At 55.7% G+C, this 57,076-nt stretch carries 56 protein-coding genes and 4 pseudogenes; 29 read left to right on the top strand and 31 right to left on the bottom strand.

What is annotated here, in order from left to right; genetic code table 11:
- Window positions 1-268 precede the first annotated feature (268 nt).
- The gene (locus tag RBB80_RS21560; protein WP_433964428.1) at window positions 269-565 is read right to left on the bottom strand and encodes a putative quinol monooxygenase; all 297 of its coding nucleotides are present in this window, start codon (window positions 563-565) and stop codon (window positions 269-271) included.
- 667 nt (window positions 566-1,232) lie between these two features.
- Here RBB80_RS21560 and RBB80_RS21555 point away from each other — a divergent pair.
- Complete coding sequence (locus RBB80_RS21555) at window positions 1,233-1,820, top strand: HD domain-containing protein (RefSeq protein WP_433964427.1); 588 nt, start codon at window positions 1,233-1,235, stop codon at window positions 1,818-1,820.
- A gap of 499 nt (window positions 1,821-2,319) precedes the next feature.
- Here the strand turns inward: RBB80_RS21555 and RBB80_RS21550 are convergent, their stop codons facing one another.
- The 4 genes from RBB80_RS21550 to RBB80_RS21535 form a co-directional block, all read right to left on the bottom strand.
- Window positions 2,320-2,487: a beta-propeller fold lactonase family protein gene (locus RBB80_RS21550; protein WP_433964426.1), complete on the bottom strand. Its 168-nt coding sequence runs from the start codon at window positions 2,485-2,487 to the stop codon at window positions 2,320-2,322.
- The gene (locus RBB80_RS21545; RefSeq protein WP_433964425.1) at window positions 2,478-3,452 is read right to left on the bottom strand and encodes a lactonase family protein; all 975 of its coding nucleotides are present in this window, start codon (window positions 3,450-3,452) and stop codon (window positions 2,478-2,480) included. The genes RBB80_RS21550 and RBB80_RS21545 overlap by 10 nt, the downstream gene beginning before the upstream one ends.
- 348 nt (window positions 3,453-3,800) lie before the next feature.
- Window positions 3,801-4,403 carry a hypothetical protein gene (locus RBB80_RS21540; protein ID WP_433964424.1) on the bottom strand — a complete coding sequence of 201 codons (603 nt, stop codon included), beginning with the start codon at window positions 4,401-4,403 and terminating at the stop codon, window positions 3,801-3,803.
- A gap of 38 nt (window positions 4,404-4,441) precedes the next feature.
- A complete protein-coding gene (locus tag RBB80_RS21535; protein ID WP_433964423.1) occupies window positions 4,442-5,212 on the bottom strand; it encodes a hypothetical protein in 771 nt (256 codons plus the stop codon).
- 124 nt (window positions 5,213-5,336) lie between these two features.
- On the opposite strand from RBB80_RS21535, the gene RBB80_RS21530 reads away from it, so the two are divergent.
- Window positions 5,337-5,846 (top strand): hypothetical protein, encoded by a 510-nt coding sequence (locus RBB80_RS21530; RefSeq protein ID WP_433964422.1) that lies wholly within the window; start codon window positions 5,337-5,339, stop codon window positions 5,844-5,846.
- Here RBB80_RS21530 and RBB80_RS21525 read toward each other — a convergent pair.
- Together RBB80_RS21525 and RBB80_RS21520 are read right to left on the bottom strand one after the other, a co-directional pair.
- Window positions 5,830-7,071, bottom strand: a complete 1,242-nt coding sequence (locus tag RBB80_RS21525; RefSeq protein ID WP_433964421.1) for an MFS transporter — start codon at window positions 7,069-7,071, stop codon at window positions 5,830-5,832. The two genes, RBB80_RS21530 and RBB80_RS21525, sit on opposite strands and share 17 nt — an antisense overlap.
- A gap of 223 nt (window positions 7,072-7,294) precedes the next feature.
- Window positions 7,295-7,987: an SDR family NAD(P)-dependent oxidoreductase gene (locus tag RBB80_RS21520; RefSeq protein WP_433969808.1), complete on the bottom strand. Its 693-nt coding sequence runs from the start codon at window positions 7,985-7,987 to the stop codon at window positions 7,295-7,297.
- Between the two features lie 64 nt (window positions 7,988-8,051).
- Here RBB80_RS21520 and RBB80_RS21515 point away from each other — a divergent pair, with 64 nt between their 5' ends.
- Window positions 8,052-9,119 (top strand): IS110 family transposase, encoded by a 1,068-nt coding sequence (locus RBB80_RS21515; protein WP_433964420.1) that lies wholly within the window; start codon window positions 8,052-8,054, stop codon window positions 9,117-9,119.
- Window positions 9,120-9,684: 565 nt separating this feature from the next.
- Here RBB80_RS21515 and RBB80_RS21510 read toward each other — a convergent pair.
- On the bottom strand, window positions 9,685-10,284 hold the full coding sequence (locus tag RBB80_RS21510) for a peroxiredoxin-like family protein (protein WP_433964419.1): 600 nt from the start codon (window positions 10,282-10,284) through the stop codon (window positions 9,685-9,687).
- A 215-nt stretch (window positions 10,285-10,499) separates the two neighbouring features.
- On the opposite strand from RBB80_RS21510, the gene RBB80_RS21505 reads away from it, so the two are divergent.
- The 3 genes from RBB80_RS21505 to RBB80_RS21495 all read left to right on the top strand — a co-directional run bounded on the left by RBB80_RS21505 (window position 10,500) and on the right by RBB80_RS21495 (window position 13,466).
- On the top strand, window positions 10,500-12,188 hold the full coding sequence (locus RBB80_RS21505) for a protein-disulfide reductase DsbD family protein (RefSeq protein ID WP_433964418.1): 1,689 nt from the start codon (window positions 10,500-10,502) through the stop codon (window positions 12,186-12,188).
- Window positions 12,185-12,604: a thioredoxin family protein gene (locus RBB80_RS21500; RefSeq protein WP_433964417.1), complete on the top strand. Its 420-nt coding sequence runs from the start codon at window positions 12,185-12,187 to the stop codon at window positions 12,602-12,604. Before RBB80_RS21505 ends, RBB80_RS21500 begins: the two co-directional genes overlap by 4 nt.
- A gap of 115 nt (window positions 12,605-12,719) precedes the next feature.
- The gene (locus RBB80_RS21495) at window positions 12,720-13,466 is read left to right on the top strand and encodes a DUF1223 domain-containing protein (protein ID WP_433964416.1); all 747 of its coding nucleotides are present in this window, start codon (window positions 12,720-12,722) and stop codon (window positions 13,464-13,466) included.
- A 10-nt stretch (window positions 13,467-13,476) separates the two neighbouring features.
- Here the strand turns inward: RBB80_RS21495 and RBB80_RS21490 are convergent, their stop codons facing one another.
- Both RBB80_RS21490 and RBB80_RS21485 read right to left on the bottom strand, forming a co-directional pair.
- Window positions 13,477-13,695, bottom strand: coding sequence for a nitrilase-related carbon-nitrogen hydrolase (locus RBB80_RS21490; RefSeq protein ID WP_433964415.1), 219 nt, complete (start codon window positions 13,693-13,695; stop codon window positions 13,477-13,479).
- On the bottom strand, window positions 13,692-14,450 hold the full coding sequence (locus RBB80_RS21485) for a carbon-nitrogen hydrolase family protein (protein ID WP_433964414.1): 759 nt from the start codon (window positions 14,448-14,450) through the stop codon (window positions 13,692-13,694). The genes RBB80_RS21490 and RBB80_RS21485 overlap by 4 nt, the downstream gene beginning before the upstream one ends.
- 154 nt (window positions 14,451-14,604) lie before the next feature.
- On the opposite strand from RBB80_RS21485, the gene RBB80_RS21480 reads away from it, so the two are divergent.
- The gene (locus RBB80_RS21480; protein WP_433964413.1) at window positions 14,605-15,069 is read left to right on the top strand and encodes a hypothetical protein; all 465 of its coding nucleotides are present in this window, start codon (window positions 14,605-14,607) and stop codon (window positions 15,067-15,069) included.
- 5 nt (window positions 15,070-15,074) lie between these two features.
- On the opposite strand, the gene RBB80_RS21475 is transcribed toward RBB80_RS21480, so the two are convergent.
- From RBB80_RS21475 to RBB80_RS21450, 6 genes are all read right to left on the bottom strand, one after another.
- Window positions 15,075-15,335: an anti-sigma factor family protein gene (locus RBB80_RS21475; protein WP_433964412.1), complete on the bottom strand. Its 261-nt coding sequence runs from the start codon at window positions 15,333-15,335 to the stop codon at window positions 15,075-15,077.
- Between the two features lie 349 nt (window positions 15,336-15,684).
- Entirely contained in the window at window positions 15,685-16,665 is a 981-nt protein-coding gene (locus RBB80_RS21470) for a hypothetical protein (protein ID WP_433964411.1), read from the bottom strand.
- A 107-nt stretch (window positions 16,666-16,772) separates the two neighbouring features.
- Complete coding sequence (locus RBB80_RS21465; RefSeq protein WP_433964410.1) at window positions 16,773-17,408, bottom strand: peroxiredoxin-like family protein; 636 nt, start codon at window positions 17,406-17,408, stop codon at window positions 16,773-16,775.
- Window positions 17,409-17,632: 224 nt separating this feature from the next.
- Window positions 17,633-17,887: an anti-sigma factor family protein gene (locus RBB80_RS21460; RefSeq protein ID WP_433964409.1), complete on the bottom strand. Its 255-nt coding sequence runs from the start codon at window positions 17,885-17,887 to the stop codon at window positions 17,633-17,635.
- A gap of 22 nt (window positions 17,888-17,909) precedes the next feature.
- A complete protein-coding gene (locus RBB80_RS21455; protein WP_433964408.1) occupies window positions 17,910-18,491 on the bottom strand; it encodes a sigma-70 family RNA polymerase sigma factor in 582 nt (193 codons plus the stop codon).
- Complete coding sequence (locus RBB80_RS21450) at window positions 18,491-18,961, bottom strand: DoxX family protein (RefSeq protein WP_433964407.1); 471 nt, start codon at window positions 18,959-18,961, stop codon at window positions 18,491-18,493. The genes RBB80_RS21455 and RBB80_RS21450 overlap by 1 nt, the downstream gene beginning before the upstream one ends.
- 889 nt (window positions 18,962-19,850) lie before the next feature.
- Here RBB80_RS21450 and RBB80_RS21445 point away from each other — a divergent pair.
- Genes RBB80_RS21445 through RBB80_RS21435 form a run of 3 tightly spaced genes read left to right on the top strand, consistent with a single transcriptional unit; the run spans window position 19,851 to window position 21,711 of the window.
- Window positions 19,851-20,264 carry a DUF1223 domain-containing protein gene (locus RBB80_RS21445; RefSeq protein ID WP_433964406.1) on the top strand — a complete coding sequence of 138 codons (414 nt, stop codon included), beginning with the start codon at window positions 19,851-19,853 and terminating at the stop codon, window positions 20,262-20,264.
- 45 nt (window positions 20,265-20,309) lie between these two features.
- The gene (locus RBB80_RS21440) at window positions 20,310-20,780 is read left to right on the top strand and encodes a MauE/DoxX family redox-associated membrane protein (protein WP_433964405.1); all 471 of its coding nucleotides are present in this window, start codon (window positions 20,310-20,312) and stop codon (window positions 20,778-20,780) included.
- Window position 20,781: 1 nt separating this feature from the next.
- Entirely contained in the window at window positions 20,782-21,711 is a 930-nt protein-coding gene (locus RBB80_RS21435) for a ketopantoate reductase family protein (protein WP_433964404.1), read from the top strand.
- A gap of 193 nt (window positions 21,712-21,904) precedes the next feature.
- Here RBB80_RS21435 and msrB read toward each other — a convergent pair whose 3' ends face one another.
- Window positions 21,905-22,351 (bottom strand): peptide-methionine (R)-S-oxide reductase MsrB, encoded by a 447-nt coding sequence (gene msrB / locus RBB80_RS21430; RefSeq protein ID WP_433964403.1) that lies wholly within the window; start codon window positions 22,349-22,351, stop codon window positions 21,905-21,907.
- Window positions 22,352-23,395: 1,044 nt separating this feature from the next.
- Between msrB and RBB80_RS21425 the strand changes: the two genes are divergently transcribed.
- From RBB80_RS21425 to RBB80_RS21415, 3 genes are all read left to right on the top strand, one after another.
- Window positions 23,396-23,686 carry a hypothetical protein gene (locus RBB80_RS21425; protein WP_433964402.1) on the top strand — a complete coding sequence of 97 codons (291 nt, stop codon included), beginning with the start codon at window positions 23,396-23,398 and terminating at the stop codon, window positions 23,684-23,686.
- Window positions 23,687-23,762: 76 nt separating this feature from the next.
- The gene (gene bufB / locus RBB80_RS21420) at window positions 23,763-24,647 is read left to right on the top strand and encodes an MNIO family bufferin maturase (RefSeq protein ID WP_433964401.1); all 885 of its coding nucleotides are present in this window, start codon (window positions 23,763-23,765) and stop codon (window positions 24,645-24,647) included.
- Entirely contained in the window at window positions 24,644-25,525 is an 882-nt protein-coding gene (locus RBB80_RS21415; protein WP_433964400.1) for an HvfC/BufC family peptide modification chaperone, read from the top strand. The genes bufB and RBB80_RS21415 overlap by 4 nt, the downstream gene beginning before the upstream one ends.
- 456 nt (window positions 25,526-25,981) lie before the next feature.
- Here the strand turns inward: RBB80_RS21415 and RBB80_RS21410 are convergent, their stop codons facing one another.
- Window positions 25,982-26,521, bottom strand: coding sequence for a hypothetical protein (locus RBB80_RS21410; RefSeq protein WP_433964399.1), 540 nt, complete (start codon window positions 26,519-26,521; stop codon window positions 25,982-25,984).
- Window positions 26,522-26,579: 58 nt separating this feature from the next.
- A complete protein-coding gene (locus RBB80_RS21405) occupies window positions 26,580-26,831 on the bottom strand; it encodes a hypothetical protein (protein WP_433964398.1) in 252 nt (83 codons plus the stop codon).
- 506 nt (window positions 26,832-27,337) lie between these two features.
- Between RBB80_RS21405 and RBB80_RS21400 the strand changes: the two genes are divergently transcribed.
- From RBB80_RS21400 to RBB80_RS21385, 4 genes are all read left to right on the top strand, one after another.
- Window positions 27,338-28,114 carry a hypothetical protein gene (locus tag RBB80_RS21400; RefSeq protein ID WP_433964397.1) on the top strand — a complete coding sequence of 259 codons (777 nt, stop codon included), beginning with the start codon at window positions 27,338-27,340 and terminating at the stop codon, window positions 28,112-28,114.
- A gap of 663 nt (window positions 28,115-28,777) precedes the next feature.
- Window positions 28,778-29,161 (top strand): hypothetical protein, encoded by a 384-nt coding sequence (locus RBB80_RS21395; RefSeq protein WP_433964396.1) that lies wholly within the window; start codon window positions 28,778-28,780, stop codon window positions 29,159-29,161.
- A 92-nt stretch (window positions 29,162-29,253) separates the two neighbouring features.
- The gene (locus RBB80_RS21390) at window positions 29,254-29,817 is read left to right on the top strand and encodes a hypothetical protein (RefSeq protein WP_433964395.1); all 564 of its coding nucleotides are present in this window, start codon (window positions 29,254-29,256) and stop codon (window positions 29,815-29,817) included.
- The gene (locus RBB80_RS21385; RefSeq protein WP_433964394.1) at window positions 29,796-32,267 is read left to right on the top strand and encodes a response regulator; all 2,472 of its coding nucleotides are present in this window, start codon (window positions 29,796-29,798) and stop codon (window positions 32,265-32,267) included. The genes RBB80_RS21390 and RBB80_RS21385 overlap by 22 nt, the downstream gene beginning before the upstream one ends.
- A 130-nt stretch (window positions 32,268-32,397) precedes the next feature.
- Here RBB80_RS21385 and RBB80_RS21380 read toward each other — a convergent pair whose 3' ends face one another.
- Window positions 32,398-33,990, bottom strand: a complete 1,593-nt coding sequence (locus RBB80_RS21380) for a Na+/H+ antiporter (RefSeq protein ID WP_433964393.1) — start codon at window positions 33,988-33,990, stop codon at window positions 32,398-32,400.
- 218 nt (window positions 33,991-34,208) lie between these two features.
- On the opposite strand from RBB80_RS21380, the gene RBB80_RS21375 reads away from it, so the two are divergent.
- Window positions 34,209-34,388 (top strand): hypothetical protein, encoded by a 180-nt coding sequence (locus tag RBB80_RS21375; RefSeq protein ID WP_433964392.1) that lies wholly within the window; start codon window positions 34,209-34,211, stop codon window positions 34,386-34,388.
- A 271-nt stretch (window positions 34,389-34,659) separates the two neighbouring features.
- Here RBB80_RS21375 and RBB80_RS21370 read toward each other — a convergent pair whose 3' ends face one another.
- The 8 genes and pseudogenes from RBB80_RS21370 to RBB80_RS21335 form a co-directional block, all read right to left on the bottom strand.
- Complete coding sequence (locus RBB80_RS21370) at window positions 34,660-35,979, bottom strand: outer membrane beta-barrel protein (protein WP_433964391.1); 1,320 nt, start codon at window positions 35,977-35,979, stop codon at window positions 34,660-34,662.
- The gene (locus tag RBB80_RS21365) at window positions 35,939-36,208 is read right to left on the bottom strand and encodes a hypothetical protein (protein WP_433964390.1); all 270 of its coding nucleotides are present in this window, start codon (window positions 36,206-36,208) and stop codon (window positions 35,939-35,941) included. Before RBB80_RS21365 ends, RBB80_RS21370 begins: the two co-directional genes overlap by 41 nt.
- A gap of 498 nt (window positions 36,209-36,706) precedes the next feature.
- Window positions 36,707-37,294, bottom strand: coding sequence for a potassium-transporting ATPase subunit KdpC (gene kdpC / locus RBB80_RS21360; RefSeq protein ID WP_433964389.1), 588 nt, complete (start codon window positions 37,292-37,294; stop codon window positions 36,707-36,709).
- Window positions 37,295-37,305: 11 nt separating this feature from the next.
- A pseudogene (kdpB, locus tag RBB80_RS21355) lies at window positions 37,306-39,344 on the bottom strand (potassium-transporting ATPase subunit KdpB).
- 17 nt (window positions 39,345-39,361) lie between these two features.
- Window positions 39,362-41,137, bottom strand: coding sequence for a potassium-transporting ATPase subunit KdpA (gene kdpA, locus RBB80_RS21350; RefSeq protein ID WP_433964388.1), 1,776 nt, complete (start codon window positions 41,135-41,137; stop codon window positions 39,362-39,364).
- 25 nt (window positions 41,138-41,162) lie between these two features.
- Window positions 41,163-41,246 (bottom strand): K(+)-transporting ATPase subunit F, encoded by an 84-nt coding sequence (kdpF, locus tag RBB80_RS21345; RefSeq protein ID WP_433969806.1) that lies wholly within the window; start codon window positions 41,244-41,246, stop codon window positions 41,163-41,165.
- Between the two features lie 393 nt (window positions 41,247-41,639).
- On the bottom strand, window positions 41,640-42,161 hold the full coding sequence (locus RBB80_RS21340) for a hypothetical protein (protein WP_433964387.1): 522 nt from the start codon (window positions 42,159-42,161) through the stop codon (window positions 41,640-41,642).
- Window positions 42,158-45,052, bottom strand: a complete 2,895-nt coding sequence (locus RBB80_RS21335; protein WP_433964386.1) for a carboxypeptidase regulatory-like domain-containing protein — start codon at window positions 45,050-45,052, stop codon at window positions 42,158-42,160. The genes RBB80_RS21340 and RBB80_RS21335 overlap by 4 nt, the downstream gene beginning before the upstream one ends.
- Before the next feature lie 266 nt (window positions 45,053-45,318).
- On the opposite strand from RBB80_RS21335, the gene RBB80_RS21330 reads away from it, so the two are divergent.
- Window positions 45,319-45,819 (top strand): DUF4118 domain-containing protein, encoded by a 501-nt coding sequence (locus RBB80_RS21330; RefSeq protein ID WP_433964385.1) that lies wholly within the window; start codon window positions 45,319-45,321, stop codon window positions 45,817-45,819.
- 46 nt (window positions 45,820-45,865) lie between these two features.
- Here the strand turns inward: RBB80_RS21330 and RBB80_RS21325 are convergent, their stop codons facing one another.
- The gene (locus RBB80_RS21325) at window positions 45,866-46,021 is read right to left on the bottom strand and encodes a hypothetical protein (protein ID WP_433970083.1); all 156 of its coding nucleotides are present in this window, start codon (window positions 46,019-46,021) and stop codon (window positions 45,866-45,868) included.
- Here RBB80_RS21325 and RBB80_RS21320 point away from each other — a divergent pair.
- From RBB80_RS21320 to RBB80_RS21275, 10 genes and pseudogenes are all read left to right on the top strand, one after another.
- Entirely contained in the window at window positions 45,972-46,760 is a 789-nt protein-coding gene (locus RBB80_RS21320; protein ID WP_433969805.1) for a sensor histidine kinase, read from the top strand. The genes RBB80_RS21325 and RBB80_RS21320 overlap by 50 nt on opposite strands.
- A 3-nt stretch (window positions 46,761-46,763) precedes the next feature.
- Window positions 46,764-47,420, top strand: coding sequence for a response regulator transcription factor (locus tag RBB80_RS21315; protein WP_433964384.1), 657 nt, complete (start codon window positions 46,764-46,766; stop codon window positions 47,418-47,420).
- 807 nt (window positions 47,421-48,227) lie between these two features.
- The gene (locus tag RBB80_RS21310) at window positions 48,228-48,806 is read left to right on the top strand and encodes a universal stress protein (RefSeq protein WP_433964383.1); all 579 of its coding nucleotides are present in this window, start codon (window positions 48,228-48,230) and stop codon (window positions 48,804-48,806) included.
- A complete protein-coding gene (locus RBB80_RS21305; protein ID WP_433964382.1) occupies window positions 48,704-49,114 on the top strand; it encodes a universal stress protein in 411 nt (136 codons plus the stop codon). Before RBB80_RS21310 ends, RBB80_RS21305 begins: the two co-directional genes overlap by 103 nt.
- A 372-nt stretch (window positions 49,115-49,486) precedes the next feature.
- Window positions 49,487-50,754: pseudogene (locus RBB80_RS21300) on the top strand (chloride channel protein).
- 526 nt (window positions 50,755-51,280) lie between these two features.
- Entirely contained in the window at window positions 51,281-51,394 is a 114-nt protein-coding gene (locus RBB80_RS21295) for a hypothetical protein (RefSeq protein WP_433969804.1), read from the top strand.
- A gap of 89 nt (window positions 51,395-51,483) precedes the next feature.
- Complete coding sequence (locus RBB80_RS21290) at window positions 51,484-52,329, top strand: hypothetical protein (RefSeq protein ID WP_433964381.1); 846 nt, start codon at window positions 51,484-51,486, stop codon at window positions 52,327-52,329.
- Window positions 52,230-54,188 carry a DEAD/DEAH box helicase gene (locus tag RBB80_RS21285; protein WP_433964380.1) on the top strand — a complete coding sequence of 653 codons (1,959 nt, stop codon included), beginning with the start codon at window positions 52,230-52,232 and terminating at the stop codon, window positions 54,186-54,188. Before RBB80_RS21290 ends, RBB80_RS21285 begins: the two co-directional genes overlap by 100 nt.
- 3 nt (window positions 54,189-54,191) lie before the next feature.
- Window positions 54,192-55,007, top strand: a complete 816-nt coding sequence (locus tag RBB80_RS21280) for an SWIM zinc finger family protein (protein WP_433964379.1) — start codon at window positions 54,192-54,194, stop codon at window positions 55,005-55,007.
- Between the two features lie 341 nt (window positions 55,008-55,348).
- Window positions 55,349-55,548: pseudogene (locus RBB80_RS21275) on the top strand (cold-shock protein).
- 244 nt (window positions 55,549-55,792) lie between these two features.
- Here the strand turns inward: RBB80_RS21275 and RBB80_RS21270 are convergent.
- Window positions 55,793-56,023: pseudogene (locus RBB80_RS21270) on the bottom strand (Tn3 family transposase); the annotation flags it as partial.
- Window positions 56,024-56,060: 37 nt separating this feature from the next.
- Entirely contained in the window at window positions 56,061-56,930 is an 870-nt protein-coding gene (locus tag RBB80_RS21265; RefSeq protein WP_433964378.1) for an Abi family protein, read from the bottom strand.
- Window positions 56,931-57,076 lie beyond the last annotated feature (146 nt).

Here is a 57,076-nt window from a genome sequence, read left to right as displayed (position 1 = left end):
ATGTCTTGTTCGAAGGAAGCCGTCGAAATGCCGCTTCGCATCCCCTGCCTAACCTTACTTTGTTGGTCTGATGCGCTCGACGATCTGAATGTCGATAGGCCCAGACCAGTTGCAATTCGGACAGACCACGATTCCCGTCGTGGCCGCCTTAAGATCGATGTCGGCCAACATCAGGACATGACCACACTGAGGGCATTTGTGCGCGCTGTCCCTGCTTCACTATGGTCATGTCCGGTCGTAGGGATTCCATTGCGTGGCTCGATTCGGGTTACACCTTCTCAGCCAACAGATCAAGCTGTTGGATCTGAGGTGCGGTTGCAAAGAGTTCCTCGGCACGCGCAAACAATGCCTTCGCTACCTCACCAGTGACATGAGCGTTCCTCCCGTCTTCGTCCGCAAAGGTATCGAAGATCCCAAAGGTTGACGACCCGATCTTGAATGCGAACCAAGTCGTGGTCTTGGTCTCCTCAAGAACGAGGGGCTGGGCCGACTTTAGAAAAGCTTCGACTTCAGCCTCTTTCCCAGGGCGTGCCTGCAGAGTTGCTAAAAGTCCGAAATTGTTCATTTTTCATCCTCCTGTTATTTATGACTCGCTGGTTAACTTGCGTTGAGGTTCTCTGCATCCGCGTTGGCACACAGCGATCTCGTCTATAAGCCGCGTGCCTGTTGGAGTAACACAGCCGATAAAGGTTACAAGGTCCGAATGTTTTTGATGGAGCAGGGAGGAGCGCCTGAGACTGGGCTTTGAATCTCGGGCTTGTTCAGACGATCATCGACTCAGCCTCCACTGGTCTGCGGAGACTGACGTTGGGTTCACTCGAATTCAATAATGAACATGAATGGCTACAGCCTCGGCATGCGTCGAATACCGAGTGTTACTGGTTACACCGCGGAGTGCCCATCCTCCAAGAACCGACGATTGAAGCGTCGGCGACTCGATTACCTGGAGTCTGTCTGCTTCTAAAAGGCTCTCGCCGACCACCGGGGTGACACGATCGATTTCCAGAGAGGCCGGTTGGGCCGGCAACGAACGATACGAAGAGTGGATTTGCTGAAACAGACTTCACCACGGGCTCCAGTCTATGCTCGAGATGGCCTTGTGCATCGCATGAGATCAGATGAGATGGAGCAGCTGAATGGTGCGGCAAATCGTCACGGTCCGTTTGTACGATTTCCTGGCCTTAAGAGATTCATGGGAGAGTCCGAAAGCTCTTCGGAACAAGGACACATATATGCAAGAGATCATCCACTTCATCTTAGAAGTAGACAAACTGAAAAACGTCTCCCGGAAGGTCCGGCCCGTCGGACTCAACCGTTACGAGAATTCCGCAGAACATCGCTGGCAACTTGGGATCTTCGCGGCATCTCTCGCGCCGTACGCAGAACCTAATACTGATATCAACCATGTGATTCGCATGCTGCTGGTTCACGACATCGGAGAGATCGACACCGGGGATACGTTTGTCTTTGTACAGGGCGGGTGGGACGAGAGAAAGGCAGCAGAACTCATCGCCGTAAAGCGCATCTTTGGGTTACTTCCTCAAAATCAGGCTGCAGCTTTCCTCGAACTGTGGGAGGAGTTTGAGCTCTCGCAGACTCCAGAGGCTCGGTTCGCTAACTCAGTTGATCGCGCGATGCCCGTTCTGTTAAACCTCGCAAACAACGGCGGTAGTTGGCTGGAAAACGGCGTCAGCTATGAGAGAGTCGTAGGCCGAGTTGGACCTCAGATTAATGAAGGGTGCCCGGCACTGTGGGATTCCATCGAAGAGCAACTTAAGGACGCCCACAAGAATGGCTGGTTCGGGATTCCGATCTCCTGAGGGGATCTATTCGGCCCGTTCGGACACGTTTATGACGAGATCGCTTCTTCTACGTTCACATGCGTTGGTTGGACGAGCACGTACAGGATCGATCCGCGCCAGAAAGACGTCTTGGAAGCTTCAAGCGACTGACGCCTCACTTCGGTCAACTGCTCCCTTGAAAGCATGGCGACCCTTTTGACGAAGCTTCTTAGACATCTCGCATCGCAGTGTCCAAAAGTCTTCAACTGAGATTGGTGCTTGTATCACCGGTCGCATTCTTAAGCTCCACAAGACGAACTGCTGATCAACCGAGTGCGCCGTCCACGCGATGAACGGCGCAACTCTCGAACGGCAAGACGCGGCTCTCCCAGACCGATATGGGACAGCTACCGCCCTTTCAAGTTCCGGCTCCGAACATCCAGATGAAATTCTGCCCATTTGGTTCCAAATGCGGTACTTCGGGATGAGCGGACCGCGAGTTGCGAAACTGCTTTCCGCAACTCGCGAGTTCGGTTGTTTAGAGTGCGGCGATGCCGTTGAAACCGACCGACTTTGGAAGGTCCCCGGCCTGGCCGAGGCCGGTGAGGGAGCCGTCCTGCTGGTTGATGGCGAAGACGCCGATGTTTCCAGACTGCGAGTTGATGGTGTAGACGAATTTTCCGTCGGCGCTGACGGCTATGTCCACATTGTGGCTGCCGGAGGGGTTGTTGCCGAGGACTGTTCCGCCGATGGGGTGAGGGAGCCGTCTTTGCCGATGTTGAAGCCGGAGATGTTGTCGCTGCCGGAGTTCGAGACGTAAACCCATCTTCCGTCAGGAGTGATTGCGTTCCAGCAGTTGCCGGCCGCGAAGGTTGCAAGGCTGTGGGTGATCGCGGTGACGGTGCCGTTGGCGTTGACCTTGTAGGAGGAGATGGTGGAGCCGTTGGTTGCGCCGGCTGGGCCGGTCTCGGAGACGATGGCGGCGCCTTCGGGTGCGAAGGCTACGGAGAAGGTACCAGGAGCGGGGTTGGGGTTGACGACGATGGGAGAGAGGGTGCCGTCGGGCTTGATGTGGAAGACGTCGATGTTGTTGGCGACGCGCTCGGTGGCGACGAGGAACTGGCGGTCGGGGCTGAAGGCGAGCGAGGCGCCTCCGGTGGTGGTGCCGGTGAGGAAGGCGGTGGAATTTTTGATCTGCTCGAGTCGGCCACCGTTGTCGAGGTGAAAGCCGACGAGGCTGCCGGCGCCGCCGCTGTTGAGGACGTAGACGAGGCCGTTGGATTCGGCGATGGCCGAGGGCTGTGCGCCGCCCGAGGGAGTTTTGCTGAGGAAGTTTAGCGCGGCTTTGTGGACGTTGAAAACCGTGATGTCGCCGCTGCCGGCGTTGACGGCGAAGAGAAGGGAGTGGTTCTGGCTGAGGGTGAGGGAGCCTTGCGATTCGAGTGGGTCGGTAATGCCTCCGCTGCCACGGCCGTGGGTCTCGTAGGAGACGCTTTCGCCGAGGGTGCCGTTGGCGGCGCGTTCGAAGGCGATGACTTCGTTTTTGCTCGCGTCGTTGGACATGACGAAGACAGCGCCGGTGGCGTTGTTGGGTTGGGCAGAGGCGAGAATTGGGAGTGCGGCGCCAACTCCGACGGCGAACATTAAGAGACTTCGAGTTACCTTCAACATTTGTGGCTCTCCTTGGGGATGACAGTTTGCGCAGACCGAGGAGGGGCGTTGAGTGATTCGATGGAATCGCTCTGACGGACACGCCTCGGGAATTACGCAACCGTTGGAGTGTCCGGAGATAGAAAGGTTACACGGGACATGGAATTGTCTTTGGGATGCGGCAGAGAAGCAACCGAACTTGCGGTTGTTTTGATGGCACGTATGGATCTGACAGTTGAGCCGGGACAATCGAAAATACGAAGGCATCGGTTAGTTGCACAACATGGAAAGAAGAAGAGGGATTGTTCAAACCCGACGATGTCGCATTTGAACAATCCCACAGGGGACAAGGCTGGAGCAGGGTATCGATTAATCCAATCGTTGGACGATTGGGCAATTGATTGAGAAGCCAGCGCTACCAAACGCCGCTCCGCCCGGACCAGTCAAGAGACCGTCCTGGACGAATGTCAATATTTGAAACTCCTCGCGAAGTTGACCGCGGTAGCCATTATTGATAGCGTCTTGCGTCCACTCGTAGAGGTTGGCGTCCCATGCCGGACTGTAGTCCAAAGCAATCGTCGGAATTCCACCGAGTACATTGTTTGGCCTGAATCCATCAGCTAAGTCTGCAGAAAGACCCTGGCGCAGAGGGTTGTTGCAGCTTCCTGCCTCCGGACCGTTCGTTGCAATGAAGATGCGCTCGATCGGGCTGAAGGCACTGTCGTCGTGGCCCAAAAGAAGGCTAGCCATCAAAGGTGCGTAGGTGTTGTGTTCGATCGCCGCCGCCAGAGGGATGCTTGCGTCCATGGAGATGTACCAAACGGGTCTGCCGAAGCTGAAGCCGTTAACCAGGTTCAGCGTCACCGTCATGTTGACTGTATCGATGGCAGCCACCGCATCGTGGACCTTCGAATAATCAACATTTCCGTTGGGGAAATCGATCTCACTCGCGTCGACATTGTATGCAATCATTGGAGCGTTGTAGACCACATTGCCAGCATTCGTGATGGTTACAAACGGACTATAGTTCTTGTCTCCAATCTCCCCGGAGCGAACGACTTCGGCGGGAATTCCTGTCCCGTTGGCCCGGGGACAATGTTCCGTTGGGGGCTGAAATCCACCGTTCCTTTGTCGAAGACAATGTTTCCGTTGCCGTCGATGGTTCCGGTTCTCGCAGCATTCTCGGCGAAACCCAACTTCGCTGAAAAGTTCAATCCAAGTTCGTTCGCGATGCCCTGATCGGAAACGTCGGTCAGGATGTACCAAATCTTCTTCTTGGTTCCTTTGAGCGTTCCCATGTACAGAGGTAATGTAATCGTCCCGTTTGTGGCGTCGACTTTTCCTGAGTTCAGAAGTTGAACTGGCCCGACGAGGCTCGGATTGACCGTGGAAGGAGGCGGTCCAAAGTACGACAGACCAACAGCGGCTCCGGTGGAGGCAGGCGCAGGGAATAGATCACATCCCGGCCCAGGGCTCTGTCGTGCGGTGAAGCCAAAGCCCTGCTCTGAGTTGATGCCAGTCGAAGCGCCAGTGCCCGACGTAATGGCAGGTGTCGTTGCCACTGGACGTTTTGCCTTGCTGTGCACGGCCAGCACCTCGGGTGACACGGGTGGCTTGGCCGCCAAAGTGTTTTGCGCGAGAACTGTTGAAGGTATCAGACTACTCATCACCGCCGCGCTGGCCATGATGAATACCTTTGTGGTGGAGAACAGGCGTGGACGCAGGGCGGTCACATTCAGTTCTTTTCCGAGGGGGACGGACGTTCTAAACGCAGGAATCATTGTCGGGCTCCTAAAAACAGATTCACGACGAGGTGTTTACGTAACAACTCACCTGGGGCCGTGTGCGGGTGAGAGTGATTGGCTCCTGCTTTAGTTACAACAAATCGCTTTCCTGATTATGTTTTTGCGAATTGCATCGATCGCACTTCACGTTTTTTCGCGCGCCTGTAACTATCCTGAGAAATGGTCATCTAACCAGCAAGGCACGACGAGTTGCAAATCGAGGAGTACGCTGGCGCCAGCCGACGCCTCGACAACAGGCAGCGCGTACGGTCAGTCGCACACGCCGGAATATCTCGTCGCCGCTCAGAATGTGCATCGCTTTGTGCGTCCTTTTACCAGCCCCGACGGCGCGTTTTATGTCAGCCAGGATGCCGATGTGATCTCCGGGAGACACAGCGCATCCTTCTTCTCTCTGGGCGACGAAAAGCGCCGCGCCATCGGTATTCCCCGCATCGACAAACATCTCTATGCACGCGAGAACGGCCGGATGATCAATGCCCTTGCCAGACTGTACGCGGTAACAGGCTACGCTTCCACGCTTGCAGAGGTCGAGAGCTCGGCGCGCTGGGTCACCACTCATCGCAGTCTCGCTGGCGGAGGCTTTTCGCACCGGATCAGACTTCCGATTTAGCCTGCCGGCGAAAGGTCGGCGCTTTCGTCATAACGATCAGAAAATAGCTGGCTACACCCACCAGAGATAACCCGAACCCCGTAATAGCGATTGGAACGCCGAGGATAGGAATCAGCTTTCCAAGGCTCAAGGCGCCCAATGGTATTCCAGCGCGAAAGGCCAGGTTGTAGACGCTCATCACCCTTCCTCGCATCGAATCAACCACAATGAGTTGAACGAGTGACAACAACAGAGACGCGGACGCCATCACGGCTGCCCCGGCAAGGAAAATTAGGAAACAGGACACCGGGAGCCACTTAGAGACTGCAAACCCAGCGGTTGTAAGCCCTAGGGCTAACAGTGCAAGTACCGCAAGACGCCCCTGTCCTTTCAATTTTTCCGTTGCCGCAACAAGGAGCGCTCCGCAGATCGATCCAGCGCCTGAGAAAACCAGTAAAAGCTCATACGTCCCTGGACCTCTGTGAAAGATCGTCCGCACGATCACAGGCAAAAATCCAGTTAGGGAAAAGCCGAACAGGGTGGTGCAAAATGCCAACACAACGAGGGGAGTCAAGCCTTCGCGATCTTGAATGAATCTGATCCCCTCCTTCATGCTTTTCAAAACGGACGTTTGCGTCTTGGGCGCGATAAATTGCACCCTGATGACGAGAAGAGAGAGGATGACCGCGACATATGAGACGCCGTTCAGCGCGAAACACCAAGTCGCGCCGAAGACGGTATACGCGAGGCCTCCGAGAGTCGGACCGATAATGCGTGCAAGATTGAACTGAATCGAATTCATCGAAATTGCATTAGCAAGGTCTTCCGGTCCCACAAGCGTTGGCAACAGTGCTGAATAGGCGGGTCCGCCAAAGGATTGCCCAACCCCAACAACAAAGGACAGTGTCAGGATGTGCCAAACCTTGACAGTATGGGTGGCAAACAATACTGCCAACACAAAGGCGCAGATCATCTGGATATATTGCGAGTAAAGCAGCATCTTTTTCCTGTCCAGGCGATCAGCAAAGACGCCACCGACGAGAGAAAAGAGCATGATAGGCAATTGCCCTAGGAAGAGATCCAGGCCGAGATAAAAGGGATCTTTGGTGAGATCGTAAACCAGCCAGCTTTGTGCGAACTGCTGTACAAACGTACCAATGGTTGAGACACACGCTCCCAGCCACATGATCCGAAAATCACGGTACCGAAACGCTCTGAAGATGCGACCTAAGAAGGATGCGGCCACTAAACGCTAGACCCCGCTCGGCGATATGACCAACCCTGGTTGAGCCAAGCCGATACGGACAGCGAGTGGCAGATCGTACGTATTCAATATCAGACTCGCATGCGCGTTGAGAAGTTGGTGCACTAACTCAGATGAAAATCACGGTACACGGTTGCAGTTTATCTCGCCTGTTATCGATTCGGACCTCCAGAGCCGGATATGCCTTACATGAAGGATACGTTGCTCAGATTTGTGCCAAACCACCGTCTACCGACAACTCACTGCCGTTTACATAGCTCGAATCGTCTGAAGCCAGGAACAGAACAGCTGTTGCGATTTCCTCTGGGCGTCCTAGCTCTTTGCGGGGAATCATCGACCGGAACTGTTCTTTCATTTCCGGTGGGGCATTCTCCATTGCCTGAGTATCGATCGGACCGGGACTCATCACATTCACGCGAATCTTTCTGTCCTTCAACTCCACCAGCCATGTCCGTGCGAATGATCGCAAAGCTGCCTTGCTTGCGCCATAAACACTTCTTCCAGGCATACCTTTAACACTAGCGATCGACCCGTTCATAACGATGGATCCGCCGTCCCGGAACAATGGAAGCGCCTTCTGAACCGTGAACAGCGTCCCCCGCACATTCAGTCCGAAGGTGGTGTCAAACTGTTCCTCTGTCACCGATCCAAGCATCTCCTGGCCGCCCTGTCCTGCGCTTGCAAAAAGGACATCGATATAGCCCTTCTCTTTCTTCACGGTCTCATACAGGCGGTCCAGGTCGGCTAGATTAGCAGCATCGCCCTGGACTCCTGTCACATTGCGGCCAATCGCTTTGACTGCGTCATCCAGTTTCTCCTGCCGCCGGCCAGTGATGAACACATATGCGCCCTCTTCTACAAACAACTTTGCTGTCGCCAGGGCCAGACTTGACGCAATATAAGAAGGCGCCCCCTTGGACTAGGCTGTGAGCGGTATCTCACCGTCAGAAAGGAGCGCTCTTATGGAAGGCACGAAGTATATCGGAATGGATGTTCACAAGGACTCTATCTCGATCGTGGTTCTGAACTCTTCGGGCAAGATGGTGATGGAATGCATCATCGAGACCAAGGCGATTACGGTTCTCGAGTTCGTGCATGGACTGCGCGGGAGTCTGCATCTGACGTTTGAAGAGGGCACCTGGGCAGCCTGGTTGTATGACCTGCTGAAGCCGCATGTGGCCAAGCTGGTGGTGTGTGATCCGCGTCGCAATGGCTATCTGAAGCAAGGCAGCAAGAGTGACCGAAACGACGCCCGGAAGTTGGCCGAACTGCTGCGCTCGAATATGCTGCGGCCGGTTTACCACGGCGAGCATGGAGTGCGGTCCCTGAAAGAGCTGGCGCGGAGTTATCTGACCATCACCAAAGACCAGGCGCGCGTCATGACCCGGGTGAAGGCTATATATCGAAGCTGGGCGATTCCATGCGTGGGCAAACAGGTCTACGGACTGCGGCATCGTCAGGAGTGGCTGGGCAAGATCGAGGAACCCGGCGTGCGCCGGCGGGCTGAGTTTTACTACGCGGAGTTGGACGCTCTGCGCTCGCTCCGCTTAGTCGTGCTTCGCGAGCTACTGCTGGAGAGCAAGAAGCACACCGTATCGACGCTGTTGAGTCAGATTCCGTCGATTGGCCCTATCCGGGCTGCGCTGCTGATCGCGCTGCTGCAGACGCCGGATCGTTTTCGCTCCAAGCGACAGCTCTGGGCTTACAGCGGATTGGCGGTCGAGACCCACGACAGCGCAGAGAATCAGTTCGTCAATGGACAACTTCAGCGATCCAAAAAGAAGCAATCGATTCGCGGGCTCAATTCGAATCACAATCACGATCTCAAAAATATCTTTAAGAGCGCCTCAGCTGTTGCTGCAGTCAAGAGCGGACCGTTTCAGAAGTTTTACGCTGCTCAGATCAGCAAAGGAATAAGGCCCGAGATGGCGCGGCTGAGCCTGGCACGCAAAATTGCAGCGATCATCCTGACCGTCTGGAAGAAAGGAGCTAGCTTCGACGCCAGTTATCTGAACCCACAAACAGCTTGAGTGTTCCCATAGTTCCGTTCCATCCCGTGGTTCCAATCCCCGCGGTGGTTTAACCGGTACTTGAGACACTTGGGTTCGAGAGCGAGTCTCAACTGCAAAGTTAGACGAGTGGTGCCTCGGGCACCCAGTCTCACACCTGACCATAGTCCCTCTCGGATAACCAGAAAAAGCAATGGACACGAGTCCCAGATAGAACCATGGTTGCCACATAACCAACGTTCTGCTTGATGGTTTCTCAAACTACTGGCATCGTCGCAAATCGAGTATGAACACCACAAGGGAAGAAGCCACCAGCGATGCGCGGCTGTCTGCAGTTCCGCAACGTCCCGAGCCTTTGGAGGTGAATGCGAGAACAAGCCCGCTCAATTTCAAGGGGGCTGAAAGTCAACAAGAATTCAGCAGAGGGGGAAGTGTTTCTTGTTGACTTTCCTTCTTATAGAACGTTGCGGCAGTGATTACTGCAACCTTACCGTCTAATTTACCCATTCTGATAACCCTCTTTGGCCATGAAGTGCTGTTGCCTATTTTGGTTAGTTGCCTGAGCGTTTTACTTCGAAACCTCCCGTTAATTGGCTTTCAATTGTCCCAGAATGTCCTCTGCTGATGTACGGTCGCCGTGACTGTGGCTGATCTTCTCAAACAGGATGTTGCCGTTCTTGTCGAGAATGAAGGTGGATGGATACGCGGTCTCGTGGGGTGCGTCCCAGCGAAGACCATACAAGTTCGTCATTTTGTAGTCAGGGTCAATCACCAGCTTTATGTTGGGCGGCAGATCGGATTGCTTCGCAAGAAATTCCTTGGCATGTTGATCGAGATCGGCTGGCGGCCCGGGATAGACGAGAAGAACGTTGACTTTCTTGCCTGCGAAGTCCGTGCTGTGCTCCACAAAATCGTGTACCTGTTTGACGCAGTATGGGCACTGATAGCCAGGGAAGCCGCGAAGCAGCACAAGCACAGTCGTACCTTTAGCGCACTCCTTGTCGAGGCTTACGGAGTTGCCGGTTGGCGTATCGAGGGTAAAGTCCGGTGCTTTGGCGCCGACCGCAGGCGTTTGAGCAACAGCAGTGCCGATCGCTAGGACAACGCACACAAGCGTGAGGACGTTTCGAAGACTACGGAGCGTCGCCCATGTTTCGCTGCGGGAATTGTTGATTCGGGAGTCCATATGTTTCCGCTCCCTTTTAAGGACGTCATAGTGCGTTGCTCCAATCGAAGTTTGGGATAGTCGCGTTAAATGAGATTTGTAATCCGTGAAACGGTTACAAACAAAAAAAGCAATAGAAATCGAGGAGCGCGGTAACCTTTGCAGCTGTTTTGCTATCAGATTCGCGCCCTCTCCTCAGGGTCTCTCGATGAACAAGTCGAGAGCGGAGAATTTCGATGACGCTTTTTCGCCGAACCTGGTTCCTGTTCCTTTGGCTCGTAGTTCATGGAGCCGCTTTCGCACAGCTGCATGAAGTGGGAGACGGCTCTGACGGGCCAGTCAAAGCAGCACACGTTACGGCCGAGTTAGCAGCAAGCGTTCCCGCTGCATCGCCGCAAGGCTCAAGCCAGATTGCGCTCATACTGCATCTGGAGTCAGGATGGCATGTCTATTGGGTCAACGCAGGAGACTCCGGAGAGGCACCAAACGTTGACTGGGTGTTGCCAGCAGGCGTGACGGTGGGCAAGATGCAGTTTCCCACCCCGAAGCGGCTGCCGCTCGGGCCACTGATGGATTATGGCTACGAAGGGACTGCGGTCTTCCCCTTTGAGCTGAAGCTGGACGGGACTTCCCGCGTTTCCAATTCGAGTGAGGGAGTTGGAAGCAATCCCGTCACGCACCTTAAGGCACATGTTCGCTGGCTGGTTTGTCGCGAAGTCTGCGTACCGGGCAAGGCGTTCCTGGGGCTTAGTCTTCCGGTAAGCGCTAATCAGAATGCGCAAGCTTCCTCAAGCCTTATTGCGGCGGCAATACGAGCCGAACCGGTCGCGCTGCCGCAGGGCGAATCGGTTACGGTTTCCGGGAGCAGAGATCACCTCGTGCTGAGGATTGAGACAGGCAAGCGCGAATCCGAGGCGGAGTTTTATCCCCTCGATGAAGATGCGCTGCGTAACGCCGCTGAACAAAGAGCGGTGCCTAATGCCCAGGGAGTGCTGCTTACCGTGGAGCGCGGCGATATTTCGGATACATTGCCCGCGCATTTGAAGGGCATCGTGAAGCTCAACGGAAACAGGTCCTATCTGATCAACGTACCGGTGAACCGGGCAGCAGCGGCCGTAAATGCTTCAGGCACGTCCAGCTTAGGCTTTACACTCGCAATTCTGCTGGCACTCACCGGAGGCCTGGTGCTAAACCTAATGCCGTGCGTATTCCCCGTCTTGTTCCTGAAGGCACTCTCGCTGGCGGGCAGCGCGACCGAGAATCGCCGGACTCAAAGGCTGCATGGCTTCTCTTATACAGCGGGAATTCTGGTTTCGTTCTGGACAATCGTCGCGGTCCTCCTCGTCCTGCGCGCAGGAGGAAGGCAGGCTGGATGGGGCTTTCAGCTACAGTCCCCCGTCTTTGTAGTGTTGATGGCATCTCTGCTTTTCTTCATGGCGCTGTCGCTTGCGGGACAATTTGATCTCGGCCTAAGCCTTACGAGCAAAGGGGATGCGCTGACCCGCCGGCCTGGGTATGCCGGTAGCTTCTTTACCGGGGTACTTGCCACGGTGGTGGCAACGCCCTGTACGGCGCCTCTCATGGGGGCGGCAATCGGATTTGCTCTGGCGCAGTCGGCAGTCGTGACCTTTGCGATTTTTACCGCGCTGGCTCTCGGACTGGCACTGCCTTACCTGCTCTTGACGCTCCAACTCGGCTGGGCAAAACGGATGCCGCGCCCCGGCCGCTGGATGGAGACGCTCAAGCAATTGACCGCTGTACCCTTGTTCCTGACCGCGGTGTGGCTGGTGTGGGTCTATGGCCGCCTTTACAGCTCCAGCGCCGGGGACGGCTCTGATCACATCGCACGGCTGCTGGTCGGACTTTTCTGCTTGCGATTGCCGGATGGGTCCTCGCTCGCTGGCCCGCGCAGAGGATCGGAATGATTGGAGCGCTGGGGATCATCGCGGCTTCGCTCGGGGTTTCGCTCGCGTCGCCCCGTGTGGACCGCCTGCAGTGGCAGGCTTTTTCACCGGCTGCTGTGGAACAGGCGCAATCCCAGGGTCATCCTGTTTTCGTCGATTTCACGGCGGCGTGGTGCCTTTCCTGCCAGGTAAATGAGCTGTCTGTGCTTCATGACACTTCTGTGGAGCACGAACTAGAAGCCAAGCACTATGTTCTGTTGCGAGCCGACTGGACGCGATATGACCCGGAGATCACTCGACAGCTTGCCTCCGTTAGCCGCAGTGGAGTGCCGACCTATGTCATTTATCCGGCGCAGCCAACCGGCCCCGTCCAGGTCCTGCCCGAGCTGCTGACGCGGTCCGCCGTGCTCAGCGCTCTCTCTCAGCCTCAGAGCTAACGCTACTTTCGCGCAGCTGTACTCCATGTCTCTTAACCCTGTCTTGAGGAGTCAATATGTCAATCAATCTTTCCCGTTTCTCCCTTTTTGGATCGTTTGCCACTGTCGCGCTTTTTTGAGTTTACTGCCAGCTGGGGTTTCGGCGCAGGCAGACGCGACGCAAGCAGAAGCTGCGCATCCTTCGGCTGTATTAATTGAGCTCTTCACTTCAGAAGGTTGTTCCGATTGCCCGCCCGCCGACGAATTGTTGCAGCAGGTGAGCGGACACGAGACCGCCGAAGGGCAGTTGATCGTGGGCATCAGCGAGCACGTTAGCTATTGGAACGGCCTGGGGTGGAAAGATCCGTTCTCCTCAGAGCTCTATACTGGTCGCCAGAATAACTACAGCAGCCACTTCGGGCTGAGCAGCGTCTACACGCCACAGATGGTTGTCAACGGGCGTGAACAGTTCGTCGGGAGTGATCGGCGCGCCCTTCAGGCTGCCCTGACCGCGGAGTCGCAACGCAAACAGATCATGCTGCATATCGATTCAGCACAGCTTGCGCAAGGTAGCATTACCTTCACCTACTCTGCGTCGGCCCTTCCTGCGAAGGGCTCGCTCCAACTCGTCGCGGTGTTGGTCGATGATGTGGACCGGTCAAACGTGCTGAGCGGAGAGAACTCTGGACGTGAGCTCACTCATGTCGCGGTAGCGCGCGCGCTCGCCCCACTTGGGGCATTACACGAAGCCGAACAGCGCTCCGTTACTCTGCCGTTACCAGCTTCCTTCCATTCCAACGCGGGCACCGGTCATCACCTCGTCTTATTCGCGCAGCAAAACGGCGATGGCCCCGTGATGGGAACAGATACAAAGCCAATTTGATCGGCGCGGATCATCTTTTTGAGCACTCAGCATTTCGATCAGATGCCGTAACCTTCATCTGAAAGAGATCGGGCCGCGAATAATGGCCGCTCACATCCATCGTCATCGACTCCTGTTCAATCTCCTGCAGATCGAGCGTGGCGTATAAGATCGTTTCCTCGTCGAAGACAGGTCCGGCCAGATACCGTCCGTCCGGGGCGATGATGGCGGATCCACCGCGTTCGATCAAAGTATGCGGCTCCAGGCCCGGGGAGGCGAAAGGGCACTGGGTAGCGCAGATGCCTGCATAATCTGTCCCGCCGCGAGCACAAAGCAACGTCCCTCGAAGGCGTAGTGCCGACTTGCGATCTGGTGCATCTCGTGCACGGTCGGCCACACCGCAATATGAATCTGTTCTCCCAGGCTGTGCAGGTGCTGCCTTGTGAGTGGCATCCAGTGTTCCCAGCAGATCGAGCCCGCAACATTGACTTGATGGATCTTCGTAGTGCGAAGACCTGCCGAATCTCCTTGGCCCCAGACCATTCGTTCTGAATACGTCGGAATGAGCTTGCGATGATGGTTGAGTAGACTGCCATCGTTCCCAAAGAAGAGCAGACTGTTGAAGAGAGTGCCATGGCCGGGTGCGTCCCGAACGCGCTCGCTGATACCGATCACGATACCCACCTGCAGCCTGGTGGCCGCCTCCGCAAGGGCCTCGGTCTCTGGTCCGGGTACGATCACACTGTTCATACGCATTTCGGCGAAGACTTCCTTGACGGGAGGGTGGTTCCACAATGCCGCTCCCGGGCAGTAATCGAGCCACGCCGGATAGCCGGGAAGAAAGGTCTCCCCAAAGCAAATGAGCTGCGCGCCAGACCTTGCTGCCTCTTCAAGCAAAGCAAGAGCCTTTGCTAAAGTACCAGCGAGATCGAAGGGGACGGGCGAAGCCTGCACAATTGCCACTCGAATGGTCCGGTTTTCTTCCTTCGTTTGCATCGGTGTCATATTCCTTCTTCTCGATTAACGTTAGTCTGCAAAAAAGTGCGATCGTTGCGCCCGACTGGAAATCCTCATTCAAGATAATTGACCGATGCGACAATCGGCTTCGCACGAGCTCGTTTCAGACGGTAACCTCCCTTAAACGTCAGAAGCAGATAACATGGTTGATTGGAGAGCCAACGTGTTCAAGCAGGATTCATCGGTCGACGCAACCCATCAGGTCGCTCTCAAGAGCCGTTCCTGGGTCATCGGTTTCACCAGCTTGTTCTTCATCCTGTTGCAAAGTGCTTGCACGGCTGTGACGGCACTCAGCGGACTTCGTCTCCTGATAGGGGTCGGCTCGCTCGCCGCTGCCGCGACTGGAGCCAAGTTTCTGGCCTCCATTCACGCGGATGCTATTCGAATTCCAATGGAACTGCTGGCGATCGCCGGGTCTGCCGTGAACCTCTATGTCATCTGGCGCATTCGCTCGCTGCGCGGCCGGCCTTCATCGCAATGGAGAGTTGGACCCGTCACACCAGCGAAGAAACGAGCTGAAACAATCCAGATCGCGCTTGCGATTGTCACCCTGCTTCTGGTGTTTGTTGAGTGGACGATCCACCTCCATCTGCATCACTCGATCTGATCGGCTCAATCTTCATCCGGTTCTCTCGAACTCCCGTCGATCTCCTGCGCAAGCCTGGCGTGAAGACGTTCGCTGAAGCCCACGGGGAGTTCAAATATACGATCGTCCGCGGTGAGGATTAGGATATTGCGGGTTGAGTCGAGGATCGCAGAACATATCTCACAATGCTCCAGGTGCCGCTGCACCGAGTCCTTGGTCTCGGGCGCTAGCGAATCGTCCAGATAACCGGAGATGTAATCCCAAACGTGTTTGCATTCCAAGATCATCGCAACCACCTCTTCCCGGGAATTGCGCCCTCAATTTTGAAGCGAGCTGCTTCTGCATTATGATGCGCGCGCCGTGCAACCGGACCTTTACCGTCCCAGTGGTGATTAGAAAAGACTCCTGGGCAACATCCTCCGCGTCGGCAGGGTTCTTCATGAAGGATAGGAACACCCTGTATATCCCTTGGTCACACGACCGTATCAACTCATGATACCGTTCGGTATCGCCAGCGAGGATTGACTCGATCATCTGCTGCTCGTCCCGACTTGATGGCTCCACGTACATAAGTCTATCTATTAGCTGCGGATAATCGCGATTGTATCCCTGGTTGATCTCTGGGGTTCTCTGGCGCTAAGGCCGTGTGGTGATCGCGTCTCTTATCGTGGATAAAGGCGCCCTGGACGCGAGTTCCAATCCATCCGTTCCGGATCGCCGAATTCCCAACTGAACCCACAGGTTCTCGAGGTCGACTGTGGTTGGTTTGTCCTTCCATTGGTTGTACATGTCAACAAGAACAGTTGTTCCAGTCGCCTTATCGCCTGTATCCAAGACTCTCAATAGAGACCACTCTTTGTCGATCATACCGCCAGAGGCAACGATAGCGCGTAGCGCATCCTGCAATCCTTTGCGATTCTCTGTCTTCCTGCGAATCTCGACATCTGCGACGAGACAAAACATCGCTCCTCCCCAGTAGGTGCGGCCCCAGCTGCGAGTCTGGTCCAGACCGAGATCGCCTCGCTTAGGCTGCCCTTGCGACATGCCCAGGATCGTGTCCGCCCACACCTGCCGGACGGGCAGTTGCCCGGCTTGAGCGCGCGCAATCGGCTCGATATACGTCGCCAGGCCTTCCTCCATCCAGCTCTGATTGTCCGGCAGGGACGAAAAGGCCATGTGAACAAATTCGTGTGTCATGGTCCAGTCATCGGCTAGATCTCGCTCCGTTACATGGCGACCAAGCCGCATGCGCGTGACGCCCTGAAACCCGCCAACATTTCCCCACGTTGTACCGTGAATGGAGTCATCCTGGCCAGAATCGGTAATTACCCGGACATGCACTCTTTGAACCGGAAACCGGCCATAGTAGATCGTTACAGCGCGTGCAGCACGCTCGATCCAGGAAAGGACCTGTGAGGGCTGGACGTCCAGGCTTCCCGCGGCGAGATCGACCTCAATCGTAGCGCCGCCAATCGACAGGACTTGCGTTCCGCCTGTCGTTCGATCAGATCGACTGGCGGAAGGCGGGGCTGGATCCCCGCCTTGCTGTTCACCTGCAAAGCTGCAGGGAGCCAATAATGCCAAGAACGCAAGAACAAAGAGTGACCATCTTGCCATCGCGATCTCTTCCTCAACAACCGCCGTCAGTTTCTACCCGAAAATCCAAAAACGACGACAAACATCGTGGTCTGGATCAGATCGCTCAGATCAATCCTCAGATTTCATCAATCCATGCAATTGCCGTCTCGGGCGCCAGCCGTTTCATATAGTTCACTTCGACAAATGAATCGAGCACCTTGCCGTCTTTCGAGACCAGGAAGACCGCCGGAACCGGCAATTGAAAGGAAGTGGTCTCCATTGAAAGAGGGAATGTCCACACCAAATTGCTCTTGGACGGCCCTGAGATCACGGTCTAGCTCAAAGACAATCCCAAACTGCTGAGCCACCTTGTTGCCGCTGTCCGACGGGACGGGAAATAGAAGACTGTGCTTCTCCTGTAGCGTCAATAAATGATCAGGGGTTTGCGGAGAGATCGCAACAATCGTGACGCCTCGATCCGCAATCTCTGAATAGCGCTCCTGAAAAGCCCGAAGAGTGAGATTGCAAAATGGACACCAGGCTCCTCTATAGAACACGATGAGTAGAGGGCCTCGAGTTCGCAATTCCAAGCTTTTCACCATGGCGCCGGTTGCATCGGGCAGTTCGAAATCTCTAATTGCCTCCCCTGGCTGTATAGCGCGACTCTCAAGCCCCGATTCCTTGACCTCATGGATTGATGCTTCAATGGTGGGCATCACATGCGAAGGAGTCTTTTCCCTCACCATCTGTTCAACAGCACCGAGTTCTTCTTGAAGATCCATCTACGCTCCCCTCGTGGTTAACACGTGACCATTGGAGCGATATCCATTCAAAAAGTTACAAGTGGTGCTCTTTTGCAACTTCCACGAGAGAATTAGACTGCTACATCGTGCAGCGACCGTCGGCGTCCATAGGACGCTTCCCTTTGTCCGCCATTTCGCGTGACAGGATGGGTCAAAGAGCGGCGCCGAATCGGACGTAGCACACTTATTCAGCGCCTCTCGAGTCACGCCTTTATGCGTTGCATCTCCTCATCAAGGCGTGCGTGAAGCCGCTCACTGAAACCCAATGGCAGCTCGAAGACTCTTTCGTCAGCGGAGAGGATCAGAATATTTCGAGTGGAATCCAGAATTGCAGAGCAAATCTCACAGTGTTCCAGATGTTTCTGGACTTCGTTTCGTTCCGAAGCTTCCAGGTTGTTGTCGAGGTAACCAGAGATGTACTCCCAGACGTGTTTGCAATCTATAACCAAGGGAACCACCTCCGCTTAGGATTGACTTGTTTCAGTTGTGGTGCAAGCTTTTTTGTAACATCATTCGGGCTCGGTGCAGTCTCACTTTCACGGACGCTACGGAGATGCCGAGGGCCTCTGCCGATTCATTCACACTCAACTCCTCCACGTCTCGCAATAAAAAAATCTCACGGTAAATCCCTGGCAGGTCTGCAACGGCCAGTTGTATCATTTGCCGCACCTCCTTACGCTCAAGCGCTTCAGAAGGGACTTCGCGCCAGTCTCGAAGGATTGCCGGAGACACATGTCCGTCCTCTTCTGATCCGGCGTCCAGCGACTCTATCTTCATCGCCTTCTTCTGACGAAGCTTACTGCGAGCCTCATTGAGCGCAATGCTAATCAACCAGGTGCTGAACTTCGATTCGGCCCGGAACTTGGAGAGGTTCCGAAAGGCTTTGAGAAACGCCTCCTGAGCAGCATCTTCTGCGTCCGCTTCGCTCTGCAGCAATGAGAGCACCATCACGTACACGCTTCGTTCATGAGGTCGAATCAGATCATGAAACAGGTGGGTCTCACCACGCAGGATGGCGGCTATGATCTGTGCTTCGTCAACGACCTGGGGGTTGTCAACCATCACTTTTCAATCCCTGCGTTCCAGCGTCTCACCAGAAGTGCATCGAGAGAAAACAATCCTGCACCAAACACCAGCACCATGGCGGAGGCAAAGAGGAAAGTATATGGATCTGCGACGTAAAACTTTCCCGGATCCGAGAATACTGAAAACAACGCTTCTTTATCCGCAGTCCAGTACGCGACGAGCATGTTCACGGTAAGTACGAGTCCTATTAGTCTCGAACCCAATCCCAGAATGAGAAGAATCCCGCCGACGAACTCAAGTCCCGAGACGAAGTGTGCGGTAAGTCCTGGAGCAGAAAGGTTGAGGCTCGTGAAAAAGTCGGTCACTTTGTCGAGATGGTGCAACTTCCCCCACCCCGACTGCGCGAACTGCCAGCCCCAATAGAGCCGTACAACCAAGAGAAAAGGTGATTGAAGCTTTGAAATCAAGCCAGAAAATCGCATATACAAATCGAGCAAAGCCTTCATGACGTCCTCTTTCAAATCCGGGTATATCGCATCGAGCGATCTTCAACTGTCCAACGTGAGGACGGAAAGTAAAATCTCCTCGACTTCCTGCCCTTGCGCTCAGTTAGAGTTCTTGCCGGACGATCCGTTACAGAGGATCTTGATTCTTCTGCTATCAGTACGAACCTTTAGCATTTCCAACCCCGTCGGAATGTCGGCAGCGGAGGTCCGGCTCCGTGTGAGTGGCTGATCTTGCGCAAGAGCACCGTTCTCGAGCTGCCCATCAGAAATGGGGGAGAAGCCGCCTCCGGTGGCGCGCCCAACGCGGACTATATATATTGGTGGGTCAATCTGTAGACCCGTTCAGTCATCAGGAACCGATTACGTAACAGTTCGTGCTGCTTTGCCAGGAACTGCCGCGCGCGTTGATCGGGATCCCTCTGCCCCCGGCTCCGTGCGTGCCGATCTGGCATTGAAGAGAGGCGATCGGCCGCCTGAACCGGGAGGGAGCAGCCAATGAGAAACGGATATGTCATCGGCATGAACCTCGTCAAAGGGGTTCCAGTCGCCATCCAGAGTTTTTTGAAACCAGGGCTTGTTGGCTGCAACTGCGATTGCCTGTAACTCCTCCGCCGCATTGACGTCTCATGACCGTGCGGAGGAGGGATATTGTGACTCGTCGCTTTACTGCTTACTCCGCGTTGTCCATCGCTGCAGCACTGGCGGCCAGTTTGATTGCACTGTCTGCGCAGCCGTCAACCCACCTTGACTCCAATAACGCGCAACCTGGGCATCGCGCGGTCCTCGTGGAACTCTTCACGTCCGAGGGTGTTCCAGTTGTCCTTCGGCCGGCGCTCTTCTTCAGCAGGTCAACGGAAGATATAGCGACTCCGGCCAGCTCATCGTAGGCGTGAGCGAACACGTCACATACTGGAATAGTCTGGGCTGGCCCGACCCCTTCTCATCCCCCACTTCTACAGTCCATATCGCGTCTGCCAGTCTTGATGGGAACATCCTGACCGTCGACTTTTCCGTTAGTGGAACCATTCCAGGGAAGGGCGCGGAGATATACGCCATCCTTGCCGATGACAAAACCAGCTCGAACGTGCTGCGTGGCGAAAACTCAGGTCGCACTCTGTCGCATGTCTCCGTCGCCTGGACGATAACGCGGGTCGCGAATCTTCAAGAAGCGACAGAACTCACGATCCGCCTTCCCCTAGCGGGATACATTCAACAGTCCAGTCACCTTGGCCGTCATCTTATCCTGTTCGCCCAGGCACCCGGATTCGAACAAGTCCTTGGCGTAGACACACTATCTTTATAGGGCTCTCGCGAAAGACGGAACGGAGAATTGATTGCGGGAAAGCAAATGAGCAAGTCTGAGAGATACAGCGACACGAACCTGGCGTATTTTATGCTGCGCGCAACGTTAGGCCTCAACATATGTATCCATGGGGTGAGTCGCATTCTTCAGGGTCCCGGCGTCTTCGCAAATTCCCTGGTGGGCTCGTTTCACAAGACGCCACTACCAGACTGGTCCGTTCACCTGTTTGGTCTCGGGCTTCCATGGGTCGAAATCCTTCTGGGCGGCTTGGTACTGTTCGGCGTATCTCTACGTCTGGCGCTGTTTGGAGGCGCCTTTCTCATCTTTCTTCTCACACTCGGATCTTCACTGCTTCAGGATTGGAATGCCGCAGGCCTGCAACTTATCTACGCCATGATCTATGCCGGATTGTTGGCATTTCGGGCCAAAGACTGCCTTTCGGTGGACTCCCTGCGGCGCATCGCAGATCTTTCCTCAGCCACCGAATCAAGTCTACCGAGTGCGGAGGAGCGCTGAGATGAGAATTGCTGTTGTCGGAACCGGTGGTGTTGGAGGATATTTCGGCGCGAGACTGGCGGCCAGGGGTAACCCCGTAACATTCGTTGCGCGCGGCCAACATCTGGAAGCCATTCAGCGAAACGGTCTCACCATTCAAAGTTCTCGCGGTGATCTTCATCTCGACAACGTGCATGCAGTCGATAGTATTCGGAAGGTTGAGGCCGTCGATCTCATCCTGATTGCAGTGAAGCTCTGGGACACGGAAGAGGTAGCCTCAGCCCTCACGCCTCTGGCAGAAGGGGGAACCGCGATTCTTTCTCTCCAGAACGGCGTCGAGAAAGACGATGTACTAAGGAGGTTTCTGCCGACAGAATCTGTTGTTGGAGGCGTTTGCTACATATCGGCTTCGATTGCCAGACCCGGAGTGATCGGACATCACGGAGCCATTCAGCGCATTGCATTCGGTGAATACTCTGGCCGGGAGTCGGCGCGGACTCAGATGATTCTGGAAGCTTGCCGGCAGGCTGCGATCGATGCTGACATCTCGCTCGATATCCAACGTCTTATCTGGGAGAAATTTGTGTTCCTCGTAGGCCTGTCCGGAACGACCGCATCCATGAGACAGACCATCGGTACTATCCGCCAAAACCCCAGAACGCGGGCTTTTCTCTTGGATCTTATGCAAGAGGTGGTGAATGTGGGGCGCGCGGAAGGCTTGAATCTTCCTGAAAACTATGCGGCGGATCGACTTGATTTCTGCGATAGCCTACCCGCTTCCATGACTTCGTCGATGCACGCTGACCTGGAACGAGGAAATCGTCTCGAACTCCCGTGGCTTAGTGGGGCAGTTGTCCGACTTGCGAAGGAACGCCAGGTCAGCACGCCGCTCAATCGCGCGGTTTCGGACATTCTTGAGCCATTCATTCTAGGGTTCGGACAAGAGATCTAAGCGGAACATGCACGTTCGGTATCGACCGAACAGGCATCGCAATCCGAATCGGACAGAGGGATGTGGAAACATCCACCTGCGTCACTTGTCGCACCAATATCGGCCCGCCTGCCCCAGGCCGCCGCCCGAGAGCCTGCCCCGGAGCAACCCAGACTTCATTGTTTCGGGGGCCGGTTGTGTACGAATCGGCGATTCATGCGAATTTCGCGAAATGCATGGCGGCAGAGTTCATGCAATAGCGTAAGCCGGTTGGTTGGGGACCATCGTCGAAGACGTGGCCGATATGAGCATCGCATCGACGGCAGGAAATCGCGGTTCGCACCATGCCGAAATCCTTATCTCTGATCTCGACAACGTTCTCCTTCGCAAGGACTTGCCAGAAGCTGGGCCAGCCCGTCCCCGAATCGAATTTCGTCGCCGAGCTGAACAGCGCGGTATCGCAGCACGCGCATCGGAAGAGTCCCGCGGTGTGGAGATCCCAACTATCCCCGGTGTAGGGACGCTCCGTACCCGCTTGTCGAGCGACCTCATATGAGATTGCTGAAAGCTGACGCTTCCACTCGGCGTCAGGCTTCACGATGTGAGGAACGGTCTCTTTACCCAGGTTCGCGCCGGAAGATGAGAACTTGACTACTGTCACGATAGAGGGAGCATCGCCGCTCTGTTCCGCTGCTGCAGCGCTGGCAGAAGGCTTTCGTAGGGACCATAACGCGGCCCCCCGAAAGCGGTGACGGCGAGGGTAAGAAAGGTGCGTCGACTCGACTGTCGCACTTGTTCAACAGTTTGCCCGACGGTTTCTTTAGTTTGTGGTGACGTTTTGTTCTCCATGTTTCTTCCTTTTGGTACGACGATCTCCTCAATTGAGGGCTCTTCTTAGCCAAAGGTGAATGCGTCAGCTCGTACGGCCGGCGCCTCCCGACGACCAAGCTGCGGGCAACAACCACGCCTTTAGAAGAGGACGCCAAGGACTTCGGCAGCTTCTCCGAAAACCGGCTCTATCAGCTGATAAGGGAGCAGCATAACGTCCTTTCTAGACCGACAAGTTCACGCTTTAGCCGAGTTCGAGTGGTGAGCGATGCGAGCTTTCGGCGGATGACGTTGCCAACGTTGGGTCTTTCTGCAGCACTTTCGGTGACTGCGGTGATAAGACGCGAGCGGGACACAGAAGTTACGTATCCGACAGTGATCTTAATGCGCCCGAGATTCCCGATTCTTTACGCCCCTTCAGGGCGAGGTGTAAACACCATTCCTCACTCTTCGGATTCTGTAAATTTATGGACTTTCCATCGCTAGGGACGATCGAAACCGGAGCGTCCCCCTCGACACACTGCGGGTGGGCTAAACCGAGCACCAACCGCCTATATTTTGTCCGAACGAACAGCGGATGGGTCAGATGTCGATAACCGGATATCTTTCACTTCAAAACACTGCAAACAATCAGATCCCGGCACGGCCGGAGATTGGCACAAGCGCAGTTTTTTGCGTTCTCTCAGATCGACCGTAACCTTTAGCCCTTCGTGCACTCCAATGTGCAGTTCGCAGAAAGCGCAGCTGAGTGAGAGGGTTGCGAATGGGTGGTTCTCTCCCTCCTGAACTACTTTCCGGTCCTGCTGCGATTCTTTCGCGGTCAACCCTAACGTCCCTCGCCGCCAGGCGCGGCTCAACCAATGAAAGGCTTATCCCTATGACCACCACAGTAAAATCGCTCGCTTTGGCCGCCGCGTTTGCAGGTTTGATCGGCGGCACCACGGTTCGTTTGAACGCTCAGACGGCCCAGTCGAACGGCACCTCCGTTCAGTCCACACACGCCGGCGTCCTCCTCGTCCAGGACAAAACCCTGCCCAAGCATGCCTGCAAGGGTCAGAACGACTGTAAGGGTCAGGGCGGCGGCGATAAGAAGCATGCCGGCAAGAACGATTGCAAGGGCAAGGGTGGTTGCGCCACCGACGGTTCCAAGCCGCCGAAGGGTGCCTAACATGTCGCATTGTCTGGGGGCTTGGGTTGTTATCAAGCCTCCAGTTTTATCCATCTTCTAGTGTTCGGAGTCACATATGCCAGCGAACCGTTTCAACGGATTTACCGACTACGGGGTGGGGATCGGTCTACGCGTTCCGCACTATGAGCACATTTTTTCCAAGAAGCCCGTCGTCGACTGGTTTGAGATCATCTCCGAGAACTATATGGTCGACGGTGGACGGGCGCTGCAAGTGCTCGACGACATCCTCGATCAATATCGGGTCGTGCAACACGGGGTTTCGATGTATTTCGGCTCTGCGCAGCCCTTGAACCGGGAACATCTCAAACGTCTCAAAGAGCTGACTCGACGGACGAAGACTCCATGGCTCTCCGACCATCTATGCTGGGGAAGCGTTGATGGGCGTTACACGCATGACCTATTGCCCATCCCCTACACCTTCGAAGCTGTGAAGACGACGGCGGCGAGGATCCGGGAGGTCCAGGATTTTCTTGAGATTCCGATCGCTGTCGAGAATGTAAGTAGTTATGCTGAGTTCCATGAATCCCAGATGACCGAATGGGAGTTTCTAAACGAGGTGGTCGAGGCAGCCGACTGCGGAATCCTCCTCGATGTCAACAACATCTATGTCTCTTCCCAAAATCACACTCTCAACCCATTCGATTACGTCAACAGTGTTCCTGCCGAACGAGTGGCACAGATTCATATCGCCGGCCACTCTAAGTTTGAAAAGTACATCCTCGACACGCACGATCACCCAGTGCTCGATCCGGTTTGGGGTCTGTATCAACGGACGATTGAACGTGTTGGACACACCGCTACTTTGCTCGAGTGGGACGACAACATCCCGTCCTTCGATAAGGTGCATGGCGAGGCGTTGAAGGCAAACCAATATCTAGAGCCAACGGAGACAGCTTCGCAACCCGCGGAGCAGATGGTCCGAGAGGTGATCCACTCATGACGCTACTCGAGTTGCAGCGCCGCATGTCAGAGGACGTAATGCGGCCTCTCAGTGCCGAATTCCAAATGCAGACGACGACAGACGACGGACGTTCGACCGCGGCGATAGCCGAAGGCTACATTAAACCCAACGACCGCTTGTCCTCGTTCGACCGCCTTGAGATCTACAACCGCCAGTACTGGTTTCGGGTCATCACTGCTGTCGCCGAAGACTTCCCAGCCTTGAATGCGGTTCTTGGAAGTGAAGCTTTTGATGAGTTGGTTTTGGCGTACCTTCGAGAAAACCCGTCGTCCTCCTTTACGCTCCGTAACCTCGGCTCCAGGCTGCCGGAATGGCTTCAGAATCACGCCGAGTTTACGTCCGGCAACCACGACCTGGCGATGGATATTGCACGGTTGGAGTGGGCCTATGTGGAAGCGTTCGATCGAGCGGCGATTCCTCCTGTGAATGGTGCGGACTTTGCGGGCTTCGACGGCGAAACAAAGCTCAGCCTCCAGCCCCACTTGCAATTGCTCGATCTGAAATATCCTGTTGATGAAGTCGTTCTGGCTGTGCATAGAGAGACTGGCCCCAGCGACATCATGAGCAACGCAATCTCCGAACGCCGGCAGACTTCAGAAGCTGACTTGCCGGAGATGACGCGTCAGGACGTCTATCTCGCAGTCCATCGTTACGACAACTCTGTCTACTACAGGCGGATTGATCATGAAGCTTTCCAATTGCTATCCTCGCTCCAGTCGGGCAGTTCTCTTGGTTCTGCCCTCGAAGCAGCCTTTGAGGGCGGCGTCTATACCCTAGAGGACCAGACCGCCAAAATTCAGGAGTGTTTCGCACACGCCGCCGAGCTGGGATGGTTCTGTATAACGACTCCGAACTAACAACTTAAATCTTCATTCAGATCACGTATGTTGCCTCGTAGCCGCCTTGCAGCCACGGGCATGTATACGCACGCTGATAGCTGGAGCCGGCGAAAACGCAAACATCAGGACTCTTCATTCTCTGCTGGAGAGTGGAATCGACCCCCACAAGGGGACGCCTCACGAAAGGGAAATTTATGTAGTGCGCCGGGAGACCGGCAAGGAGTAGATGGTGCAAGTCCATTACGGTGAAGGTGTAGCGAACCACACTGACCCCGAGTCATACGCAGCATACCGTGATACCTATCTCTGCCCCGGGGAGAAGAGAGTGTCCCATCTACTGAACTGAGTTTCGTCACGACCTCGCACTGGCCCGGTTGGATTGCTATTTAAGGTGAACCGGTGAACCTCACCTGGGCAAAGAATCTGAACAATGCTGCTGGCGATGCACCTTAAATCTTCGCACCCGAAGTGAAATCAGAAGTGTTGCATAAGGGCATTCTGTGTAGTTCCCGTATGGATATGGCTCTCCATAAGGCCCAGATCGCGTTGGATCGTACGAGCGACGTCATCGCTGATCGCACCGTCATTTCTCAAACGCAGCAACGACTCTCTTTCTACCTGCACAACTTTCAGCAACAATGCGTCGCGCTGCTGACGACTGAAACCCTTCCCTTGCTCAATTTCCTCCGTGGGAAGATCGCGCAGGCGTCGTTCATATCCCGATAGCAGTTCATGAATGACGCTCGGGTCAAAGCTCTCGATCAAGCTGCGTCGGTTCAGATAGCGAATCGCTTCCTCCACAACCGTCCGTCGCGCACGCCGTTCCTCTCGCTCTTCCTCATTGGATCCGTCGATGGAAAGAAGTCGGATTAGCCATGGCATACTCAACCCCTGAAACACGAGAGACGTGCCGATCACGCAGAATGTCAAAAAGATAATCATGCTGCGTTGTTTGAGCGGCATACCGTTAGCGAGGGTGTACGGGACAGAGAACGCCGCGGCCAGTGACAGCACGCCTCGCATCCCTCCCCATGTGAGCACAATCAGTTCCTTGGGTTGAGGCGTTGGATTGTCAGCATGATGACGCCACCTGCCATACCAATACGGCGGCATACGTCTCTCCAAAGATCCAAAGTAGCCGAAGCAGGACCACGCTGATGCAAAAGATCGCACCCATGCGGATGAGAGCCCCAATCCCGATATGAAAGAGCTGTTTAAGCACAAACGGGAGTTGCAGACCAATCAAGATGAATACGACGCCATTGAGTACAAAGGTCAAAACCTCCCACACCACGGCGGATTGCAGGCGCACCTGTGGGGACATATAGGTGTGACTTTCCCGGCTCCTCAACCCAGTGAATTCTCAGGTTCGAAGGAGATTGGTGACTGTGACCATGTTCGGAGAATCAGTGGGCGAACTCGACGTTGGATGTAGTCTCTGACATTAGCCTCAGATTAGTCTGAGCGGCGTGTCCGGAACACTAGCAATACTGATAGCGATCTCATTCTTCAAGTAAAAAGGCAGCAACCCCTCCCCGGGTCGCATAAACATTGAATGCGAAGCGATGACCTTTTGGATTCACGCCGCCCCAATTCGGCGGAGATCCACATTCAGTTTTCAGGTCCCCAAATAATGAGGTTCCCCTCATCGACTAAGTCCTGAAACTCGCGTGGATCCAGCTTCCTTGACTCACCACCTCCGCTCCGATTCTCAACGAATTCATCAACCGTTCGATTGGCCCAACGAGCTTGTCGAAATGGGCTATCCATACCTAATTTGATTGACCTAGAGTGCTTGGCCGCGATTATGATGACACCTCAAGAGGGAATATGGATTCGATCATTTCGGCACCGGTTTTCGCAATCGCACTTTTTCTTGGAATGCTTTTGTTTCTTGAAATCGGGCGACAGCTGCGAAGACATCGTACGGTCCTCGCAGGCGACGAGCACTCCGGCTCGGGAGCGGTCGAAGGCGCAGTATTTGCCCTGTTCGGGCTCATGGTAGCATTCAGTTTTTCCGGGGCAGCGGCGAGGTTTGACGCGCGAAGGGCGTTAATCGTCGACGAAGCGAATGATATTGGAACGGCGTACCTGCGAGTGGAGATGCTAGCTCCCTCGGACCAACCTGCCATGCGCGGTCTATTCAGAAACTATTTAGACTCGCGATTGGAAGTCTATCGAAAACTGCCCGATATCGCTGCAGTTGAAAGGGAACTGACTCGTTCGGCTGAAATCCAAAGTGACATTTGGAAAAAGGCTGTTGCCGAGACACGATCTCAAGGAGCACATCCGGATTCGGGAAAACTGCTGCTGCCTGCAATCAACACAATGATTGACATTACAACAACCCGTACGGTGGCAGCTCGAACTCACCCTCCAATTATATTGTTTTACCTTTTGCTGGTTCTGGGATTGGCGCAGTCGCTCCTCGCCGGATTTAGTATGGCCGGTGCAAATCGACGAAGTTGGCTTCATCTCCTGGCGTTTGCAATGATCACCGTCGTAGTCGTATATGTCATCGTCGATCTGGAATTTCCAAGGTTCGGCTTGATTCGTATAGATAAGTACGATCAAGTACTCGTGGATCTACGAAACTCGATGACATAGCACGAGAATCCTGGTAATTCCTTCTGACTTCGGCAATCGTTTTGGAACTATGCCTTGGGCCTTCCAAACATATAGGCCAGAGCGTAAGCAGCGTCCTGCGAAGAGGTGCTTTTCTTGCCCCCTGCGCTTTGGAAGTTTGTTTAGCCGCCTTAGCTTTTGCCTTCTCGGCTTTTTTGTCCACTTTAGCTCGGCTCGTCGCGCCGCTACTCGGTAGCGGATTGCTCGATTGGGGTAGGCCCGACTTTACCCCTGCGATTAACACGATAGCCATCGCTAAAATCGACAAGCGTTTCATATTTTTTACCCAACATCTGTTGATTGGATGCATTCCAGGACATTAAGGTGGTCTCTGAATCATGCTTGGGTAGCCCTTAAGCTCAAGAGGTTCGTATTCCAGTCAAAGATGACTCTGACTTTTGGCTGCAAAGAGGCTGCAACCAAGAGGAACTCTGCGGGAGAGGATCGAAGAGCAGGAGGCGGCGTTCCCAGCGCGGCTGTGACAGCTACAATTAGCCATCTCTCCGAAGCACCGTTCGCGAAATGGGGGTTGAAACTCTTGAGATGGGCATTTTAGCGAATTTTAGAATTCGAACCAAGATATTCGTAGCGCTGCTCCCGCTGGCTTTCATGGTGATCGTGGCAGCGTTGTACGCGTCGATGGAGATGAACAGAATCGGCACGCGGTACAACGATCTGATTGGCAATGACTTCAAGGCGCTCCACAACCTAACCGTCGCGCGGGTGTTGAGCAATCGATTCGCACAGCTCCTCTATCAAGAGATTGCCGAACCCGACGTTGACAGAATGCGAGTGGTCGACGCAGATCTCGACAGGACAGCTGCGGAATTTCATTCCTCCGTCGCTTTGGCCAGCGCAGAAGGTCCCAATGTAGTGCAGAAGATCAACGCGGCTACGGCACTCTTCGATCAGGGTGTATCGGACGCCGGTCCTATTAGGGCAGCGGCCTTGAGCGGCAACAATGACAAGGCCATCAGGCTGGCACGCGAAACCTTTGACCCCGAGTTTCGCAAGGGAGGCGCGCGTTAGCTGACCTGGCTGATGAAATACACGCGACGGTCGACCAACGATCGGATGAGCTTACCAGCAGAACTCGTCGGACAATTCTGATCACCTGGATCGTGATCATTCTCGGACTCGCGGTATCTTTTACGATCGCCCTCTTGATCGTCCAGGTTGAAGTTGTCAAGGTGGTCCTGTCTTTCCGGACTCGGATATTGGACGTGGCGGAGGGGCGACTGGACCTTCCCATAACGAACCTCACCCGCCCCAACGAAATTGGGGAGATGAGCCGGGCATTGCAGACCTTGCAGATCGCTGCCCGTGAGCGGGAGATCCTGGGCTGGGTGAAGGCCGAGGTGGCGACTACGACTGAGCGACTTCAGTCGACAGAGGATTTCCCAGTGTTCGCTACCGTCCTACTAACGCGAATCTCAGAGACGTTAGATCTGCTGTACGGTGCGTTCTATCTGGCCGATGACAGTCGCACCCACTTCGCTCGTGTTGGCGCATTCGCAACGGATGTCTCGGCGGAACCGCGAGAGTTCGCTCTCGGCGAAGCTCTGGTTGGGCAAGCGGCGGCTGAGCGGCGTACTCTTCGGATTGTCTCTGAAGCCAACAAACTCCTCAGCGTGAACACGGGCGCTGGTGTCGTGACCCCGGCTTGCGTGCTTTTTTGCCGGTGATCAACCAGGACGACGTTCTGGCGATTATTGAATTGGCGCCTTCGGCCCTTGTGTCGGAGCAACAGCAGGCGCTGTTGGACGCATTGCTGCCGACCGTGGCTCTCAACACGAAGATCCTGGCCAGCAACCTTGTCACCAAGAGGCTGCTGGAGCATACACAGGTACAAGCCGCCGACCTTGCGGTGGCCAAAGAAGCGGCCGAAGCTGCTACTAAGGCGAAGTCTGACTTCCTGGCCAACATGAGCCACGAGATCCGCACACCGATGAACGCCATCATCGGAATGACGCACCTGGCTTTGAAGACCGATCTCTCTCCTAAACAGTCCGACTACCTGACCAAGGTGAAGTTCGCCGCGCACTCGTTGCTCGGGATCATTAATGACATCCTGGACTTCTCCAAGATCGAAGCCGGCAAACTCGATATCGAAAAAATAGACTTCCGGATCGAAGACGTGCTGGACAATCTATCGACCATCGTCAGTCAAAAGGCGCAGGACAAGAATCTCGAGTTCCTGATCGCAGCACAGCATGAGATCCCGCCCAATCTGATCGGTGATCCACTCCGTCTTGGACAAATCCTGATCAACCTGGTGAACAACGCGGTGAAGTTTACGGAACGCGGCGAGGTGCTGGTTACGGTTGCACAGGAGGAGCAGATAGCGGAGCGCGTAAAGTTGAAGTTCTCCGTCCGCGACAGTGGTATCGGCATGACGCCCGAACAGAGCTCGAGGCTGTTCCAGGCATTCGCGCAGGCAGACACTTCGACGACGCGAAAGTATGGCGGCACCGGGCTTGGACTCTCGATTTCCAAACGGCTCGTTGAGATGATGGAAGGCTCCATCTGGGCCGAGAGCGAGCCCGGCGTGGGGAGTACATTCCATTTCACCACGTGGTTCGGAGTTGGAACGCAAGACAAACGCCAACGATTGATCGCTGATCTGGCGGGTGTCCGGGCGTTGGTCGTGGATGACAATGCGCAAGCCCGCGAGATCCTTACTGAGGCACTCCGCGTCTTTGCACTCCGCGCAGAATCGGTCTCTTCAGGTGAAGATGCAGTGCGCGAGATTGCAGCTGCTGACTCTACAGATCCCTATCATCTGGTACTGATGGATTGGCACATGCCGGGACTCGACGGACTACAGGCCAGCCGCATCATCAAGCGCAACGAACGCCTGCAACATATTCCTAAGATCGTGATGGTCACCGCCTTCGGGCGGGATGAGATCAGAACGCAGGCGGAGGCAATTGGCGTCGAAAGCTACTTGTTGAAGCCGGTGAACCAGTCGCTGCTCTACGACACTCTGATGGATCTGTTCGGTGTTGTGGGAAAAGACGACGACCGTTCCCGCGCGAGGAAGGAAGATGCCGCCGTGCATGATGCCACGGGAATCCGTGTGCTGTTGGTGGAAGACAACGAGATGAACCAGCAGGTAGCGACGGAGCTTCTGGAGAGCGCCGGAGCGATCGTGACGGTAGCCAACCATGGCGGTGAAGCCGTGAAGATCCTGACCGCTGGAGATCAGCCTCCTGAGTTCGATGTAGCTTTTATGGACCTGCAGATGCCCGAGATGGATGGGTTCACGGCAACTAAGCTGTTGCGAACTGATCCACGCCTGCAGAAGTTTCCGATTATCGCGATGACGGCTCATGCTCTTGTGGAGGAGCGCCAGCGTTGCCTTAATGCTGGCATGAATGATCATGTATCGAAACCGATCGATCCCGACAATCTGTTTGCGACGTTGCTGAGATGGGCAAAGCCAAAGCCCAAACAGGCCGCCGGGTCCCCAACACCTGTCACCAATATAGAAGCTTCCGCCGAAGTAACCCTGCCAGAAATCGCAGGGATCAAAGTTGCGGATGGCCTGAACCGTGTCGCCGGGAACAGGCGACTCTACCGCGACCTGTTAGGGCAGTTTGCAGCCAAGCAAGGGGACGCTGCTGCCCAGATTTCGATGGCGGTCGAAAGTGGGGACCTGAAACTGGCTGAACGCATTGCTCATACTGTGAAGGGTGTCGCAGGCAATCTTGGAATCACGGAGGTCCAGTCGGCGGCCCAGAAGCTTGAGAAGGCACTCCGCGACGGTGAGGCAACCGTCTCGTCATTGCTCACTGAGTTCGCAGGTGTGATGAGCACGCAGGTTCAAGCAATCGAGAAAGCGCTGCGCGATTCACCGAGCGTTCGGCAGGAAATGGTGCGGACTTCACCCTTCGATCAGGAGGTGGCGGCTCGAGCAATCGCCAATCTCAGGCGATTGCTCGAAGCGAGCGACGGCGATGCCGAAGAGTCGTTTCGGAGTTTGCGAGATGCGGTCGCAAGTGTCATAGAGAAGCCATATCTGGATGATCTGAGCGTATCGATTACCGACTTCGATTTTGACGCAGCACTCAAGAAACTGGAAGAGATCGCTGACCGTTGTGCACGAAATCGGGGCGAGAAATATCCAGATTGACATCAAGAAAATCGTGCCGCTGGTGGATGATGCTTCTGCAAACATTCAAGTCGTGAATTCGATCCTGAAAGATATTTAATTTGCATCGCAACCAACGTCGCGAGACTGTACCGGCTGGCGAATGATTAATTTAAGAAATGACATTCGAGCCGGTATGCACGCGGCTCTCCTCCAGGTCCAACTCTCGCTGCAACGTTCGCAATACTTCATCGTCAATCTGTCCCTCGTCTCGTAGTCGTATGAGTGCCTCTCGCTCCACCTGCAGCACCGCCAAGATTGCATCACTCCGCCGGGCTCGGTCTATCAGCCCTTGGGCGGGTTCCTTGGGGCCTGTCGATATTGCATCCAATCTTCGTTGGTATGTTGCGATCAACTCTCCAAGCATCGCAGACTGATCCCGGTCCTTGGAACGGTTGCGATCCAGATGCACAAGTGCCTCCCGAAGCAACACCCGCCGTGCCTCCTGTTCCTCAGTGTTTAGATTCTCCGCATCACACAATCCGAGCCTTCGAATCAAGAACGGCATCGTCAGGCCTTGCAAGACGAGCGTCGCTAAGATTAAGCAAAACGCTAAATAAATGATCATGCTTCTTTGCGTAAACGTACGGCCGTCCGGAAGCGTGTACGGCAATGACACCGCAGCCGCCAGGGAAAGAACGCCCCGCATCCCACCCCAACCGATGACAAAGAGCTTTCGCGGCTCGGGTCTCTCGCCTGGCACCTTTAGGATCCAGCGCCGTACCAAAAATGCGATGTACGTTTCTCCATACACCCACCCCATGCGCACCGCGATCGTGACAAGACTGAAACCTACTCCGTACTCCAGTAGAACGAAGCGGCTCATACCGCCAATCTGCCCAATCACGTACGGAAGTTGCAGCCCGATTAGCACAAAAACAATTCCATTCAGTACAAATGTAAGTGCCTCCCAAACGGCTGTCGTCTGCAATCGCACCCGCGGCGACATGTATTCCGGGCTCTTCCGGCTCATATACATGCTGCATGCAATGACCGCTATTACCCCCGACACATGAACTCGATCCCCCAGTAGATAAGCCGCATAGGGCACTAGAATGCTGATGACGATCTCAATGGGTCCGTCGTCCACCCACCTCTCGAACCACGCAACCACAGCCCCAATTGCCAGTCCTACAAGTACACCACCGGCGGTCAAAAAGAACAGCCGTCCCACTCCCTCTATTATCGATGGTGTCCGGCCTGTCACCAACATGAGCAGCCCAAACTGCAGTGCGAGCAATCCAGTTCCATCATTGACCAGACTCTCTGCTTCCAGTATGTCTACGACCTGTTGTGGCAGCCCAACTCTCCGTGCAATCGATGTCGCTGCGATCGCGTCCGTCGCTGCCACGACCGCTCCTAGCAGCACAGCGGATCTCCAGTCGAACCCTGGCAGCAATGATCCTGCGGCCATTGCCAATCCCACTACCGTGAACAACACTAACCCGACCGCGAGCATTGCAATACTCACGAAGTTTCGTTGGAACTCTCTCCACGATAGCGTCCAGGCTGCCGAGTAGAGGAGTGGAGGCAGAAAGACAAGAAACACCAGATTAGGATCAAGCCCGATTCGCGGCATGCTGGGCAGAAAGCTCAATAGCAACCCCGCGACTACAAGCAGGATCGGATAAGGAACTTTCAGGCGCCGCGCCAGCCCAGCAAACGCTGCCACAAATACGAGCAGGAGCAGGAACACTGCCTGCACTGTTTGCACTCCGCTACCTGTCACCATCAGTTCACGGGCTCAATGTCGGGCAGTCTCACCCATGGGAAGACTATGTAGGATCTAAACAGCATGTTCTATTATCTCTCCGCGTCCCGGCGTCAGATGTTAAACAAAACGCGAGTCTTCGCGAATGCGTTACAGATGCGGAAGGAGACAGGTACCTGTGCAACTCGCGATGTCTTTGCATCTGGGCGGTAATGCTCGTAACGAAACAAAATTTGCCGGAAAGCGAGCGAGACCGCTCATTTGTGGTGACTACTCCCGTTGGTAAAAAGCGCAGCTTTGACAAACTGATAGATTTTGCTCAATGGGCCGCTGCCAACGCATTGGGCAAACCTGAAAGCGAGCGGTTGATGAACGGGCGCGATGTCGAATAAGTGGATTTGGTGGGAGGCCGTCATACAGCAAGTATCAGCCCTGGAAACCATTCTAGGGTCAAGCACACTTATTGCTGTCGACTGCGAATCTGCTCACTCATGGTTACTAAGCCTTGATCTAGAGGGCCGGGATCCGGCGGATGCGGAGAAGAGATTTCGGAAGGAGATGCGACAGGCCGCAGTGTAAAGTGCTTGCGGATCCTCTTGTTGGGCGGGTCGTCATCGTAGGAAATTCGCTGGCGGCGGTGTCTTGCGCCGCCAGCGTTCGCGGTTAGAACTTCACGAGGAAGGCGCCGGTTATCCGGTTCTCGCTGTTGCGAAGATCTGGGCTCCAGCCTGCAACGACGGAACCGGGCGCTCCGAATGTATTCCCGCCAGGCGGCGTTACTCCTCCAGGACCGGCGAAGTAGGGAACGTTTGCCGCACGGTGGTTGTACTCCAAGCGATAGGTGAAATACTGGCTCGGCATGTAGTCGCCTGTGACCGAAGTGTCCCACGCCTTGAACGGATCGCCAGGGTTCTCAGTGAAGTACGGCGTCCCAGAAGCAGCCGTCGCACCGTTGATCGGTGGCAACAGCACCAAGTAGCGGCCGGGATTGTTGATGCGTCCGCCGCCTATCGTGAGAGCATACTTGTCGCGGTCAAACCAGAGTCGGTTGTAAACCATGAAACCGAGGAAGCTCTGCTTCGGGCCTTGCTTGGTATTGCCATGGCAGCTGACTCCGCCGCCACTCTCGCAACCAGCGTCGCCGGTAACAGTAAAGGCAGCTTTGCTGATCATGGAATCGGGGCGGTCGTAGTACTTGTACTCGACGCTGTCGTCGGTGTGTAGGCGGGTGCGGCTGGGTACGCCAAGCGCATCCTCCCCGTAACCGTACTGGTTGCCGAGAATCTGCAACTTGCCGGTGGGTCTCCACAGAATCTGTCCGCCGAGGCCAGGCCGACCGTTGAACCGGCCGTAGGACTGCCAGCCGTTGATGAACCATGGCTCGATCTTCAACTTGGCCGTGGGATACCACTGCACGCGCACGCCGTTGAAGAACCAAGGCGTGTTCGACGAGACGTACGACGGCTGATAGGCCCAATTATCAAATTGGTAAAACGAGAACAGGCCGACGTAGGAGAGGAAGATGCCGGCATCCACGTTGAGACCGTGCTGCACGTTGAAGTGGTAGCCAGCGTTAGCCTCTGACACATAACGATAGGCGTCGGCAAGATCCCACTGTCCGCGCGAAGGGCTGGCATCGTTGCGCGGAGTGGCCGTGGAGTAAAGGCCAATCTGGCTTAGAACGCGGGCGCGCACATTGTTCAAATGGAAGTCGCCACCGATTGCGAGGTCCGTCAGGGTGACCTCGCTGGACCGAAAGACTTCGCTCGATCCGACGATGGTGTCGTCCTGCGGATGGCGGAAGTCGTAGGTGTAACTCACATCCGAACGTATCTCCGGTGTAAAGAATTTGGTTGCATAGGGAGTGTCCTTGGTGCGGGAGTTTCCGTTGAGCCAGGTGAAGTCCGCAAAGGCGAATGGCTCCGAGTGCGGACTGGACGGATCAGTTACCTCTGGCTCCGCTTCGCTGAGGGCGGGGGGCAACTGAGGCCTTTGCCGTCGTGGTGTGATGGGTTTCCGGCTGGGCTGAATTGGCTTTCTTCAGCTCGACGAGCTCCTTCTGAATCTCCTCTAATTTGTCCTGCAAATGCTGAATCTTCTGGTCTTGAGGTGTCTGAGCATTCTCGACCGCTGTTTGTAGATTGGGTGTCTGAGTCTGCGCCTGTAAATCTCCCGCGCTGAACGTCAGCCCCACTCCAAGGGTCAAACCCATCAGACAAAGTCTCTTGTTGGGCGATTTCGTTGTTTTTTCACTTTACTTCTCCATTCTGGCGGCCTCCGCGCGGCTTGAGCACGCGAACTAAACCACCATCCAACCTAGTTGGGGCAAGATAAAGAGTTCGTCACGAATGCATAAAGAATCCGCAACTACCCGGAAGAACCTAACTACGATCGACTAGGTGCCAAAGGAGGGTTGGCTGCTTGCCTGCAGCGCCTCTCTACTTTTTTCTTGATCTGTACCTATTTCTTCTTTGATCCAGAGAGACAGTACTTGGATTTTTCCGCTGCCGAAATATTTCGAATTTCGCAGTTGATCGACTTGCGATTGTTGCTGAGGCTGACGTTCGGTTAGACATCCTAGCGGAATACGGAACACGTGAACTCTGGCAGGTCGATTGGCGGAAATTGCGCCAGAAAGACTTATGGCTTAGGGTTCCTAGACATCTTGTCCATACTTAGCTTCTTCGAACCTTGATTTATGCATGACATTTCAGAAATTATTTTCCGGCAGGGAGTGGTGCAGCCTGGTCGAGGGCAAGGTTGAGTTCGAGGACATTAACCGGGGCTCACCGAGAAAGCCGAGCTGACGGCCCTGGGTGCGTTGGGCAACGAGTCTTCGGACGGCATCTTCACCGAGGCGGCGCTCGCGGGCGATGCGCGTGACCTGGAACTCTGCTGCGGCGGGGGTGATGTGGGGATCGAGCCCGGAACCAGAGGCGGTGACCAGGTCGATTGGAACATCGGTATTGGGGTGGTCGAGTTGAAGGGCGCTAACGTCAGCGGCGACGCGATCAATCAGCTTCTTGTTTGTGGGACCGTAGTTGGAGCCTGAAGAGTTGGCGGCATCGTAGCCATTGCCTGCCATGGAAGGACGCGAGTGAAAGTAGCCCGCCGCAGTGAAAGGCTGACCGATGATGCGCGAACCGATGAGTTGGCCATTCTGATGGAGCAGCTGACCGTTCGCCTTGTCCTTGAAGAGGACCTGAGCGATACCGGTGACGACGAATGGATAAACGAGGCCGAAGATTACAGTAGTGACTAATGTGTAGAGGATGGCGGTAATGAGGTTTCGACGCATGGAACGGTCCTTTAGGCCAGGTGCAGGGCAGTGATGATGATGTCGATGAGTTTGATACCGAGGAACGGTGCAACGAGGCCGCCGACCCCATAGAGGATGAGGTTGCGACGCAAGAGGGCATCGGCCGACATGGCCTTATAGCCAATGCCGCGCAGGGCCAGAGGGATGAGGCCGACGATAATTAGGGCATTGAAGATAACAGCTGAGAGGATGGCCGACTGTGGCGTCTTCAGATGCATGATGTTCAGCGCAGCAAGCACGGGGAAGGTCGCCGCGAACATGGCCGGGATGATGGCGAAATATTTCGCCACGTCGTTGGCGATCGAGAAGGTGGTGAGCGCGCCGCGGGTCATCAGAAGCTGCTTACCGATTTCGACGATCTCGATGAGCTTGGTTGGATTCGAATCGAGGTCGACCATGTTCCCCGCCTCTTTGGCCGCCTGTGTTCCGGTGTTCATGGCAACACCAACGTCTGCCTGGGCCAATGCGGGTGCATCATTAGTGCCGTCGCCGGTCATGGCGACCAACTTCCCCTCGGCCTGTTCGCGTTTAATGAGGTCCATCTTGTCCTTCGGCTTCGCCTCAGCGAGGAAGTCATCGACACCGGCCTCGCGCGCGATGGCGGCGGCGGTGAGCGGGTTGTCGCCGGTGATCATGATGGTCTTGATGCCCATCGACCGCAGTTGGGCAAAGCGCTCCTTCATTCCCCCTTGACGATGTCCTTGAGGTGGATGACCCCTAGCGCCTGACGGTTCTCGGCAACGACCAGCGGCGTGCCTCCGCTGCGCGCCACGGTCTCGACCGCTGCGCGGACTTCATCCGGAAGATTACCGCCATTCTCTTTGAGGAACGCGGCGATGGCATCGGTCGAGCCCTTGCGAATGATGCGACCGTCCAAATTCACTCCCGACATCCGGGTGACCGCACTGAAGGGGACGAACTCGGCTTGCAGTTCGCCGAGGTCGCGACCGCGAAGGCCGTACATCTCCTTGGCGAGCACGACGATACTGCGGCCTTCGGGTGTCTCATCGGGTAGAGACGAGAGTTGTGCGGCATCGGCAAGTTGATCCTTACTGACGCCTGGTGCGGGGATGAACTCCGACGCCTGCCGGTTGCCTAGCGTGATGGTGCCGGTCTTATCGAGCAGCAGAGTGTTGACATCGCCGGCAGCTTCGACCGCCCGTCCCGACATCGCCAGCACATTGTGCTGAACGAGACGGTCCATACCGGCGATGCCGATCGCCGAAAGCAGGCCACCGATGGTCGTCGGGATCAGGCAGACCAGCAGCGAAATCAGCACGAAGACCGTCTGCGGCGCGGTCGAGTAGATTGCGATAGGCTGCAGCGTCACGACAGCTAGAAGGAAGATGATCGTAAGTCCGGCCAGCAGGATATTGAGCGCAATTTCATTCGGCGTCTTCTGGCGTTCGGCCCCTTCGACCAGCGCGATCATGCGATCGAGAAAGGTCTCGCCGGGGTTCGAGGTGATCTTGACTTTGATCTGGTCCGACAGGACGCGCGTACCACCAGTGACGGCGGAGCGATCACCGCCCGCTTCGCGGATCACCGGTGCCGACTCGCCCGTGATGGCAGACTCATCAACAGAGGCTACTCCTTCGATAACTTCGCCATCGCCGGGGATCATGCTGCCTGCGATCACGAAAACCACGTCGCCGGCGCGAAGCTGCGAGCTAGGGACCTCTTCTGTCTTGCCATTCGGCAGGTAGCGGACCGCGATGGTCTCCGACTTGGCGCGGCGCAACGCATCTGCCTGGGCCTTCCCACGGCCCTCGGCCATCGCCTCAGCGAAGTTCGCAAACAATACCGTGAACCACAGCCACAACGTGATCTGAAGATCGAAGCTGAGTGCATGTTTATGCGCGGCGATGTCGCGGAAAAGATAAATGCTTGTGATCATGCTGCCGATCTCAACCACGAACATGACAGGGTTCTTCATCATCGTGCGCGGGTTGAGTTTGACGAGCGCGTCCACCAGGGCACGGCGGACGATCTTTGTGTCCCAGAGGGAGCGTTTACGGGTATTTGCCATGACCTCTTCTTTCTGGGCTAGAAGCTTTTGCCGGCGTGCATCAGGAGGTGCTCAAGGATGGGACCGAGCGAGAGCGCAGGGAAGAAGGTAAGAGCGCCGACGATGAGGATGACGCCAACCAGAAGCACCGTAAACAGAGGCGTATGCACCGGAAAGGTTCCCGGCGACGGAGGCACCAGTTTCTTCTTCGCGAGGTTACCGGCTACGGCCAACATTGGGACGATCATAAAGAAACGACCGACCAGCATTGCCGTGGCTAGCGACAAGTTGTACCAGTGCGTGTTTGAGCTGATGCCGCCGAAGGCCGAGCCGTTGTTGCCGGTAGCCGAAGTGTAGGCATAAAGTATCTGCGAGAGACCGTGCGGGCCTGGGTTCGTAATGCCGGGGAGGCCGAGATTCGGCGTCATGAGCGCCACTGCCGTGAAGCCGAGAATAGAGAGCGGAAAGATCAGCACGTAGAGCATGGCCATCTTCACATCGAACGATTCGATCTTTTTGCCTAGATACTCTGGCGTCCGCCCTACCATCAGTCCGGCGATGAAGACCGCCAGCACAACAAAGATCAAAATTCCGTAAAGCCCAGCGCCGACGCCGCCGAAGATGACCTCGCCCAGCATGATGTTGACCAGCGGGACCATCCCGCCCAGAGGCATGAACGAGTCATGCATGCCGTTGACCGCCCCGCAACTTGCATCCGTCGTCACGGTAGCAAAGAGCGCGGAGTTGGCGATGCCGAAACGAACTTCCTTGCCCTCCATATTGCCGCCGGCCTGTCCCGCGGTAACGTGCTGGTTCACAGAATGCAGAAGAGGGTTCGCCTGTGCTTCGGCATAGTAGGCGACAAAGACACCGGCGAAGAACAGCGCTGCCATCGCGGCAAAAACGGCCCAGCCGTGCTTCGGTGCTTTGGTCATACGTCCCAGCGTGACCGTAAGGGCACCGGGGATCAGGAAGATGGAAAACATCTCCATCAGGTTCGAGAGTGGCGTAGGGTTCTCGAACGGATGCGAGCTATTGGTGTTGAAAAAACCGCCGCCGTTGGTGCCAAGCATCTTGATGGCCTCCTGCGAGGCGACGGGGCCCTGCGCGATGTTCTGCGTCGTCACTGTTTGCGTGGTCGTCTTTCCATCCGTGCCTGTCGTGGTCACAGTCTGGGGTTGAACCAGCTTCGCCTGATCATAAGGACGGAAGTTCTGTACTACGCCCTGCGAGACCAGCAGCAGCGCATAGATAAGACATGTAGGCAGCAACACCCAGAGCGATGCGCGCGTGGTGTCGACCCAGAAGTTTCCCAGCGTCTTTGACTCCCTGCGCGAGATCCCGCGAATCAGTGCGACGGCCAACGCAATCCCCACTGCCGCCGAGAAGAAATTATGGTAAGCCAGCGTGAGCATCTGCGTGAGATAACTCATCGTCGTCTCCGGCACGTAAGACTGCCAGTTCGTGTTAGTGGTAAAGGATGCCGCGGTATTCAACGCTAGATCGGGCGCGACTGCGGCCAGATGCTGTGGGTTGAGCGGAAGCAGATGCTGCAGCCGCTCAATCGCATAGGTCGCGAGCATCGTCACCAGGCTGAACAGCAGCATGACGACGGCGTACTCGGTCCACTGCATCTCATGCGTCTCATCGATGCCCGTCAAACGATAGATCAACCGCTCGATGGGGCGAAAAATATAGTCGGCGAAGGTGTGCTCGCGCTCGAAGACCCGGGCCATGTAGAGGCCTAGCGGCTTGGCGCAGACAAGCACCAGCGCGAAGAAGAAACAGATTTGGAACCAACCGTTTGCGGTCATTGAAGTGCGTCCTTTAGTTACTTAGCTAGAACCTTTCAGGGTGCAAAAGCGCGTAAACGAGATAAACGAGAAGGGCAACCGTGACGAGGCCCAGCAGAAGAGTTTCCATCATTTGCCTTCCTTCGTCCCCAGCCGCTCACAGCCGGCCGTATAAGCAATGGCAACCAGAAAGAATCCGACGCTCGCTACAATGCATCCCACATCCCACATGATGAATATCCTTCTTCCTGCCTTCACGTTCTATCTGTCGCAGGGTGCACATACAGTTTTGTCACCAGAACTATCATTCAAACAACCGTCGTATAAAAAAGGCATAACGATTCCACAAAGAGTTCGAAGCGGAGAGCATTTTGTTCCGGCGGCGCAGACCCGACAGCGTGACGAGATCAAGACGGATTTTTAGGACCATCCGAAAGGTCATTTCCTTGGGAAGCTGGCTGGGCCGAAATCGATTTTTGACTCTGGCCCAACCCGAGACAATGGTTTTGCCCCTAGTGACGGCCTAGAAGTCCAATCGTAGAGCGGCTTGGCCGGTACGGTTGCCTGCATTCTCTGCCGTCTGGGCCCCGATCAATGCACCGAAGGTAGAGGGACTGTCCACGACGGTTGCTGGAGGAGCGAAGTTGGTGTGATTCAGCACGTTGGTGAAGGTAGATTCGAAACGAGCATGTACCTTCTCCGTGATGCGGAACGACTTTGCAACCCCGAGACTGACTGCCGCTGTTCCCGGACCTTGCAGGATGCCGACTCCGGCATTGCCGAAGCGGCCTGCTCCAACCGCTGTCGGTGAGAAGGCAGCCAGGTTGAAGAACTGCGATCTTGACTGACCCGCATAGAACTTGGTCGATACAACGTCGGGGCGCAAAACTGCGCCGCGGTTTGCCACGTTCGTGTTGGACTGGTCATTTGTCTGCTGCTGACCAGTTGCCGTTGCGGGACAGGAACCGTCGACGTTTGCTTGTACCTGACATCCGCCGGCGCTGATACTCGGCGTCTGCCAGGGTCCGGTTTCAAGCAAGGTCACCGTCGTAAGGTCCCAGCCGCCCAGGAATGCATCCTTGACACCTCCGCCCCCATAAAACTGCGGCCCCTGCCAAACGGAAGCTGATACACGCCAGTCAGAAGCATGCGGTGACGACGTGTGCCTTCAACGTTGCCAAGATCCTGTTTGATATTGAATCGGTTCGCGATCGGCCCACCATAGTTGACCTCACCTGCGAAGGAACTCGGAGCATCACCCTGGTTGTCCGCCTGATTGTTGGCGAAGGTGTAGTTTGCATCGAAATAGAGTCCATGCTGCATCCGATGCGTTGCTTCCAACTCGAACGCATGATAGTTTGCCTCGCCAGCATTGAACGTGCTGAAGAGCTGCGCCCAGTTGGTGTGAGGAGACCGCGGATCGGCCCATGGGATTGCAGCCGTTGTCGCAAAGGCAGTTGTACTTGCAGGAATCTGGTTCAGGTCCTCCGTAATACTCAGCCGGTAGGTGTGCATTCCCACATAGCTCGCGCGGACGGATGTCTGGCTGGAGATCTCCCGCTCCACCGTTAGGTTCCATTGGTTCGACTGCGGATCACGATAGGTTGGGTCTACCCCTTGATCGAGACTGCCGCCACCAATCTGCGCACCAACAGTAGAAGGTGCTGTGTTGGGGAACTGAATCTGTGGAGTATTCGGTCCCGCCGTGTTTGAGTTCGAGTAGGTGTGCAGACTCGAGGTTGGGTTGCCACTGTTGTTGAACGACAGCGGACCGAGGTTGGTCATCGTGTAGATGCCGAAGCCAGCACGTACCACAGTCTTTGTATCGTTGAAGGGTCGGTAAGCCACGGACAAGCGCGGCTGGAAGTTCCCTTTGTAGGTATTGCGCAGGCTCTGGGGCAACCCATCCTGGCTTGCCGTCACATACTTTGTGCACGGAAGCGAGTTGATGTTCAGATTGCAAGCGTTGAACGATTGCTGGAAAGCAACATTCGAGGGCGTAATGTTCTGGCTTGTTAGATAGGCTGCCAGAGCGTCCGGAACGACGATCGAATTGTTCCTTTGGTCGAAGTTCGCGAGGTTGCCGCCATCTTCCTGAAATCCTGGAAGCACCTGCCAGCGCAGCCCATAGCTCAGAGTCAGATGGCTGTTCACCTGATACTCGTCCTGGGCGAACAGGCTATATTGTGTTGCCGTACCGCCCACGTCGGGGCTGGATACTGCGAAGTTCAGCGTAGTTGGCGCTCCCTCCAGAAAATCGCCGAAGGCGTTCCCGGTAAAGGTCGGCTGAAAGAGGAAGCTGCCAAAATCGTCCGAAGCGAAGGTCGGAGCAAAGCTCTCCAGGTCGAAGTAACGCACTCTGCGGATATCGATTCCGCCCTTCACGGTATGTTTCCCGAGAGTGTAGGTCACGTTATCGCTGAACTGCGTCGTCTTCGATTGTGTGACCCCGGCCTTGTCCCTTCCAATTGAGGTCAACCCGGTACCGGAGCTGAAGTTGAAGGTAGGAAATGCATGCGTTGTCGGATGCTGACTAATATTTACTCCAGTCAGGTCAAGTTGATTCAATGCGTCCGACCCCTGAATCGGAAAGTTGACGCTCGTTGTGACGTTCGTGAACCCATAACGAAACTCGTTCAGCAGCTTAGGAGTAATCGTATAGGTGTGCGAGAACAAGAAGCTGCGGTTATGAGTTGAGTCGACATCGTTCGGCAAGAACGCGTTTGCGAAGTCGGATGTGATGTTTTTCCGGCTAAAGCGGGCGTAGGCCGACTGTTTCGAGGTGATCGTTTGATCGATACGAAGATCGGCGCCGTCCGTTCGTGCCGGGGTAGATTGAAAGTTTTCGTAATTAAAGCCAGACTGCCCGTCCACGTCTGGCAGCGGAATGTGGGTCAACAGTGCCTTCGCCGTGGCGCTAATGTTGGCTGTGGGAATCGGAGCCAGTGACGGATTAAATCCGCTGAGATCACCATTTCGTTCAGCCTGTGTTGGCACCTCGAACTGCTGCGCTGCCGCGGTCGTCCTACGGTTTCCCTCGTAGTCCGCGAAGAAAAAGGTCTTGTCGTGTCCGCTGTATAAATGCGGAATCGTCACCGGTCCGCCGAGGGAAAAGCCGAATGTGTTGAACTTTTTTGGGGCCTTTGTGCTGAAGCCATACGGAGTGGCATCAAGCGCCTGGTTTTGCAGGTATTCAAATACGCTGCCGTGATAGTTGTTCGTTCCATTCTTTGTCGTAAAGGTAACGTCACCGATCTGAGAGAACTCTGCGCTGTTGTTGAATGAGGTTACTTTGACTGCCGCGATTCCCTCCTGCGAAGGGTAAGCATCCTGCAACGCGCCATTCTGCCTCACGTTCACGGTCGAAATACCGTCGACTGAAAAGTTCACCATGGAAGAACTCGCCCCGCCAAGCGCGATGTTCCCTGAGCTGTCGGTTTGCACATTGGGCGACAGAGCGAGCGCACCGAGTGGGCTGGTGGTTGTGGCGCGATTGTTCAAAGGAAGCTGCGTCATCTGCAGGTTGTCTTTGGAGTCGCCAAGTGTCCCGTTTTCCGTATTGATCTGGTCGGCGGCGGAGGTCACTTCGACCGTGGTCGATTGCGCAGCTACGTTCAGGGCAACGATGAGCCGCAGGTCCTGACGGGCCTCGACCAAAATCCCGGTGAGCGCCGTATCCGCGAATCCATCATGATGTGCGCGAAGGCGGTATTTCCCGGCTTTCACGTTTTCGAAGATGAAGTTGCCCGACGAATCAGCTGTAACCGTGCGCTCAGTGTTCTCGTCGATGCTGTGGAGGACGACCTGGGTGTCGGAGACGACTGCGCTGGTGTTGTCCTGGACGATCCCTCGAACACTGCCGAACGTCGACTGCGCGAAAACAGGCGTGGCGAAGATCCAAATCAAAAGAATGGTGAGCATCGAAAGTGACTGCATACAAAGCTGCAGCTTCATGCTTTTCGGTGTCGCAGCGCGTCTGAACTTGCTCTCGTGCTTTTCAAGGTGTGTCTGTTGCGTGACAGCAACGATTGAATCAGACTGAAAAAGGCCCCTAATATAGTTCATTGAATCACCTCGTGAGACCGGATATCTACCGGCCACCTTCAGTGAATCCTTAAGTCCATAAAATACGCATAAGCGCGGTTCTTACGACTTTCTTATGGATTCGAAGCTAAAATCTTACTTTCATTGGTCGCGACAGAATGCAAACGAGAACAATTCGCGACACTGCTGTCAGGATCGCGGCCGGTATCCTGGCAGCGTTGTTTATGACCTGGGTCGCCTATCGATTTCATTTCAATCTCTCTTCCGCGACCTCGATCCATCTTTTTCTCGTCACTGCCATTGCATTGCGATGGGGCTTTCTTGAGGCAAGCATTGTGTCTTTGTTGTCCGTGGCCTGTCTGGACTACTTCTTCACGCAACCGTTGTTCGCGTTCTACATGACGGACTCCCATGACTGGTTAGCGTTGATCACCTTCGAGAGTGTCGCTCTGCTCGTAAGCCGTCTCTCCAATCAGGTCAGCCGCCATGCTCGCGATTCCGAGATGCATCGATCCCACCTGCAGAAACTGTACGAACTGAGTCAGAACGTCCTTCTTCTCGATCGGCACGAGCCGGTCGATCAACAGCTCGCCATCCTGATTCAGACCACCCTTCAGGCGAGGGAGTGGCCCTATGGGACGCTTATGACCTCCACCTAAGCACGAGCGGCGCCTGTGACGTAACCGATGATGAAGTGCGGGACACCTATTCTTCCGAACGCAATGAAGACGACTCCGCGACCGCTACCTCGCGACGCGTTCTGCGCTCCGGCACGCGGTCCATCGGCTCGCTGGTCATCTCTGGCCATTCGTTGGATGTTGCTTCGATTAACGCAGCCGCTTCGCTCACGGCGGTTGCCATTGAGAGGGCGCGCTCCTTCGCAGCGGAGAGCAGCGCGGAAGCAGCTCGCGAGAGCGAACAACTCCGGTCCACCGTTCTGGATGGTCTTGCGCATGCCTTCAAAACTCCACTGACAACCATCAGAAGCTCAAGTTCCGGCCTGCTTGAAATGGATACGTTGTCTGGCGCCGAAAAAAGGCTCGTGGCCCTGATCGACCAACATGCCGGCCATCTCAACGATCTGACTACCCGTCTGCTACGCACGGCGAGGATCGACAATGCCGACCTCAAACTGAAACGGGAACACATTGATCTCAGGCAACTCATACAAAGCAGTATTGACGCGTCTTCGCAGGAGCTCGACGCGCATCCTATTCACCTTCAACCGAGGATGCAACGCAGTATGGTTTGGGCCGACAGGCAACTGTTGGAGATGGCACTTTTCCAGTTGTTGGATAATGCCGCGAAATACGGCAGCCCTAACTCTTCGATTACGATCGATGTTCAAGAGGAACAGGCGGAGATCCTCATCAGTATCAGGAATGAGGGGTCTTTTATCCCGCCGGACGAACGGGAAAAGATCTTCAAGCGCTTTTATCGCAGCCCGGGTTCGGACCGCAGGGCGTCTGGAACAGGCATCGGTCTGTCTGTGGTCAAGCGCATCACTGAGGCACATCAAGGACGATCATGGGTGAACAGTGATCCCGATACAGGGACCACTTTCTTCCTTACGTTACCCCGAACGGCAAAGGAGATGTGACACGTGGGAGAGAGATTGAATGTACTCATCGTGGAAGATGATGCAGGTATCCGGCAGAGCTTGTTTGAGACCTTGTCCGCACTAGGGTTCGTGGTCGGAGAGGCCGGGACAGGAGAAGAGGCTTTGCTGCGTCTCCGCATGATCGACTACGACGCGGTATTGCTTGACATCAATATGCCTGGAATGGGAGGGATTGAAACGTGCCGCAGGATTCACGACAGCTACCCTCATCTCCCGGTCATTGTGCTTACAGTTCGGGATGAGGAAGATGACAAGGTCGAGGCACTCGATGCGGGAGCCGATGATTATGTGACCAAACCCTTTCAGATCCGCGAACTGACCGCGCGCCTGCGCGCCGCGATCCGTCGTTCCAAGACATCGGCTGTCGCGCCAGAATCCTGGATCGTCATCGGCGATGTGATGCTGAACCCGGGCCGACATCGGGTTGAGAAGCAGGGACAGGAGCTTCACCTCACTCCAAAAGAATTCGAGATGCTGCGTTATCTGATGGAACATGCAGGTCGCCCTGTGCCCCACAGTCGTCTTCTGATCTCCATTTGGGGATCGGAGTATGGAAACGAACGCGAATATTTGCGCGTCCTGATCAGCCAGCTTCGAAAAAAGTCGAAGACGATCCCGCACGCCCGACATACATTCTGACGGAAAGCCATATTGGCTATCGCTTTCGCGAGGCTTAGCCGTGCGCGAGGAGCCTTGCTTCAAATCGTCCCCTTGCCCGTCCGCTGAAGCATCTCGTATGCTGATGGGGGAAATAATAGGCTAGGCTCCTCGCGTCCGAAATCGGTAGTGGATGTTTTCATGTCGATTGGTCGTAAACTGAATGACAGAGATCGCACGGTTTTGGCGATTCGTTCCGCCGAAGGGCAACTGGGAAGATGCGTTCAAGAAGTCATTCGAGAAGAAGAAGCCAGCATAGGGCTGGCCAGAGTGGGTGACCAATGGCAACACACGAAATTGTGATGTTTCTATGCGGCTTCATAGCTACCAGCGCATTAGTCCTGAGTGTGGCCATGGCGTGGTCTTTATTCCAGTTGAATAAGATGATTATGTCCGGTGGGAAAAACAAGCGAAAGCCCTACCGCCTCTAGAGTGTGAACAAATCACAACCCGCCGATTGGCGGGTTTTCTATTGGAGGTCACAGGTGATAACCTTCGCGATACTACTGGGAAGTCTCATCCTCGCAGTCGCTTTTTCAAATCCATATGACATTCTGAAGGGGGCCTACAAGCGCGTTTCTTGCCCCAACGGCCAGCGTGCACGCTTCAGCTGATAGGGATGTTCAGCAGGAGACGTTGGCAAGGCGACCCTGCATGCGCCGCAGCAGCGGTGAGATCGTCAATCCATGAACCAAGATCGAAAGGATCCAGTGAGGAGTCTTCTACGTCTTCGGGGAGAGCTACAGAGACCAAAAGCCACGGTTTGGCCCTTTCAAGGAGAAGTGTCCGATGAGTTTGCAGGTTATCCCAGACATGTCAATCCGGAACATTCTGTTTGCGACTGATTTTTCGTCTTACTCTGAAGCGGCTCTACTTTACGCAATTGCCGTGTCCCGTCGTTACCATGGACTACTCAGTATCGTGAGCGTTGTTCCTGGGGAGATTTGCGACAATGCGCAGCCCCCGGACGCGCTCTACTTTAGACATTCTGCGGAGAAGAAGATGGCGCAGCTTGTGGCATCTGAGATGTTCCAAGGAGTCAAACATCAAGAGTTCATCAAGGAGAATGAGGGAGAAGGAGATGTCGCCCAGGTTTTGTCTGAACTGATGCGGGGCCTTAAAACTGATCTGGTCGTGGTAGGAACGCATGGACGAGTTGGTGTGAAAAAGTTCTTCTTGGTTCGGTGTCGGAAGAGATTGTCTATTCAGTGCTCTGTCCTGTGCTCACAGTCGGACCAGGCGTTTCCCCAAAACCAATACCGGAATTGGCGCCAAGGAAAATTCTCTGCGCTACCGATTTGCTGCCTGGTTCGGCAAAAGCCCTTGCTTACGCACACTGGCTGGCGCAGCAGGAGCACTCCCACTTGATTGTGTTGCATGTTGTCGAGATGCGCAGCGATAGTCGATCTGAAGACCGAGAGGCTATGAGCGACAAAGCGACGAAACGTCTCAAACAACTTGTTCCTCCCAACGGGGATCGCTCTGTGGATCTCATCGTCGAAAGTGGAGCACCGTCCGAACGAATCTTGAACGGGGCTGAAGGCCAGGGTGCGGACTTGATTGTGATGGGATCGCACCAGACCTCTCATCCCCGCGTCGCGGCACATCTCCCTTGGATCACAACTCATCAAGTTCTATGTCAATCCCGTTGTCCCGTGTTGACGGTGCGAAACTGATAGCTTCGATTCCTTTTCGCTTCAAATGCCCTGCTTCATGGCCGGAGCGGATCCGACATGAATTGTCTCTGGGACGAGTGCCAGGAAGGCGAGCTTCGCCGCATCGGTCGGATTCTGATACGCCAGAAACATGCCTTCCTACGCCGGAACGGAGCGGCGCCTCCCCGCTGCTTCTATACTTATGATGTGACTCCCCCGACCAGCCAGGAATTACCGGAACACAGTTATTGGGTAGGTTTTCAAGGGCTATATGCACGTTTCTACGCCTGGCTGTTGCGCCGCTTGCCCAGCGAGCGGCAGCGTCTTCTTGCAGTGACCATTCTGGCTGGCGGACTCTGCGGATTGGCTGCCGTGGCATTCCACTCGAGCATCATGTGGCTTGAGGTTGTGTTAATCGAACGTGCCAACAGTGCTCCGGGGCACAGCTGGATATGGTGGAGCATCCTTTCCCCTACCATTGGGGGTCTGGTTGCCGGTGTCGGCCTTACTTACTTTGCCCCCGCCGCTGCAGGTAGCGGCATTCCTCAGGTGAAGGTGGCGTACACTCTGCGGCACGGCAGGGTTACTGTCCGCGAAACCATCGGCAAGTTTATTCTGTGCGCTCTCCAAATCGGTTCTGGCGCTTCGCTCGGCCTTGAAGGACCTACAGTGCAAGTGTGCGCGGGCGTCAGCAACATGCTGGCCCGTCTTGCTCGACTCGGGCCCAAAACTCCCGCCGCATGGCCTCCGTTGGCATGGCCGCGGGCATCGCGGCTGCCTTTAACGCGCCCATTGCCGCCGTCACCTTCACCCTTGAGGAGCTGATCGGCGACCTCGACCAAACCATGCTCTCCGGCGTTATCGTCGCCGCCGCGCTGGCCGCCGTTGTCGAACACTCGATTCTGGGCTCAAACCCAGTTTTTCACGTGCAGGGCAACTACACCATCGCCAACGCGTCCTCGCTGGTTTGGTATGCGTTGCTGGGCCTGCTTGCCGCCATTGTCTCGGTCGCTTTTACCGATTCGCTGCTGGGCCTTCGGGCCTGGTTCCGACGGCTAACCGGCGTGCCTCGCTGGGTGCATCCAGCCATTGGAGGCGCAGCCACAGGCGGCATGGCTGTCGTCGCGCTGGCGCTCTTCCACCTCAATGGCATCGCTGGCGATCCGTATAAGACCCTCACACTGGCACTTACAGGCAAGATGACGGTGACCGCTATGGCCGTCTTCTGTGTCCTCAAGCTCGCTTCCACCGTTAGTTCTTACTCCAGCGGCGGTTCCGGCGGCATCTTTGCACCGGCGCTCTTCATGGGGGCCATGCTGGGCGGCGCGGTGGGCTACCTGGACGTGATCGTGTTCCATCACTCGGCCGATTCCATCGGCGCGTTCGCAGTAGTCGGAATGGGAGCGGTCTTTGCCGGCATTGTTCGCGCCCCCATGACCTCGGTGCTTATCATCTTTGAGATGACGGGCGGTTACGGATTAGTTCTGCCCCTGATGATCGCCAACATGAGCGCTTTCGCCCTTGCTCGCCATTGGCGGCACACCCCGGTCTACGAAGCGCTGCTGGCCCAGGACAACATCTACCTGTCACACGGCGGAGGCCCGGTTGACCCGCCCGACAACGAGCCCCTGCCGGTCATGGCTGTCGACGGAGTCCGCTGAAAACCTGATTGAATTCTCAGTTCTGTGGCAGATCCGGTTGTTGAACGCGCTCGTACGCGCTGTTCCCCGGAATATGCGATCATTGCGACCAACTGGAATGGTCAGCACGAAATGAAGGCGAGACGTGCTACTTGGCGCGATGTCCTTGCTGATTCCACCAGCGTCGCTCGTGGCGGTCGCAAGGGAGGATGTCATGAAGCAGATCTAGCAAGACTTCGGCGAGCGCAATCCGAAAGCGCCGCAAGCTCTCTCACATTTTGCGTTTCTCTCGTCGCGAATGGGGGACACCTCAAGAAACGGAACGCAACGTACGCTAAGGCGAATTCAGTTCACCTAAACCTTTCGTAATCAGCAAGATCTAAGGTAGAGAATGCGCCGTTCTTGGACAGGGCGCAATTCGTTGGCGCTGTCCGGCTAAACGATTGAGAACATTACATCGACTCTCTGTAAACGTACATAAATTTCCGTTTCGTGAGGTGTCCCCGAATACTTCGGCGCCCATGACCTCCGCCGGACTTGCGCGAAACTGTGTAGCAAGAACGGCGGGGATCTCGAGCAGATCAAGTTTCTGCTCGGGCACTCGTCGATTCAGACCACGGAGCGATATCTTGGGTCCAGCAGGAGATTGCAGTCGCCGTGAACGATCTTCTTGGGTTGTGAAGGCCGCCGCGGTCGGTGGCCGAAGACAGATTTGCAGCTTGACATCCGAACGACTCATAGGAATCTTGCATGGCGTCCATGTTTCTTGCTCCAACTCTCACCCCGCACGGCCATCTCGTCCTCGTTGAGGACAGCGCCGCCGCCGCAACGGATTCGGAAGTTGGACAACGTCTGCGGGACGCCTTCGCGCGAGGACCGGGGCATGGTCTACTGCAGCTTGGGGCTGGAGAGGCGGGCACGGCGATCCCCGCGGTCTTCTCCTACTGGCGGGAGTTCAGTGCGCGCTATGTGACGCGCCTCTGCTCTGAGCCTCATCTGGCGGACGCGTCGGCGAAGGGACCGATTACGCCGCTGACCGATGCGGAGCTGGATTCGCTGGTGCTGAGCGTACCCCCGATGAACGGAGCGGAGTATCTTACGCCGACGGTGCTTGATGCCTTATGGCAGGAATTGGATAACGCCTTTCGCCGCGAGTTGTCCGAGTTCGGAGGCGAGGTCCAGGACTTCCTTAAGCGCCGTAATCCCGCGTGGAACCTGGTCGGCCGTGTGCACTTCAATCTTGCCGAGAACCGCAACGATGAGGACGCGCCCTTCGCCTTTCTGGCCACCTATACGACGCGGCTGTCGGCGCAGGCGAAAGCTCAGCATCTTCCGCTGGGGCAGGCTCTGCGGGAGTATGCAGGCGCCGCTCAAAAGGGCCGTCTGCTGTCGCTGCTGCTTCCGGTGCAGCGGGCCGGCGGCGATTGCCCGTGGTTGAAGAGCATGATCGACGCGGGAGAGATCTTCCATCCGCTACGCTGGACGGCGGGGAGGCGATGCAGATGTTGCGGGATGTCCCGCGGCTGGAGAGCGCCGGCGTGGTGGTGCGCATGCCGGCCGCATGGAGAGGGAATCGGCCCGCGCGGCCGCGGGTGATGGCAAGGATCGGCGGCAACGCTCCATCGAAGGTGGGCCAGGATGCTCTGCTCGACTTCCAGATGGAGGTGGTGCTCGATGGCGAGGCGTTGACCGAGGGCGAGATAGAACAGTTGCTTGCCGGATCGAACGGCCTTGCGCTGGTTCGCGGGCGCTGGGTGGAAGTGGACCGCGAACGGCTGCAGCAGACGATCGAGCACTTCGGCGAGGTGGAGCGCAGGGCAGAAAGAGATGGCCTCAGCTTTCGGGATGCGATGCGGATGCTCGCCGGGGCCAACGTCGCCGGGACCGAGGAGGATGCCGGGCAAGTCGAAACAGACTGGTCTCAGGTGGTCGCGGGGCCGTGGCTGGCGGAGACGCTGAAGGGGCTGCGCGGCCAGGAGGGTTTGGAGAAGATCGAGGTTGGCCCGGCGCTCCACGGGACACTCCGTCCTTATCAGCAGATTGGCGTGCGCTGGTTGCACCTTCTGACCGGGCTGGGGTTGGGTGCATGCCTGGCGGACGACATGGGGATGGGCAAGACGATTCAAGTACTCTCCCTGTTGCTGGTGTTGAAGCGACAGGGGAAGGGAAGACCAAGCCTGCTTGTGGCGCCGACTTCGTTGCTGGCCAACTGGGCCTCCGAGGCGGAGCGGTTCGCCCCAAGCCTCAAGCTGTTGATTGCCCATCCATCCTTGATGCCAGCTTCCGAACTGAAAGGGCTGACTCATGAGAGATTGCAGGATCTGGATGTTGTGGTGACCAGCTACGGCTCCTTGCTCCGAATTCCGTGGCTTATGGAGACTGGATGGAACCTGGTTGTCCTCGACGAAGCACAGGCGATCAAGAATCCTGCCGCCAAACAGACCAGGGCAGTCAAGAGACTGAATGCAGGATCGCGACTCGCCCTTACGGGCACACCGGTCGAGAACCGCCTGGGCGATCTATGGTCCATCTTCGACTTCATCAATCCCGGGTTGCTGGGCTCGGCGAAGCAGTTTACGCAGTTTTCCAACCGCCTGGCGGATCGTACTCACAACCCCTACGGGCCACTTCGCGAGTTGGTGCGACCCTATATTCTGCGGCGGCTGAAGACCGACAAGACGGTCATCTCCGACCTGCCTGAAAAGATCGAAGTGAAGGCGTTCTGCCAACTGAGCCGAAAGCAGGCGGTGCTCTATCAGGATTCCGTAGACGAGCTTGGCTCGCGGCTCAGCGACGCCTACGGCATAGCGCGCAAGGGACTGGTACTGTCGTTCCTGATGCGGTTCAAGCAGATATGCAATCACCCTTCGCAATGGCTGGGAGATGGCGCCTGGGTGGAAGAAGAGAGCGGTAAATGGGCCCGGTTGCGCGAGATCGCCGAGGTGATCGCGGCGCGCCAAGAAAAGATGCTGGTCTTCACCCAGTTTCGCGAGGTGACGGCTCCCATCGCCAGCTTTCTCGCCACGATCTTCGGGCGTCCCGGGTTGGTTCTCCATGGGGAGACGGAGGTGAAGAAGCGCCAGCGACTTGTCGGTCGGTTCCAGGAGGACGAGAGCGTGGGCTTCTTTGTGCTCTCCTTGAAGGCTGGGGGCTCAGGCCTCAACCTCACAGCCGCTTCGCATGTGGTCCACTTCGACCGTTGGTGGAATCCTGCCGTCGAGAATCAGGCCACGGACCGCGCATTTCGCATTGGACAGAAGAAGAACGTGCTGATACACAAGTTTGTATGCCGGGGAACGGTGGAGGAGAAGATCGATCAGTTGATCGAATCCAAGCAGAGCCTCTCGGAGGGGCTGCTCGAAGCTGGCGCCGATCGAGTGCTTACCGAGTTGAAGGATGAGGAGCTGCTCAAGCTGGTCCGTCTCGATCTCCAGATTGCGATGAAGGAGGCTTAGTCGATGTACGGTGGCTGGGGCTGGAAGCCGTATGTGTCTGCGGCCGAGCGGCGCCGCAAGGCGCTGAAGAAGATGGAGAGCCTGCGAAAGAGAGGGCATTCTGTCTCTCCCGTGGTCATCGAGGGTCGCACCATAGCGAAAACCTTCTGGGGCAAAGCCTGGTGCGACCATCTGGAGCAATACAGCGACTTTGCCAATCGCCTGCCGCGCGGGCGAACCTATGTGCGCAATGGATCGGTAATAGATCTTCAGATTGGGGCGGGTGCGATCGGGGCCAAGGTGAGCGGATCGGAGATCTACACCGTTGCCCTGAAGATCGTCCCGGTTGACAAAGCGCGCTGGCGATCGATCTGCACCGATTGTTCGGGCTCGATCGATTCTCTCGTCGAGCTTCTTCAGGGACGACTATCGAAGGGCGTCATGGAGCGGATCTGCCGGCATGAGACGGGATTGTTCCCTTCACCGGCGGAAATCGAGTTGTCCTGCAGCTGTCCGGACTGGGCCGACATGTGCAAACACGCCGCGGCGGTTCTCTATGGCGTCGGCGCCAGGCTCGACCGGCAACCTGAACTGCTCTTCCGGTTGCATGGCGTGGACGAAAAGGAGTTGATCGCAAATGCGACCGGGAAGGCTCCTCTCTCCAAACAGAAACCTGCTCGAGGCAAAGTTCTCGCCAGCGGGGAAGACCTCTCCGCACTGTTTGGATTGGAACTGGCTCAGAACGCACCCGCGAAATCGGAATCCAAATCGAAGCCTCGTGTGACCGCAGCTAAGACGACAAAGAAGTCACCGGCAACGAAGGGCGCCAAGAAACGATGAAGCGACGAATCTGCTCCTACGACTTAGCTGCCGTTCCCGAAGACGGCTACCATCGTGACTGACGAAGGGGCGAGACCTATCTGGGGTGTGGCAACGATTCAGGAAAAAATGGGCCATTTGGGGAGTTAGTCGGCCCATCCCGCTCGAACTTCATCGTCACACGCCACGTAGTTTCAATAACTTCAAAACTTCCGCAGGTCGCCCCTTGAAGCGATCAAGACATAGTGGGTGCTAATATGCAAACACCCTGCATGGGAACAAGTTCGGTTTCAGCAAAGATGCGACGACCCGAACCCCAATTTGACTGCGCATGGCAACAGATGAGAACCGAGGAAAACACTATGGAACAGGGAACAGTGAAGTGGTTTAACGAGCCAAGGGGTTTGGCTTCATCAGCCGTCAAAACGGCGAAGACGTTTTCGCACATTACTCCGCAATCACCTCGAGCGGCTTCAAGAGCCTCCAAGAGGGTCAGGCTGTGCAGTTCAATGTGATTAAGGGGCCCAAGGGCTGGCAGGCAGCCGACATTCAGCCTCTCTAAAGTTGCTTACTTCTTTGCGAAAGGGACCGGCTTAGCAGAGGCCGGCTATGGCATCCGTAGTTACTCAATAGCGGACATTTATAGGCGCCTGCTGAGAAACTTACGGATCGGCACTGACAGAGTCCATGCAGCAGCAGCAGTCATGTTTGCGGGCTATTGCTATTCGCATTGCGGCATCACTGCTGCGATGGCATCCCGTATCTGGGGTTTGAGGCGCAGTGGAACGGAAACCCGGCTTAAGGATTCATGAGTCGGGATCTTCGGGGTTGCGTAAGGGTCTCAGTTCACCTTTGGCAACCGCGTCCGGCATTGAGAAGGAGTATCTACCCAGCATATTGATGTGTTCGTGCAGTAGCGGCGACAGGCGTTGTGCGTCTACGTCCGGCACCGGATAGCCCTTCTCGCGCAGTTGGTTTAGCGCGGCTTCCATATAGATGGTGTTCCACAAGGCGATCATGTTGAGCACGAGACCTATCTCTGTTGCTTTGAGAACTATTTAGTTTGCTGCGTGGCTACAACCAAGGCTCTTCATTCTGCCAATTGGCCGGAAATTGCATCTGTGCGAGATCCACGGAAGAGTAGGCGTTGAAATGGGCCTTCAAACGCTCTTTCCATTGCGAGTCCGGTGACACTTCGGAGAGAAGGGTTTGAACAATCAACGCGATCACATAGAGGCGTTTATTGTCGATCCCTTGTGCCTTCCAGGTTTTCGGTAGTTCCGGCTTAACCGCCAGCTCGCGGTTCCATAGCCGGCCGTGGTGCGCACAGGTGTTGCGAATGGCAGTCAGCGCGTGTAGCCAGCTCAGGAAGACGGGTGCAGGCTGCCTAAACTCTTGCGCTATTTGTTTTCTCAGCTTCGCCCTCAGATTTGCATACATCTTCGAGAGCGCGCCGAACGAGATCAGCTCCGTCGCCATCCAAAAGGGCAGATAGGTTTCGCTTGTGTACTTCGTGCGGTAATGCGCAACGAACGTTTCAGCCGACCTTCTTTCTTCTCTTCGGATCAATCCTAAAAACGCTGCGTGGTCGAAGGATGACGCGAAGTTCGCCGGATCGGCATAGCCAAAGACACCCAGGTTGTGGGCGACGTGATAGGTGATGACAGCCCTGATCGCGACTTCGATCCGATCCATCGCCTGCATCATAAGTAAACGAAGATTGCCGTCGAACTTATACAAGTCAACGACGTCATCAAGGTCTGTGCCGGCGCGAAAATTATCTGTGCTGCCGCCCCGAAATGGGATGAAGTAAGCGCTTAGGCGGTAATAGCCGATCCGTTGCAACCATTCGAGCGCGCGGGGACGGTCATTGCAGATCAGATTTCGGCTGACGAGCAAGTTGAGCTGATCTTCGTAGTGGAGCGCCAGCTTGGTGTAGTTCATCTAAAAATGAAAAACCCGCCGATTTGAGCGTCACCTGTTTCCAGGGATAGGCTTGGCGGGTGTGTCATAGACATAGTAACGCATTACCACCACAAAGACAATAAACTCATTGCTTTTCCCTAGCCAAGGATCTGAATCAGGGGTCC

Source organism: Tunturiibacter gelidiferens, assembly GCF_051013345.1.
Classification (GTDB): domain Bacteria; phylum Acidobacteriota; class Terriglobia; order Terriglobales; family Acidobacteriaceae; genus Edaphobacter; species Edaphobacter gelidiferens_A.
The sequence above is the reverse complement of the archived record's forward strand: the minus strand, read 5'-3'. Positions and strand labels throughout refer to the sequence as shown.

Coding starts and splice junctions, on each gene's coding strand:
- RBB80_RS21330 (WP_433964385.1), top strand. CDS start 45,319: ATGCAAACGAGAACAATTCGCGACACTGCTGTCAGGATCGCGGCCGGT.
- RBB80_RS21425 (WP_433964402.1), top strand. CDS start 23,396: ATGACCACCACAGTAAAATCGCTCGCTTTGGCCGCCGCGTTTGCAGGT.
- RBB80_RS21280 (WP_433964379.1), top strand. CDS start 54,192: ATGTACGGTGGCTGGGGCTGGAAGCCGTATGTGTCTGCGGCCGAGCGG.
- kdpA (WP_433964388.1), bottom strand. CDS start 41,137: ATGACCGCAAACGGTTGGTTCCAAATCTGTTTCTTCTTCGCGCTGGTG.
- kdpC (WP_433964389.1), bottom strand. CDS start 37,294: ATGCGTCGAAACCTCATTACCGCCATCCTCTACACATTAGTCACTACT.
- kdpF (WP_433969806.1), bottom strand. CDS start 41,246: ATGGAAACTCTTCTGCTGGGCCTCGTCACGGTTGCCCTTCTCGTTTAT.
- RBB80_RS21290 (WP_433964381.1), top strand. CDS start 51,484: ATGGCGTCCATGTTTCTTGCTCCAACTCTCACCCCGCACGGCCATCTC.
- RBB80_RS21505 (WP_433964418.1), top strand. CDS start 10,500: ATGACGCTTTTTCGCCGAACCTGGTTCCTGTTCCTTTGGCTCGTAGTT.
- RBB80_RS21440 (WP_433964405.1), top strand. CDS start 20,310: ATGAGCAAGTCTGAGAGATACAGCGACACGAACCTGGCGTATTTTATG.
- RBB80_RS21465 (WP_433964410.1), bottom strand. CDS start 17,408: ATGGATCTTCAAGAAGAACTCGGTGCTGTTGAACAGATGGTGAGGGAA.
- RBB80_RS21485 (WP_433964414.1), bottom strand. CDS start 14,450: ATGACACCGATGCAAACGAAGGAAGAAAACCGGACCATTCGAGTGGCA.
- RBB80_RS21475 (WP_433964412.1), bottom strand. CDS start 15,335: ATGATCTTGGAATGCAAACACGTTTGGGATTACATCTCCGGTTATCTG.
- RBB80_RS21480 (WP_433964413.1), top strand. CDS start 14,605: ATGGTTGATTGGAGAGCCAACGTGTTCAAGCAGGATTCATCGGTCGAC.
- RBB80_RS21515 (WP_433964420.1), top strand. CDS start 8,052: ATGGAAGGCACGAAGTATATCGGAATGGATGTTCACAAGGACTCTATC.
- RBB80_RS21285 (WP_433964380.1), top strand. CDS start 52,230: ATGCAGATGTTGCGGGATGTCCCGCGGCTGGAGAGCGCCGGCGTGGTG.
- RBB80_RS21265 (WP_433964378.1), bottom strand. CDS start 56,930: ATGAACTACACCAAGCTGGCGCTCCACTACGAAGATCAGCTCAACTTG.
- RBB80_RS21470 (WP_433964411.1), bottom strand. CDS start 16,665: ATGGCAAGATGGTCACTCTTTGTTCTTGCGTTCTTGGCATTATTGGCT.
- RBB80_RS21545 (WP_433964425.1), bottom strand. CDS start 3,452: ATGTTGAAGGTAACTCGAAGTCTCTTAATGTTCGCCGTCGGAGTTGGC.
- RBB80_RS21455 (WP_433964408.1), bottom strand. CDS start 18,491: ATGGTTGACAACCCCCAGGTCGTTGACGAAGCACAGATCATAGCCGCC.
- RBB80_RS21560 (WP_433964428.1), bottom strand. CDS start 565: ATGAACAATTTCGGACTTTTAGCAACTCTGCAGGCACGCCCTGGGAAA.
- bufB (WP_433964401.1), top strand. CDS start 23,763: ATGCCAGCGAACCGTTTCAACGGATTTACCGACTACGGGGTGGGGATC.
- RBB80_RS21450 (WP_433964407.1), bottom strand. CDS start 18,961: ATGAAGGCTTTGCTCGATTTGTATATGCGATTTTCTGGCTTGATTTCA.
- RBB80_RS21365 (WP_433964390.1), bottom strand. CDS start 36,208: ATGGGTTTGACCCTTGGAGTGGGGCTGACGTTCAGCGCGGGAGATTTA.
- RBB80_RS21405 (WP_433964398.1), bottom strand. CDS start 26,831: ATGTCCCCACAGGTGCGCCTGCAATCCGCCGTGGTGTGGGAGGTTTTG.
- RBB80_RS21400 (WP_433964397.1), top strand. CDS start 27,338: ATGGATTCGATCATTTCGGCACCGGTTTTCGCAATCGCACTTTTTCTT.
- RBB80_RS21510 (WP_433964419.1), bottom strand. CDS start 10,284: ATGGACTCCCGAATCAACAATTCCCGCAGCGAAACATGGGCGACGCTC.
- RBB80_RS21555 (WP_433964427.1), top strand. CDS start 1,233: ATGCAAGAGATCATCCACTTCATCTTAGAAGTAGACAAACTGAAAAAC.
- RBB80_RS21540 (WP_433964424.1), bottom strand. CDS start 4,403: ATGATTGCATACAATGTCGACGCGAGTGAGATCGATTTCCCCAACGGA.
- RBB80_RS21500 (WP_433964417.1), top strand. CDS start 12,185: ATGATTGGAGCGCTGGGGATCATCGCGGCTTCGCTCGGGGTTTCGCTC.
- RBB80_RS21535 (WP_433964423.1), bottom strand. CDS start 5,212: ATGATTCCTGCGTTTAGAACGTCCGTCCCCCTCGGAAAAGAACTGAAT.
- RBB80_RS21395 (WP_433964396.1), top strand. CDS start 28,778: ATGAACAGAATCGGCACGCGGTACAACGATCTGATTGGCAATGACTTC.
- RBB80_RS21310 (WP_433964383.1), top strand. CDS start 48,228: ATGAGTTTGCAGGTTATCCCAGACATGTCAATCCGGAACATTCTGTTT.
- RBB80_RS21335 (WP_433964386.1), bottom strand. CDS start 45,052: ATGCAGTCACTTTCGATGCTCACCATTCTTTTGATTTGGATCTTCGCC.
- RBB80_RS21435 (WP_433964404.1), top strand. CDS start 20,782: ATGAGAATTGCTGTTGTCGGAACCGGTGGTGTTGGAGGATATTTCGGC.
- RBB80_RS21375 (WP_433964392.1), top strand. CDS start 34,209: ATGCTCGTAACGAAACAAAATTTGCCGGAAAGCGAGCGAGACCGCTCA.
- RBB80_RS21415 (WP_433964400.1), top strand. CDS start 24,644: ATGACGCTACTCGAGTTGCAGCGCCGCATGTCAGAGGACGTAATGCGG.
- RBB80_RS21325 (WP_433970083.1), bottom strand. CDS start 46,021: ATGGCAACCGCCGTGAGCGAAGCGGCTGCGTTAATCGAAGCAACATCC.